Source organism: Kitasatospora sp. LaBMicrA B282, assembly GCF_050325825.1.
Taxonomy (GTDB): Bacteria; Actinomycetota; Actinomycetes; order Streptomycetales; family Streptomycetaceae; genus Kitasatospora.
In genome coordinates this window covers 1-57,671 of sequence record NZ_JBNQTI010000017.1, presented here as the reverse complement: position 1 = coordinate 57,671, position 57,671 = coordinate 1, and the positions used below count along the sequence as shown (strand labels likewise).

General features: G+C 72.8%; 40 protein-coding genes (1 of these 40 running past the window's edge). 18 read left to right on the top strand and 22 right to left on the bottom strand.

Going from position 1 to position 57,671, the window contains the following annotated elements:
• Positions 1–252 carry the 5' portion of a class I SAM-dependent methyltransferase gene (locus ACQRUO_RS08065; protein WP_428315052.1) on the bottom strand. 468 nt of this gene lie to the left of the window's left edge, so only the first 252 of its 720 coding nucleotides appear in the window; its start codon is at positions 250–252; the stop codon falls past the left edge of the window.
• 127 nt (positions 253–379) lie between these two features.
• On the bottom strand, positions 380–646 hold the full coding sequence (locus ACQRUO_RS08060) for a hypothetical protein (protein ID WP_428315051.1): 267 nt from the start codon (positions 644–646) through the stop codon (positions 380–382).
• Positions 647–955: 309 nt separating this feature from the next.
• Here ACQRUO_RS08060 and ACQRUO_RS08055 point away from each other — a divergent pair, with 309 nt between their 5' ends.
• Positions 956–1,117 (top strand): hypothetical protein, encoded by a 162-nt coding sequence (locus ACQRUO_RS08055; RefSeq protein WP_428315050.1) that lies wholly within the window; start codon positions 956–958, stop codon positions 1,115–1,117.
• Between the two features lie 136 nt (positions 1,118–1,253).
• Here ACQRUO_RS08055 and ACQRUO_RS08050 read toward each other — a convergent pair whose 3' ends face one another.
• The 5 genes from ACQRUO_RS08050 to ACQRUO_RS08030 all read right to left on the bottom strand — a co-directional run bounded on the left by ACQRUO_RS08050 (position 1,254) and on the right by ACQRUO_RS08030 (position 10,429).
• On the bottom strand, positions 1,254–7,997 hold the full coding sequence (locus tag ACQRUO_RS08050; RefSeq protein ID WP_428315049.1) for a LamG-like jellyroll fold domain-containing protein: 6,744 nt from the start codon (positions 7,995–7,997) through the stop codon (positions 1,254–1,256).
• A gap of 27 nt (positions 7,998–8,024) precedes the next feature.
• The gene (locus ACQRUO_RS08045) at positions 8,025–8,153 is read right to left on the bottom strand and encodes a hypothetical protein (RefSeq protein WP_428315048.1); all 129 of its coding nucleotides are present in this window, start codon (positions 8,151–8,153) and stop codon (positions 8,025–8,027) included.
• 334 nt (positions 8,154–8,487) lie between these two features.
• On the bottom strand, positions 8,488–9,198 hold the full coding sequence (locus ACQRUO_RS08040) for a hypothetical protein (protein ID WP_428315047.1): 711 nt from the start codon (positions 9,196–9,198) through the stop codon (positions 8,488–8,490).
• Between the two features lie 104 nt (positions 9,199–9,302).
• Positions 9,303–9,995: a restriction endonuclease gene (locus ACQRUO_RS08035; RefSeq protein ID WP_428315046.1), complete on the bottom strand. Its 693-nt coding sequence runs from the start codon at positions 9,993–9,995 to the stop codon at positions 9,303–9,305.
• 5 nt (positions 9,996–10,000) lie between these two features.
• Positions 10,001–10,429, bottom strand: coding sequence for a hypothetical protein (locus ACQRUO_RS08030; protein ID WP_428315045.1), 429 nt, complete (start codon positions 10,427–10,429; stop codon positions 10,001–10,003).
• Between ACQRUO_RS08030 and ACQRUO_RS08025 the strand changes: the two genes are divergently transcribed.
• The 4 genes from ACQRUO_RS08025 to ACQRUO_RS08010 all read left to right on the top strand — a co-directional run bounded on the left by ACQRUO_RS08025 (position 10,424) and on the right by ACQRUO_RS08010 (position 13,132).
• The gene (locus tag ACQRUO_RS08025) at positions 10,424–10,756 is read left to right on the top strand and encodes a hypothetical protein (protein ID WP_428315044.1); all 333 of its coding nucleotides are present in this window, start codon (positions 10,424–10,426) and stop codon (positions 10,754–10,756) included. The two genes, ACQRUO_RS08030 and ACQRUO_RS08025, sit on opposite strands and share 6 nt — an antisense overlap.
• Positions 10,757–10,860: 104 nt before the next feature.
• Positions 10,861–12,159 (top strand): hypothetical protein, encoded by a 1,299-nt coding sequence (locus ACQRUO_RS08020; RefSeq protein WP_428315043.1) that lies wholly within the window; start codon positions 10,861–10,863, stop codon positions 12,157–12,159.
• 5 nt (positions 12,160–12,164) lie between these two features.
• Positions 12,165–12,485, top strand: coding sequence for a hypothetical protein (locus tag ACQRUO_RS08015; RefSeq protein WP_428315042.1), 321 nt, complete (start codon positions 12,165–12,167; stop codon positions 12,483–12,485).
• Entirely contained in the window at positions 12,485–13,132 is a 648-nt protein-coding gene (locus ACQRUO_RS08010; protein WP_428315041.1) for a nucleotidyl transferase AbiEii/AbiGii toxin family protein, read from the top strand. Before ACQRUO_RS08015 ends, ACQRUO_RS08010 begins: the two co-directional genes overlap by 1 nt.
• Before the next feature lie 65 nt (positions 13,133–13,197).
• On the opposite strand, the gene ACQRUO_RS08005 is transcribed toward ACQRUO_RS08010, so the two are convergent.
• The 4 genes from ACQRUO_RS08005 to ACQRUO_RS07990 form a co-directional block, all read right to left on the bottom strand.
• The gene (locus ACQRUO_RS08005; RefSeq protein WP_428315040.1) at positions 13,198–14,229 is read right to left on the bottom strand and encodes a site-specific integrase; all 1,032 of its coding nucleotides are present in this window, start codon (positions 14,227–14,229) and stop codon (positions 13,198–13,200) included.
• A gap of 1,324 nt (positions 14,230–15,553) precedes the next feature.
• Positions 15,554–16,297 (bottom strand): hypothetical protein, encoded by a 744-nt coding sequence (locus tag ACQRUO_RS08000; protein WP_428315039.1) that lies wholly within the window; start codon positions 16,295–16,297, stop codon positions 15,554–15,556.
• Positions 16,294–16,956, bottom strand: coding sequence for an ATP-binding cassette domain-containing protein (locus ACQRUO_RS07995; protein WP_428315038.1), 663 nt, complete (start codon positions 16,954–16,956; stop codon positions 16,294–16,296). Before ACQRUO_RS07995 ends, ACQRUO_RS08000 begins: the two co-directional genes overlap by 4 nt.
• Complete coding sequence (locus tag ACQRUO_RS07990) at positions 16,953–18,326, bottom strand: cytochrome P450 (RefSeq protein ID WP_428315037.1); 1,374 nt, start codon at positions 18,324–18,326, stop codon at positions 16,953–16,955. Before ACQRUO_RS07990 ends, ACQRUO_RS07995 begins: the two co-directional genes overlap by 4 nt.
• Before the next feature lie 327 nt (positions 18,327–18,653).
• On the opposite strand from ACQRUO_RS07990, the gene ACQRUO_RS07985 reads away from it, so the two are divergent.
• On the top strand, positions 18,654–19,919 hold the full coding sequence (locus ACQRUO_RS07985; RefSeq protein ID WP_428315036.1) for a phthiocerol/phthiodiolone dimycocerosyl transferase family protein: 1,266 nt from the start codon (positions 18,654–18,656) through the stop codon (positions 19,917–19,919).
• A 70-nt stretch (positions 19,920–19,989) separates the two neighbouring features.
• On the opposite strand, the gene ACQRUO_RS07980 is transcribed toward ACQRUO_RS07985, so the two are convergent.
• Positions 19,990–21,369 carry a cytochrome P450 gene (locus ACQRUO_RS07980; protein ID WP_428315035.1) on the bottom strand — a complete coding sequence of 460 codons (1,380 nt, stop codon included), beginning with the start codon at positions 21,367–21,369 and terminating at the stop codon, positions 19,990–19,992.
• A gap of 257 nt (positions 21,370–21,626) precedes the next feature.
• On the opposite strand from ACQRUO_RS07980, the gene ACQRUO_RS07975 reads away from it, so the two are divergent.
• The 3 genes from ACQRUO_RS07975 to ACQRUO_RS07965 are packed head-to-tail and all read left to right on the top strand — an operon-like array spanning position 21,627 to position 24,167.
• Positions 21,627–21,896, top strand: coding sequence for an acyl carrier protein (locus ACQRUO_RS07975; RefSeq protein WP_428315034.1), 270 nt, complete (start codon positions 21,627–21,629; stop codon positions 21,894–21,896).
• Entirely contained in the window at positions 21,886–23,109 is a 1,224-nt protein-coding gene (locus ACQRUO_RS07970) for a beta-ketoacyl-[acyl-carrier-protein] synthase family protein (protein WP_428315033.1), read from the top strand. The genes ACQRUO_RS07975 and ACQRUO_RS07970 overlap by 11 nt, the downstream gene beginning before the upstream one ends.
• A gap of 47 nt (positions 23,110–23,156) precedes the next feature.
• Positions 23,157–24,167 (top strand): terpene synthase family protein, encoded by a 1,011-nt coding sequence (locus ACQRUO_RS07965; protein ID WP_428315032.1) that lies wholly within the window; start codon positions 23,157–23,159, stop codon positions 24,165–24,167.
• Positions 24,168–24,412: 245 nt separating this feature from the next.
• On the opposite strand, the gene ACQRUO_RS07960 is transcribed toward ACQRUO_RS07965, so the two are convergent.
• The 4 genes from ACQRUO_RS07960 to ACQRUO_RS07945 form a co-directional block, all read right to left on the bottom strand.
• Positions 24,413–24,646, bottom strand: a complete 234-nt coding sequence (locus ACQRUO_RS07960; protein WP_428315031.1) for a hypothetical protein — start codon at positions 24,644–24,646, stop codon at positions 24,413–24,415.
• Entirely contained in the window at positions 24,637–25,122 is a 486-nt protein-coding gene (locus tag ACQRUO_RS07955) for a hypothetical protein (RefSeq protein WP_428315030.1), read from the bottom strand. The genes ACQRUO_RS07960 and ACQRUO_RS07955 overlap by 10 nt, the downstream gene beginning before the upstream one ends.
• 621 nt (positions 25,123–25,743) lie before the next feature.
• Positions 25,744–27,555: an alkaline phosphatase family protein gene (locus ACQRUO_RS07950; RefSeq protein ID WP_428315029.1), complete on the bottom strand. Its 1,812-nt coding sequence runs from the start codon at positions 27,553–27,555 to the stop codon at positions 25,744–25,746.
• 136 nt (positions 27,556–27,691) lie between these two features.
• Entirely contained in the window at positions 27,692–28,450 is a 759-nt protein-coding gene (locus ACQRUO_RS07945; protein WP_428315028.1) for a G1 family glutamic endopeptidase, read from the bottom strand.
• 214 nt (positions 28,451–28,664) lie between these two features.
• Here ACQRUO_RS07945 and ACQRUO_RS07940 point away from each other — a divergent pair, with 214 nt between their 5' ends.
• The gene (locus tag ACQRUO_RS07940) at positions 28,665–30,167 is read left to right on the top strand and encodes an acyltransferase family protein (RefSeq protein ID WP_428315027.1); all 1,503 of its coding nucleotides are present in this window, start codon (positions 28,665–28,667) and stop codon (positions 30,165–30,167) included.
• On the opposite strand, the gene ACQRUO_RS07935 is transcribed toward ACQRUO_RS07940, so the two are convergent.
• Entirely contained in the window at positions 30,113–32,248 is a 2,136-nt protein-coding gene (locus ACQRUO_RS07935; protein WP_428315026.1) for a glycosyltransferase, read from the bottom strand. The genes ACQRUO_RS07940 and ACQRUO_RS07935 overlap by 55 nt on opposite strands.
• The gene (locus ACQRUO_RS07930) at positions 32,245–32,472 is read right to left on the bottom strand and encodes a hypothetical protein (protein WP_428315025.1); all 228 of its coding nucleotides are present in this window, start codon (positions 32,470–32,472) and stop codon (positions 32,245–32,247) included. Before ACQRUO_RS07930 ends, ACQRUO_RS07935 begins: the two co-directional genes overlap by 4 nt.
• Before the next feature lie 318 nt (positions 32,473–32,790).
• Between ACQRUO_RS07930 and ACQRUO_RS07925 the strand changes: the two genes are divergently transcribed.
• From ACQRUO_RS07925 to ACQRUO_RS07910, 4 genes are all read left to right on the top strand, one after another.
• The gene (locus tag ACQRUO_RS07925) at positions 32,791–33,483 is read left to right on the top strand and encodes a hypothetical protein (RefSeq protein WP_428315024.1); all 693 of its coding nucleotides are present in this window, start codon (positions 32,791–32,793) and stop codon (positions 33,481–33,483) included.
• Between the two features lie 201 nt (positions 33,484–33,684).
• Positions 33,685–34,791, top strand: a complete 1,107-nt coding sequence (locus tag ACQRUO_RS07920; RefSeq protein ID WP_428315023.1) for an alpha/beta hydrolase family protein — start codon at positions 33,685–33,687, stop codon at positions 34,789–34,791.
• A gap of 16 nt (positions 34,792–34,807) precedes the next feature.
• Positions 34,808–35,797, top strand: coding sequence for an SDR family oxidoreductase (locus ACQRUO_RS07915; protein ID WP_428315022.1), 990 nt, complete (start codon positions 34,808–34,810; stop codon positions 35,795–35,797).
• A gap of 18 nt (positions 35,798–35,815) precedes the next feature.
• Complete coding sequence (locus ACQRUO_RS07910; RefSeq protein WP_428315021.1) at positions 35,816–36,613, top strand: GntR family transcriptional regulator; 798 nt, start codon at positions 35,816–35,818, stop codon at positions 36,611–36,613.
• 64 nt (positions 36,614–36,677) lie between these two features.
• Here the strand turns inward: ACQRUO_RS07910 and ACQRUO_RS07905 are convergent, their stop codons facing one another.
• The 4 genes from ACQRUO_RS07905 to ACQRUO_RS07890 are packed head-to-tail and all read right to left on the bottom strand — an operon-like array spanning position 36,678 to position 49,901.
• Complete coding sequence (locus tag ACQRUO_RS07905) at positions 36,678–37,457, bottom strand: formyltransferase family protein (RefSeq protein ID WP_428315020.1); 780 nt, start codon at positions 37,455–37,457, stop codon at positions 36,678–36,680.
• Between the two features lie 32 nt (positions 37,458–37,489).
• Positions 37,490–42,022 carry a beta-ketoacyl synthase N-terminal-like domain-containing protein gene (locus ACQRUO_RS07900; RefSeq protein ID WP_428315019.1) on the bottom strand — a complete coding sequence of 1,511 codons (4,533 nt, stop codon included), beginning with the start codon at positions 42,020–42,022 and terminating at the stop codon, positions 37,490–37,492.
• Positions 42,019–48,645 (bottom strand): amino acid adenylation domain-containing protein, encoded by a 6,627-nt coding sequence (locus tag ACQRUO_RS07895; RefSeq protein WP_428315018.1) that lies wholly within the window; start codon positions 48,643–48,645, stop codon positions 42,019–42,021. The genes ACQRUO_RS07900 and ACQRUO_RS07895 overlap by 4 nt, the downstream gene beginning before the upstream one ends.
• On the bottom strand, positions 48,642–49,901 hold the full coding sequence (locus ACQRUO_RS07890) for an MFS transporter (RefSeq protein ID WP_428315017.1): 1,260 nt from the start codon (positions 49,899–49,901) through the stop codon (positions 48,642–48,644). Before ACQRUO_RS07890 ends, ACQRUO_RS07895 begins: the two co-directional genes overlap by 4 nt.
• A 272-nt stretch (positions 49,902–50,173) precedes the next feature.
• Between ACQRUO_RS07890 and ACQRUO_RS07885 the strand changes: the two genes are divergently transcribed.
• From ACQRUO_RS07885 to ACQRUO_RS07870, 4 genes are all read left to right on the top strand, one after another.
• The gene (locus ACQRUO_RS07885) at positions 50,174–51,982 is read left to right on the top strand and encodes a non-ribosomal peptide synthetase (RefSeq protein ID WP_428315016.1); all 1,809 of its coding nucleotides are present in this window, start codon (positions 50,174–50,176) and stop codon (positions 51,980–51,982) included.
• Positions 51,979–56,007, top strand: coding sequence for a non-ribosomal peptide synthetase (locus ACQRUO_RS07880; RefSeq protein WP_428315015.1), 4,029 nt, complete (start codon positions 51,979–51,981; stop codon positions 56,005–56,007). Before ACQRUO_RS07885 ends, ACQRUO_RS07880 begins: the two co-directional genes overlap by 4 nt.
• Positions 56,004–57,278: a diaminobutyrate--2-oxoglutarate transaminase gene (ectB, locus tag ACQRUO_RS07875; protein ID WP_428315014.1), complete on the top strand. Its 1,275-nt coding sequence runs from the start codon at positions 56,004–56,006 to the stop codon at positions 57,276–57,278. The genes ACQRUO_RS07880 and ectB overlap by 4 nt, the downstream gene beginning before the upstream one ends.
• Positions 57,275–57,671, top strand: a 397-nt coding sequence (locus ACQRUO_RS07870; RefSeq protein ID WP_428315013.1) for an AMP-binding protein, incomplete at its 3' end; no start/stop codon positions are given. The genes ectB and ACQRUO_RS07870, both read left to right, overlap by 4 nt.

The window sequence follows — 57,671 nt, the reverse complement described above, 5'->3', positions numbered from 1 at the left end:
GCCCTGGCCAAGGCGCTGTTCAGCCTCGCGGGCGAGGCGGATCATCTCCTCGGAGATGTCGACCCCGCGCACCGGGGCAGCACCGCGTTCGTACAGGAGCCGGGTGTTGTGGCCGTAGCCGCAGGCGAGGTCAAGGGCGGGGCCGGTCACCTGGCCGACCTCGTGAAGTAGGGAGTAGGTGTCGGCGGCCGAGAACGCCGCGGTGGTCTTCGACCTCTCGAACAGCTTCCCGATCGTGTCGTACTGCACCACGGCGTGCCCTCCTACCTCGCGGACTCTCGTCCCGCACGGTGGCCTCGCGGCCTGCGTGGCAAGAGGCGACACGCGGCAAGGCCGGCTCGGCTCACCCGAACGGCCGCGCCGAGCCGTGTACATCAACTCACCGGCGGCGCGGCGGTGGCCCGTACGGCGACACCCAAGCCGGCCTTGCCGCCGCCTGCCGGGCTTCCTCGTAGGCAGCCACGAAGTCGGCCATCGCCCTGGAGGCCTGCACCATCTGCGCCGCCATCGCCTCGATCATCGGCCGGACCTGGTCCAGGATCTCCGCCCACTGCCGCATCATCTCGGTGACCGCGGACTCCACGGCGGCGCGCTGCTCGTTGGTGAGCGCGGGCACCCGGAGCGGCGGAGTCTGATCAGTGCTCATGGTCCTATGGTCACACCAGTGGCCCGGTGCGGCCGGAGGCCGCGGCGGGGCTTCGGCTGCAGATCCCGCTACTGGCCGTTCTGATCCGGGCGCCCCTGCGCGGCCGCCTGCGCCCCCGGCCCGGTCCGGTCGGGGGCCGCGCACCGGGCGCGCTCCGACCGGTCCTCCTGGAGCCGTCTCCGGCCACCTCGGCCGTGATGGCGGCGGTGGCCCCCCTCAGCCGGGCGATGAGCGGGTCGACGGCGGGGGCCAGGCCGGCAGGAGAGTCGGTCGTGTACTCGTCAAGGCTCTCTCCTCCGGGTCGTCGAGTTGTTCGTGGAAGGCGTCAGGGTCGAGCAGCAGGCCGTCGGTGATGTGCATGGCGTGGCGCGCACGAGGCCGGTGACGGCGTCGCGCGGGCTGGTGCTGTCGTCGATGTCCCCGAAGGGCCTGCGGCTGCGCCTCGAACGCCGCTGCCCGGCCCAGGCGTGATCCAGCTGCCCGGCCCCGGCGTGACCATGCGGGGCACCGGCTCCGGGGGCGTTCACGGCCGGGCGGCGTCGATCGGCATCGTGGCTGCGCCGACGGGTCGCAGGACTCTCCCGCGACCCGTCGGTGCGGGGCCGCGCTAGGCGATGCCGTGGTAGGCCGCGAAGACGTCGGTGACGGCCTCGGCGTGCGTGGTCAGTTCGGGGAAGAGGCGGTCGACCGCGGTGCTGACCTGGTCCAGGAGCTCCTTGCGGTTGGTGACCGCGGGGTCGACGAAGGGTTCGAGGCGGCGGACCAGTTCGTAGTTGCTGCTGATGTCGACGGTCCGCATCGCCTTCTCCACCGGTGCGGCGTCCTGGGGGACGATGGGCGGCAGCTTGCGGCTGACGAAGGTGACGCGGTGCAGCACCCGCCAGCACGGCGGCTTGTGCTCGGCCTGGCGGGCCTGGCGCAGGGCGGCCGCATTGGGGTTGGCGCTCTCCAGCCACTCGTGGTCCACGACCTTGCCGTAGAAGTCCTCGAAGTTGGCCTTGTCGCTGTCCAGGTAGAAGGTCATGAAGCGGTAGGCGTCGACCCGTCCGGGGACTTCGACGGGTTCCTTGCCGTTGAAGAGGGGCTTGAAGTCGTCGTCGTACTTCTGCATGTCGCCGGGGGTGTCGACGCTGACGTTCAGGTTGAAGGAGCGGGTCGACTCCTTGCTCCTGGTCCGGGTGCGGCTGAACCCGCCGCCGAAGGCCGCGTCCATCTGGAAGCCGAGGCCCACGCCGAAGATCTCGAAGCCGGCGGACAGGCCGACCTGCGCCATGCCGTTGAAGCGGTAGGAGCCGGTGGTGGTCTCGGTGACGACATCGGTGGTGCCGGTGGTCTCGGCGAAGAAGCCGCCGTCCGCGGACCAGACGTAGGTGTTGGCGATGTCCCGGCGGGAGTAGCCGTCGGCCTCCTTGCGCTTGTCGCCCTTGCCGGCTGCGGTTCCCGGGCCGGGGATCGGTCCGGTGAAGCGGCTGAGCAGTTCGCGGGCGCGTTCCTGGGCCGGGTCCGGGTCGATGGGCCGGGTCGAGACGCTCGCGTAGTAGGCCTGGCGGCGCTGCTGGTCCTCGGTGATCCGGCGCTTGAGGGCGTAGGCCTCGCTGGGCTTGTAGTAGCTGTACTCGCCGTAGTCGGAGGCGTTCGGGTAGTGGGGGTCGAGCAGTTTGCTGGTGGTGGTGAAGCCCACGGTGCCGTCGAGGGTGCCCTGCTTGACGTAGCGCGGGTTGATGGCGAAGGGCAGCAGGTTCCAGTCGCGCGGGATGTCGGGGTTGGGCAGCATCCGGTAGGCCACGACGGCCCCGGGGTGCGCGACGCGCAGGGCGAACACGTCGGCCGTCTCGGACTGGACGAGGGCGTAGCCGGTGTTGGAGGGCAGGAAGCGGCGCCCGCCGTCCTTGTCGATCTGGTGCTGCGGGTCGTCGGACTCCCAGCCGCCGCTGAGGCCGACCATGGTGGAGCGCGCCGTCTCCAGGCTCTCGGAGACGTCGGTCTGGTCGCCCCAGCCGTTGGAGAACTCCAAGGTGGTGCCGAGGTAGGAGTCGAGGTCGATCTCGGCCACGGGGCTGGCTGTGCCGAAGCCGAGGGGCGCGATGACGGCGAGGGTGTCGGAGTCGCTGCTCTGGGAGAACTTGAGGGCGAGCGAGGAATCGGCGGTCTTCTCACCGCCCGAGGAGAGGGTCTGCACCACCTGGTCGGCCTGCTGGAACTCCACCGAGGTGGCGTTGATGTAGCTGAGCGAGGTGACGCGGCGGGTCGCGATCAGGTTCTCGGACGGGATCGGCGGTGCGCCTTCGACGTAGCCGATGAGTTGCGGGTCGAACTGCACCTGGCCGACCCACTCGGTCTTCAGGTCGCCGAGCTTGTAGCCGGTGACCAGGTGCCAGGACTTGTCCTGGACGTAGGCGTAGCAGCGCTTGAGGACGCCGCGGGTGGAGCGGTCCTGCTGGCGTTGCAGGTCGGCGTACTCGCTGACCGCGGGGGTGGCCGCGATGGCTTGGACGAAGCGGGGCTGGCCGGTGGCGAACACCGGCCGCACCTCCGGGGTCTCGCAGGAGATGGGCGCGGTCGACATCAGCGGCTGCGGGCGGGTGGCCTCGTCGTCGGCGAGCGGCAGGTGCAGTTCGCGGGGGCCGTGGTCGACCACCTGGGTCGCTTCGGCGTCCGTCGACTCGTCGTCGAAGGGGTAGTGGGCGAGCAGGTCGACGCTGTCGGCGATGAGCCGTCCGAAGAGGCTGTCGAGGATCTGCTCCTCGCCGCGCGCGGTGCGCCAGATCCGCACCTCCTCCAGCACGCCGAGCCAACGGTCGGTGGTCCCCTTGTCCTCGGTGCGGCCGCCGAGCGCGAACTGGACCGGGCCGTACGCGCCCTCGGCGGGTGCCTCGGCGGCGGGCAGAGGTGTGGCCAGGGTGGCCAGACCGTCCACGTACAGCCGGAAGCGACTGCCGTTGGGGTCGGGGTTCTTCGTCCACCTGGCGCCGTTCAGGCGGCCGGTGTGGCGGCCGCACTCGTCCTTGGCCCTGTTGCCCTCGTTCTCCTCGAACCGCCAGTGGGCGACCAGTCCCTGCGGGCGGCTGCGGGCGTCCACCTCTCCCGTCTCACCCGCGCCGCGGGCCCGGCCCTGGGCGGCGGCGAAGGGGATGTCCGCGCCGATGTCCTTCTTCTGCCGCGCGACGTTCCACACCCGGACTTCGCTGATCACGCCGTCGAAGGACTCCACCGAGGCGCCGCTCCGGGTGCGGCCGATCTCCAGGGGGCCGGGGTGGCCGAGATCGGGGGCGTCGTCATGGCGGTCGTTCCCCGCCTCCTGGCCGTCGATGTAGAAGGTGATGTCCGACCACCGGCGGACGGTCAGGGATTCGATGACGTCCACCGTGACCGGTAGCCCCGCGGCGTCGAGCAGTGACAGGTCACGCGTGCCCTTCTTCTCCTCGCGGGTGTCGCCGAGCTTGCGGACGACCGCGATGCGGTGGAAGGTGCCCTTCGTGACCTTGTCGGTGGAGGTCTTCTTGACGGGCTTGCCGTCGTGGTCCTCGAAGGTGAAGACCAGTTTGCCGTCCTTGGTGATGCCCAGCTGGTAGGGGACCCGGTGGCCGCGGCCGTCGTCGATCCGGCCCTTGGAGAGCACGCCCTGCGAAGGGTCCAGTTTGTCGGTTCGGAGGAAGACCTCCAGGGTGAGGTCGCCGCCGATGTTCAGGTCTTCGGCGTGCGGGACCTCGACGCGTGCCCCGTTCGCGAAGCGCAGCGCCCAGGACTGCTCGAAGGCGGCGGCGACGTGCGTCCAGCGGTCTGCCGGGACGGTGGCCAGCGAGGTGACGAAGCGGTTGCCGACGCCCGCGATCAGCTGTCGCTCACTGTCGGGCTTCTTGTCGGTCGTCGCGCCGAGGGCCAGGGTGAACTGCGAATCGGCGTCGGCGCTGCCGGTGTTGACGTGCACGATGCGCCGGGTGTCCTCGGCGCTGTCACCCTGCTCCGGCTTCAGCCAGGCCTCGATGGTGAGGTCGTCGGTGATCCGGGCTGCGGCGAGGCTCGCCGCGGGGAGCGCGGGCGGTGTGGTCGTGGCCGAGAACTTGAGCGCCCGGCCGGGCAGGTCGCCCCACCAGCGCGGCGGGCGCGGGCCGGTCTCGTCCGTCGCCGTGCCGTCGGCGACGCTTCCGGTGGTGGCGGCGGTGGTGCTGATGACGCTCGCCGTGACGTAGCGCGAGCCGAACTCCGCCCCCGCGCCGGGACGGGTGTGGGTGACCAGGCCGGGGTGGTAGGAGATGAGCCGCACGGCCGTTTCGGCGGGGATGGCGGGGTCGTCCGAGGCGTGCGTGGTCGACAGTTCGGTGGCCTTGGCGTCGACGGCCTCGGCGAGAGCGTAGGCCCTGCCGTCCAGTTCCAGCAGCGAGCCCGCCGCGAGCGCGCGGCTGGTGCCGGGGTCCTTGAGGGTGAGCACGCCGTCCTTCGCGGAGTCGGTGGTGGCGATGTGGACGGGTGCGCTGCGCTGCCCGTTCAGCGCGGCGGCGAGGCCCTCGGCGGCGCGCGGCAGCAGCGTCCAGGTCTCCTTGTCGCCGGCCTTGGTGGTGAGGGTGAGGGTGCAGCGGCCGGTGACGGAGGCGTGGGCGGTGACCTCGACGGTGACGTCGGCCAGGTCGATGCCCGCGTCGCGGGCGGTGAGCAGCACGGTGGTGCCGTCCGAGGCGGTGAGCTTCTTGGTGGAGCGGTCGACGTTGGTGTCGTAGCTCAGGCCGGTGAGGCGGTCCTGCTCGTCGCGGTAGTAGAGGCCGAGGTGTCCGGTGCCGCCGGCGGCGAGGAAGGGGGAGCCGTTGGTGGCGGCGAAGTCCAGGAGCGCGCCGGACCAGCCGAGCCCGAGGCGGTCGTGGCCGAGCTGGACCATGGGCAGCGTCCGGTCGCTGCGGCCCTTGGTACCCCCGCTGATCCGGCCGAGCTCCTCCTCCTTCGCCTGGAGGGAGGTGGTCAGGCCGGTGATCTCCTCGTTGCGTGCCGCGCGTGCGGCCTCCGGGGCCAGGACCGCCCGGTGGCGCTCGAAGGCGGCCTTGACCGCGGCGACGGCCTCGATCTGCGCGTCCCCGGAAGGTGAGGCGAGGACCAGGTAGACGGACACGTCGCTGCCCAGGTTCATGAACTCCTGGGAGACGGTGCCCTTCGGGGGAGCCGCCGGCTTCGGTGAGTGCAGGTACGTGCCGTCCCCCTCCTGCCGGACCTCGAAGCCGGAGTTGGGCTTGTGCGTGCTGCTGTCCCAGGCGTTCTTCAGCCCCTTGTCCTTGAAGCTCCACTTTGCCGAGTCGTCCCCGGGCTCCGGCAGGCCCTCGGCCTCGCGGAGGTTGGAGGGGGCCCCGTCGGGAAGCGGGACCTTGGGCCTGTACGTCAGGTGCCGCAGGCCGTCCTTCAGCTCGTACACGTAGACCGTGCAGTGGACCGGTGAGTCCGGCCCGCCCGCGCCGCTCGCCTCCACCGCGGCGGCCGCGGCCTTGGCCAGCGCGCTGCGCAGCGCGCTCTCCACCTGCGAGGCCGTCGTGATGTCCGCCTCGAGGTCGGCCAGCGCCTTCGTGGCCTTTTCCAGCTTCTTCTTGGCTTCCTCGACCTCGGCCTTGAGCTGGTTCTCCCGGGCGGGGTCGACCTCCTCGACAGCGGTGCCGACCACGGGCAGGTCCAGCGCGTCGGGCAGTTGGGCGAGCCGGCCGTCGCGGGCGACCGCGAGGTCGAGCGCGGCGATCCTGCCCGTCTGGTCCGCGGCGGTGCCGGCCGTCCAGGTCAGCAGCACACGGGTCTGCCGCTTGAGGGGCCGGATCGTCCCGTGGCCGGCCAGACCCTCCTCCTGCTGCTGGTAGAGGGCGACGGACAGCCCGCCGGACACGGTGCGGCCGGTGACACGGAAGGCGTCGCGCCGGATGCCGGGGTGGTCGGCGACGGGGGCACCGGAGGTGACCCAGGCCGTGGTGCCCTTCAGGGCGGCGTGCGCGGCGCGGCTGCCGCTGTCGTACGCACTCGTCCCGGTGCCCTCGTCCAAGCGGTAGTAGGCGGTGAGCTCGGGCTCGTCGCCGACCAGGCGTTCGCCCATGGTCTCGGCGACGCGCTGGATGCGGCGGGCGCGGGACCAGAGGCGGACCTCATCGAGCTCTCCACTGAACTGGCCGGCGCTCGCGCCGCTCGCGCCGAGCAGCAGCTTGCCGCCACCGCCGCCGGCCGCCGCCAGCTCGCCCGTGGCGGCAGTGGCGCCGTTGACGAGCAGGGTGGCCGTCTTGCCGTCGTACACCGCGGCGACGTGGATGTGGGCGCCCGTGGGGACGGCTTTGTCCTTCGTGTTCAGCTTGGCGGTGCCGTGGGTGAGGACCAGCGCCCCCTTGTCGGTGACGGACAGGGCGATGCCCTTCTCGCCGGTCGACAGGACTGTTCCGCCCGCCTTGTCGGGCCGCGCCCACGCCTCGACGGTGTAGGCGGCCGTGCCCAGCTTGTCGGGTGCCTCGGCCTCCCCGTACCCCTTGCCCTTCGAGCCGGTCAGCCGGAGGGCGGACTCGGCGAACCGGGTGTCGGGCTCCTGGGGCACCAGGGGCTGCTTGCTGAACGGGCAGGTGCCGGGCTTGCGTTCGAGGACCGAGCCCCGGTACTGCGGGTCGGGGCTGGTGTAGAGGCGGCTGCCGCGGGTGTGGAAGAGGCCGTCCTCGCCCTGCTCGACGTTGATCGCCTCGATGCACTCGGATGCCGCGTTGTGCACGAAGAACTGCCAGCGGCTGGTGCCCGCGACGGCGGTGGGTAGCAGCAGGACCGTGAACCGGCCGTCGGTCACCGGGCCGGCGAAGCCCAGGTGGAGCGTGGGCTCGTAGAACGGGTTGTCGTCCATGTCCGTGATGCCCAGGCTGTCCTTGACGGACTCGGGACGGGTACGGTGCCGGCTGCGCCGGTAGCGCACCTCCTGAACGGGCTTCAGTTCGCTCCCGGCCAGGACGAAGCGGTCGCACAACAGCGCGCTCGGCGCCACCGCCTTTCCTTTCGCCCCCTTGCCGCCGGTGAGCGCGCCCGTGCTGGTGTAGGCGAGGGAGTCCGCGTGGCCGGCGGCGACGGACTGGCGGAAGACGAACAGGTGCCGGCCGTCGGAGACCGCCTGGAACGGCTCGGCCGCGGTCAGCCGGGCGGTGCTGGACAGGAACGGGTCGACCTCGTCGTCCGGGAACACGTCGCCCGGGCCCCGCTCGGCCTTCCCGCCCACGCGGACGCGCGGCAGCCGGTCGGCGCCGAGCTCCGCGTACCCGACGCGGGCGATCTCACGCGGGAACGCCAGTTGCCGGGGGTCGTCGGGCCAGTGGTACACGTCGAGGTCGGCCCGGCTGTCCTCGGCGTCGCCCGTGGGCGCGGTCACGGCCGAGTCGAGGTCGAGGACGCAGTACTACAGGCGCCGCTTGTCGTCGAGCGCGAGCGCGACTGTGGTCCCCTGGTGGCGCACCAGGGTGGTGTGGAGGTAGGTGCGGTCGCTGTAGGTCTTGAGCCTGCTGCCGGCTGGTCGTTCTGTGGTCATGGGTGAACCGAATCCTTCCCGGAGGACCGCGGTGGCCCTCGCGACCGGACCCCTCCCCGGACGGTCGGCACTGGATACGTAAACGAACCAAGGTTGACCGGAACGGACGGCGCGCGCCGCATCGCCGCGCACCGGGGGCCGGGGCCCAGGGGTTGCCCGGTGGTTGCCCGCGGGAGGTGCGGGCGACCGCTCGGCCGTCCGGGGCGGAGTTCCGGTCGGCGAAGCGCGGCGGGCGGCGATCACTGGGCGTTCCGGCACCGGGCGAAGCGGCGGGCGAAGCCGTCACCGAGGAACGCGCGACCGTCCCGGACCTTGTACCCCGGCTGAACTCTTCTCAGCGGGACAGGAGAGCAGCGCGGCAGGGGTTGCAGGCGTGGACGGACCGGTCACCGTAGCGGTGGATGGGGGCTCCGCATCGGCTGCACGGGCCGATTTCCCAGGTCGGGCAGCGGAACTGGTCTGCTGCCGCTTGGCGTTGGGCCGCGGTGATGTTCAGCGTGGGCGATGTGCGGGGACGGGCGAACAGGGAAGCCGGCACCTGGCCGAAGGTGCACAATCCGGTGGCGTCCGGGCGGTCCCTGCGGGTGCGAGGATCGCTGCGGGTGCGGGTCTCCTCGCCGTAGCGGCAGGTGGGGTCGATGGCCTCGCCAGTGAAGGTGAGCTCGTCATCGGGTGATTCGGCGTCGTCGTCCTGGGCGCTCAGCCCGTGCTGCTCGGCGCAGCGGGCGATGCGTTCCTTCATCGCCCGGTGGCGGGCACTCTCCTCGGGCGTTGCCTTGTGGGTGACCGGCAGGTGGGAGGCGACGAGCACCAGGCGGCCGTGCTTGCGCCGGGCACTGACGAACATCCAGGGCGACTTGTCCGCATGCTCGGACCGGCACACTCTGCCGGCGTGGTGGTCGAGGCACTCCAGGAGGTCACGGTCGCGTTCATCGACCGGCTGCAGGATCTCGTCCAGCAGGCCGGGGTGGTCGGGGTGGCCGAGGTCGGGGAGGTTGAGGTTGATCGTGATGCCGTATCCGGTGTGGAACACGCCATTCGCCATGCTTCCAGCGTACGGAGAAACGGTGACAAGCGGCCCACCACGGAAAGATCAACTCCATTGATCCAATAGCCCGTTGTGGCCAGTTTGCCGTCACGGCCCACGCTTCACGTCGAGACGGGGTCATGCGATCGGTGCATGCGCGACCAGGCGTGCCACGCGCCTGTGCTCAGCGCGGTCCGCCCGCCTGCCAGCCCTGGGGGAGCTTCGGCAGGCTGATCAGGGCATCGACGCCGAGGTGTTCCAGGAGGAGGGACTTCAGTTCGCGGCCGTCGACCAGACGGAGGCGCTCCCCGTTGCCGGCCGCCGTGTCGTAGCTGGCCTTGCCGGACCAGGAGGTCGTCACCAGTACTCCCGCGGGCCGCGTTGGTGTGGGTGACGGTGCCGAGCAGGGCGCGCACGGTCTCCACCGGCACGGCGTTCTTGGTCCGCTTGGCCTGCACGGCGACCACGGTCACACCGTCGCCGTCGCGCTTGACCGCAACCGCGTCCAGTCCGTCGTCACGGGAGTTCTGGGTGCGCCAGGTCTCGTAGCCCATGGCTTCGAACAGCTCGCGCACGAGGCGCTCGAACTCGTACGCGCCCATCCTCAGCAGGTCTCGCCGACTGTCGAGGTCGGCCACCGCACCGACATCCTTGGCGAGCTTGAAGCGCTTCGCGTCGAACTCCACGATCGGCGGGACCGGCTCCAGATCGTGTGGGTGCTGGGAGACCACCGCCCCGAGCTGCTGGAGGCACAACTGCGGATCCAGCGCCGGCTCGTCCAGGACGAGTTCGGCGAACTCCTCGCGCTGTGCCACCACGCTCACCACGCACGGCCGCACCGCCCGGCCGGTGGCCGGGTCCGTGGTTGCGACACCGTGTGGGAGGACAACCCGATGTTGATGCTCAGCTGACCAGCTTCGGGGTAGTAGCCGATCTCGGCGCAGTCGCGGCACCCCTCGGGAACCGGGGAGCGGCGCAGCAGGTCCTCCACAACCTCGGCCACGCCCTTCGCGCCGTCGTGCGCCAGCGCGCGTTCCACCAGCGGATGCCAGTCCTCCAGCCCGACAGGCCGGTTGCGTAGCACTGCGGCCAGCTCCGCGCGCAACCATACGACCTGCTCGGTCCGCTCCTCGGCCTCGCTCTTCAGCTGCTGCTTGTGCGCCTCGCGGTCGAGTCGCTGCTGCTCCCGCTCGGCGCGCTCCCGGGCGCGTTCCTGAGCCTGCGCTTCCCGAACGCGGGTGGCTTGCACTCACGGTTCTGCCCGCACTCCCGCGAGCGCGGCGGCGTCGTCGCCGCCGACGACCTGCTGACCGTCGCCGACCTGCTCGACAGCGACGATCTCGACTGGCGCAGCAAGTGCTGGGGTTACGCGGTCCGCCGCCTGACGGGCACCCAGCTGTCGTACTACCGCGCCGCCCACCGTCTCCACGACATCCCCCAGCAGCTCGACTCCGACCGTGGCGGCCATGGCTGCCACGACCTGGAGACGATCGCCCAGCAATTCCGTGAGCTGAACGATTGGCATCCCGCTGGGGAAGACCACTGGTACACAAGTGGAGCGCGACGCTGGCGGTGAATCGTTCACGACCTCCAGGCGAAGCCGACACAGCCCGTCGCGACACCCTGTGACGGCGAACCGCCCCGCCGCCCCGCCAGCCGCAGCACTGAACAGGGAACCCGATGACCAACACATCAACCGACAACCTGTCGCCGCACGCCGCCGGTCCCCGACTGCTCGCCCGGCTCACCGCTCCGCTCCGGCAGGCCGGCTGGACGGAGAACGAGCTCTGGTACGAGGAGACGGACGACGATGACGAAGAGCCAGGCATCCTGCCCGCATACGTGGAGCTCTCCCGCTCGAACTTCCACATCAGCGCCAGCTGGGACCCGAGTAGCGCCCGGCTCACCGTCGACGACCCGACCGAGGGCTGGGACTGGGACGACGGCCTGCCCCCGCTGTGCCCACTGGACGAGCCCCTCACCATCGAGCTGAGCGCGCACCCCACCCAAGCCGCAAAGGCCGAGACCGCCCGCCGGGCCTTCGCCGAAGCCGGACTTCTGGATGCCACCCGCATCCACCTGCCCGAGAACGCAAAGGCCCTGCGCCACGACCTGGTCCTCCTCCTGTGGGCCGACACCATCCACAGCGCGATCAGCCGCCATCGGTCCGGCGCGGACGGAACCGAACCGATCAAGGCACTGGGCGAGGACTTCTCCTGGCGCATGGGCGCCGGCCTGCGCGCCTACCCGCTGATCGTCCCGGACCCGGTGCCCTCGGCAGCAGCCCGAGGCATCGCCGAATGGTGCTGGCGCCGCGAGAGCGACGTCGAAAACTGGCACTTCAAGATCGACGACATCTCCATGGCCCGCAGCAACATCGCCGCGACCCGCGCTGTCCTGCCCCACGTCCACCCAGACGGCGTCGACTGGCCGGCTGTGCGGCTCGCACTCACCGCACCCGGCCGCCGACTCGCCGACGGCCAGCTCCTCGCCGACGTCTTCGAGGAGGGCTGGACACCGATCCTCGCCTCCGTCCACCGCCAGATCGACCTGTGGCAGCAAGCCGACGAGACACTCGGCCCCGACGCCACGCTGCGCATGCTGAGCCTGCATGGCTCCCGCACCGAGTCCGTCGGCGAATGGTGGGGGTCCGGCTGGTACGAGAGCGCCGTCCGCCGAGCGGTCGCCCGCGCGACGAGCGACGGCAGCCTGCCCGCGGCGGTACCGGCAGTCTTCCCCGACGCCGAGCACCTCGCCGACGTGGCGGCCGGCTACCCCGACCTCCTCGACGACGACACCTTCAGCTGGATCACCAAGGCCGTCTTCAAGGAGCAGATGCTCCTGCAAGAGGCCCGGCTGCCGGTCCCTCCGGCGATGACCTTCCAGGACTGGGCAGCCCACGACCTCCTCGACATCCTCCAACCGGGCCCCGAGGAGGACGAGAATTCTGGAACGCCCGATCCCGGTGCGGCAGACTAGTGACCATGAGTAGGTATGCCGTGGCCAAGCCGTACGCGCTGCCGGTGTCGCTGGACCAGCTGACCGGTCCGACCACCGGCCCCATCACGTTGCCGCGGCACCTGGACTGGGGCCCCCCGTACGCCTACGACCTCGGCGATCAGGCCGACCTGGTCCTGATGTACGAGCGGGTCATCCGCGAAGCCCAGTCCGCTGCCGACCTCCACGACTACCTGGACCGGGCCACCCTGCTGCGCGTCTGGCCGGAGCTGTTCCTGCCCCGGGAACTGCGCTCAGCCTGGCAGGCACGGTTCCCCGAGCTCAGCCCGCGCGCGGCAGCGGCCTGATGGACGAGCAGCACCGGCGCCTGATCAAGATCGGGCTCGATGCCCTCGCCGAGGACTTCGGCTACGCCCTGGCCGGCGGCTACGCGGTCCAGGCCCACCACATCGTCGACCGGCTCAGCGACGACGTCGACCTCTTCGCCCCGATCGACCGCGCTGCGGGGGAGATGCCGGCCGCCGTGGCCGCAGCGGTCGCGGCCTACGAAGCCGCCGGCTACACCGTGGAGGTCGTGCAGCAGGTGCCGACGTACACGCGGATGAACGTCACCGACCCGTCCACCGGGACTCCGAACAAGGTGGAGCTGGTCGCGGAGTTCCTCCACCATCCTCCGGTGGACTCCGAGCTCGGCCCGGTCCTGCACCGCGACGACGTCGCGGCAGGCAAGACCGGCGCGCTCTTCAGCCGGGCCGAGGTCCGCGACGCCATCGACGTCCACGGCCTGCTGCAGAGCGGCTACTCACGCGAGCGGCTCCTCGAACTCGCCGCCCAGAACGACGCGGGCTTCGACCAATCGATGTTCGCTGATGCCCTGCGGCGCATCGGACGCTACAGCGACAAGCAGTTCGCCGCGTACGGGCTCGACCCCGTGGCTGCTGCCGCGATCCGTGCACAGTTTGCGGACTGGCGCGACCACCTCGACCAGGCGTAACCCGTCCTGGTTCCGACATTGGCGTCACCCGGTTGGACTGCATGGTCCGAGGCCGTCCGGACCGGCTACGCCGCCGAGCGGATGGTCGGGGCAGGCTTGTTCTCGCGGCTCGGCCGGCCAGCCGCGGCACGGTCGAGTGCGTGGGCGAGTGCCAGTACGGCTTGGTCGGCGGAGTCCTTGAGGAGGTGGCCGTAGAGGTTGATGGTGGTGGCGAGGGTGGCGTGGCGCAGGGTCTTGGAGACGACGGCGGCGGGGATGCCTTCGGCGATCATGATGCTGGCGGCGGTGTGGCGAAGGTCGTGCAGGCCGATGCGGGGGAGGTCGAGTTCGGCGGTGCGCTTGCGGAGTTGGTCGAGGACCCATTGCGGGCGTAGCGGTAGGCCGTCGGGGCGGGTGAAGACGAGGCCGTCGAGTCGGCCGTCGGGGTGGGCGGCCATCTGGAGGGCGGCCTGGTGGTGGAGGGCGGCCGTGACTCTGGGGGAGAGGCTGATCCAGGCGCGGCCGGCCTCGGTCTTGGGCTGGCGCAGGTGCACGGTGGTGTTGTCGATGGCGGCGAGGGTCCAGCGGACGTAGAGCTTGCGGTCCATGAGGTGGACGTCCTCCCAGTGCAGGGCGAGGGCTTCGCCGCGGCGCATGCCGGTGCCGAGCATGACCTCGAACAGGTCGGTGAGCCGGTCGGCGTAGTGCTCGGCGTTGTGGCGCAGGAAGGTGGCGGCCTGCTCGGGGCTCCAGCAGGTCCGTTCTGCGGCGCGGGGGCGGGGTGGGACGGAGCACCTGGCGGGGTTGTAGTGCAGGCCCCAGGAGCGCACCGCGGTGTTCAGGGCGTTGCGCAGGGTCGAGACGGCACGGTACATCGTGACGCTGCCGCGGCTGGCCGCCCGCTGGGCTGCGGTCCACTCGTCCACGTGCTTGGGGCGCAGGTCCGGGAGCCGGTGGTGGCCGAAGGGAGGGATGAGGTCCCGTTCCACGCAGGCCTCATAGCCGGCGTGGGTGTTCGGCGCGAGTACCTCCTTCTTCGCCGCCAGCCATGCCTGCAGGAACGCCGCCACCGTGATGCGGCGGTCCTCGTAGACCCCGCGCATCTCACCGGCGAGCACCCGCCGCATCTCACCGGCGGCCTCTGCTCGGCTGGCGAAGCCACCACGACGACGGGTCCACCGCCGGCCGTCCGCAGGAGCCAGATCGACGCAGTACGTCCACGATCCGTGAACCGCCTGCTCCAACAACCGAACACACCACGGACCCAACTGCCTCTCGCCCTCGTCCCGACACCCGCACCGCCGGCACACCCGACCACGCTGCGCACGCTGTCCCATGAAGTTCCTCCCTCGACGTGGGTGATCTCCCGTGGTCCAGGTTCGGCGGTCGGCCGGGCGTGGCGGCAGAGCGTGCGGTCAGGGGCGCGAGGCACGGCGGGAAGGAACGGGCAGGACACGCTCAAGACGACACACCGCGTGGAAGGTCACGATCCGTAGCCGGTGGGTAAGCGATCGGGATCCGCCCGCAGCTGCCGCCCTGGAGGGCCCACGCGTGGCGCTGCCTGCGCAGTTGCCGGGCGCTCGCGTCGGGTCCTTCTGAGGGGGCGACAGATTCCGGTCACCCGCGGTAACGGGGGAGGGTCGGCCGTCTCTGGGACCACTTTGGGACCAGGCACGGTGGGCGCTCATGGGCGCCCGTGGGGCATAACGGGCACTGGTGGCCAAAGTGAACATTGAGCAACGGTCAGATCGGCTTCGCGAGCTCTCTGCAAGGGATCGCCAACTCATGTGCACCTCCGTCGAGTTGAGCAACAAGAAAGCCGGAGCGACAAGGCTCTGGGGGTCAAGGGGTCGCAGGTTCAAATCCTGTCGTCCCGACTTGCATCGCTGCAGGTCGTAGGCTGTTTCCGCCGTTGGCGGAAACAGCCTTTCTGACTTTTGGTCAGCGGGTGGTCGCATGGTGGTCGCCGGGCCACATCGGCCACGAATCTGATGGTTCCTTTGTTCGGGGCTGTTGGTGTGCGGGCAGTGGTCGGTGCGGGCGGGGGTGCTGGCGCCAGGGTGCGGCTGCGCGCAGGGCGAGTTGGGTGAGCGCGGCGTAGAAGTTCGCGGTGGTGGACAGGGTGCGGTGGCGCAGGGTCTTGGAGACGGCCGGCAGGGCGACGCCACCTGCTCGCCGCGCTTGCTGTCGCGCCTGAGACCAGAACGTGCGCGCTGTGCAGTGCGAGGGCCGACGCGGTCTCCGCGCCGTAGAGCAACCGTGGTCGCTCGTAGGAGGAGGTACGACCGCGTCGGGTGCACCAAGGTCCCCGGCCTACCGCGGCCAGGTGCCGCACATCGAGGACCGGGCGACCACCTCTGGGAGGGTCTCCAGCAGCGCGGGGCAGGGGTCTTCGCGCTGCCGGAGCAGTAGCCGCCCGGTTGCGGCTGAGGGCGTGGTCGGCTATCGGCGGCGGGTGCGGGTCCAGAACGCGAGTAGGGCGACCAGGGTGAGAGTGCCGGCCCAGGCCGCGCTGGCGGCTACGGGGAAGAGCGGGTTGGTGTTGCTCAGGCCGGCCGCCAGGCAGGTCTGCATGGAGCCGTACGTCGGCAGCCAGGGTCCCAGGCCCCCGTGGGGGTCCGGGTTGACCAGGGGGCTCTGCGGCAGCAGGTCCAGGCCGCTGGCGACGATGATGACGACCATGCCTTCGACCTCACCGGGTAGGAAGAGGGCGAGGACGAGGCCGAGCGCTCCGTAGACCAGGGATGCGGTGAGCAGACCGAGCCAGAGGTGCCCCGGGTGGCGGGGTGACCAGGTCGCCAGCATCCACCCGGTGGTGTAGAGGGCGACGAGTGCGGCGGCCGAGAAGAGGGAGGTCGCCTTGGCCAGCAGGAGCGGCGTGCGTCGGTAGCCGGCGGCCGTGAGCCGGCGGTCGAAGGGGCCGGAGTGGTGGGCGGCGCTGAAGGTGAGGAAGGCCATGAGGAGCGTGACCACCCCGAGGCAGCCGTGGATCATGCCCACGTGGTCCGCGGGTGCACTGAGCACCTTGCCCGTCGCACGTAGGCGGAAGGTCAAAGCGGTGTGCGGGAACATGCGCGGGGCGGCGAGGATCCACACGGGGATGAGGACGGCGAGCAGGAGCGCGGCGATGGTGTTCTTGGCGAGTTCGGCCAGGTTGTAGCGGGCCGCGGTGCGGTAGGCCTTCACTGGCCCGCTCCCGGGGCGGTGGTGGCCACGCTGTTCCGGAGTTGGATGACGGTGTCCAGACGGTCGAGGTCGTAGGCGAGGTGGGAGATGACCACGGTGGTGAGACCGGCCACGCGGCGTGCCGCGGCGAGCTCCCAGAAGGCCAGGTAGGTCTGCCAGTCGAAGCCCTGGTAGGGCTCGTCGAGCAGGACCACGTCGGGATCGTGCATGAGGGCGAGGACGAGGCTGAGCTTCTGACGCGTGCCGCCGCTGAGGACCTTGACCGGGACGTGCAGGTGGTCGGCGAAGTCGAGGTGGCCGACCAACTCGTGAGCACGGTCCAAGTGACGGAGGCGGTAGGCCTCCTGGAACAGGCACAGGTGCTGGAACGGTGTGAGGGCGTGGTTGAGGACCGGGTGCTGGGGGCAGTGGCTCAGCGTGCCGTTGACCGCGACGGTGCCCTTGTCCGGGCGCAGGTCACCGCAGAGGACCCGCAGGAGGGTGGTCTTGCCGGCGCCGTTCTCCCCGACGATGCCGGTGGTCAGTCCGGGACGGATGGCGAGGTCGACGCCGGCCAGGACGACGTGCCTGCCGAACGCCTTGTGGACGTCCCGCGCACTGAGGGCGGCGTCCCGGTTGACCTCGCCGCCGACCGGGCCGGTCCGTGGTCGGCGGTTCAACCGCAGGCCGCCGGCCGTCGGGCAGCCCGCCGCCGTGGCGTCATCACCAGGGGCGGGGCCTCCAGCAGTGAGTGCACGCGGGGGGCCACCGTTGCCGAGGCCCCGGCCTCCCCGTGGAGCGTCCACTCCTGCAGGACGCGGGTGAGGACGACGACGATCTCGGTGACCGCGAAGGCCTCGCCGACGCATTTGCGGGATCCGCTGCCGAACGGGATGTACGCCTCGCGCGTGGCGGGGCCGCCGTTCGCCCAGCGGTCGGGATCGAAGCGCTCCGGATCGGGGAAGAGGTCCGGTCGGCGGTGCAACTGGTAGGGACTGACGATCAGGCTGGTACCGGGCGGCAGGAGCTGCCCTGCCAGTTCGACGGGCGTGGCGACGGTGCGGAGCATCAGCCAACCGTGCGGATACAGCCGCAGCGTCTCCAGGACGACGTGGCGGGTGAGTTCCAGGCGTGGTACCGCGGACTCGTCCGGCGGGTCACCGCCCAGGACCGAGTCGACCTCGTCCTGGACGCGCCGGGCGACGTCCGGATGGCGGGCGAGCAGGTGCAGGGCCCAGGCCATGGCGCTGGCGCGGCCTGCGGAGGTCGCCGAGACGAACATGGTGATGACGTTGTCCCGCACCTCGCGGTCGGTCATCGCCTCCCCGGCGTCGTCGCGGGCCGCCAGGAGCGTGGTCAGGAGGTCGGCGTGCTCCGCTCCGGAACGGTGGCGGGCGCGGATCACGTCATCGACGATCTGCTGGAGCCTGGCCAGGGCCCGGTGGAACCGGCGGGTGTGGTGCCGGACGAGCCACCGCGCTCCGAGTGCGGAGGCGAGCACCTCGTGGTGGATCCCCTCCGTGATCACCTCCAGGCAGGCCAGGGTCTCGTCGCGGTGGTGTTCCGAGGTCTCGTCGGCGAACATGGTGCGCAACCCGGTCGCCGCCGCCACCTCCGTCATCTCCCGCGTCACGTCGACCGGGACACCGGACCGCCAGGCGCCGGTCCTCGCGTCGGTCATGGCGACCATGGTGGTGACGTACTCGGCGACCCGGGCCGGCTGGAAGGACGGTTGGACCAGTCGGCGGGTCCGCCGGTGCGTCGTGTTCGGGCAGGTGACGAGCCCGTCGCCGAGCAGCGAGCGCATCTGGGCCCAGCCCAGGCCGCCCTTGGGGAACGTGTGGGAGTCCCGCAGGACGCGATCGGCCAACTCCGGGTGGCAGACCAGGTAGAGGCGCTGCCACCCGAGGCGGACGCTCACCAGGTCCCCCTGGGCCGGCAGGGAGCAGAGGAAGGCCAGCGGAGCCCGCCAGATGCGTAGTGCGTGCCCCAGTCCCGGTAACGCACCGGTGGCCCGGGCGAATCGGAAGTCGGATCGTGTCCTGCTCATCGGTGGATCGGCTCCTTCTGGGCATTCCGCGGGCGACCGTGACCGCCGTACGGGACGTGTCTAGCCGATCAGGAGCCGTACCGGCCCTGTTCGGTGGGAAACCCCACCCTCGGAGCGGTCCCTTTACATCGGTCGGGTGAACGCGAACCGCAGTGCGCTTGACGTGCTCTGACCCCGACGGAGTGAACGGAGGCGGTCTGCGTTGCGGCGACCTCCGGTGGCACACGACCATCATGGCGCGGACACTACTTTCCATTCAGCCGTCTGATGGACCGTCAACTCAGCGCGTTCCGCACAACGACCGTTCATTCCAGGAGGCAAGGAGCCATGGTGATCGAACCCGTCACAGCGCTGGAACGCCCGCTGGCGGCGAGCGAGTCGGCCTTCGCCTTGTTCGGCACGCCGATCCACTTCGGCCAGCGCCTCCACGGCCGGCTGGACTTCGACGCGCTGACGGCCGCGGTCGAGGACCAACTCGTCCTGCACCCCGTGTTGTCGGCGCGGATCGTGGCCGTGGCCCAAGGGCACGTGCTGCGGCTGGACCCTTCGGTGCCCGGCCCGCGGCTCGGCGCGGGCGACGACATCCACCACGTCGGGGCGCCCTTCGCGCTGGAGACGCCGCTACTGCGGGTCGCGGTGGCCGAGGAGGGGGAAGAACACCACCGGCTGGCCCTGTCCGTCCACCACGCCGTCAGTGACGGCGTCAGCGCACTGACCCTGCTGCACACCCTCTGGCGGAGCTACACCGCACGAGTGACCGGCCGCCCGCTTCTGCTGCCGCCCCCCACCACCGGCTTGCCCGGCTCCGTCGAGGACCAGTTCCGCGCCCGCTTCTCCACCGAGGAACTGGACGCCTTCCTTGCAGACCGCGCGGCGGGAATGCGGGGCCTCGCCCCCGCGTGCATCCCCGCCCTGGCGGTTCCCGACAGTGCGGGCCCGGGGGCCGGGGTCCACCAACGACGGGTACGGCTGTCCGCGGAGGGCTTCGCCCGACTGACCGGCCTCGCCAAGGCCGCACGCATCAGCCTGCACGCGCTGGCCTGCGGCATCGCCCTGCGCGCGGTCCACTCGCAGACACCGCACCCGGACGAAACCGCCGCCATGACCTGCCTCTCCTCCCTCGATCTGCGGCGTCGCCTGCGCCCGCCGATGCCCCCGCACGAGATGGCGCTGGCGGCCACCGCCTCGCACGCCGTGGTCGAGGTGGGACCCGGTTGCCATCCGGTCGACATCGCCCGCAAGGTGCTGGCCCAACTGCGCGAGGCGGTCCTGAACAACACGGTGCAGAAGGCCATCGCCGCAACCGCCGAGCTGATGGACGACGTGGCCCATGCCCCGATCAGCGTCCTGGTCAGCAACCTCATGACGAAGACCCCGCCGCTCTGCCTCCCTCCCGGCCTGACCTCCGACCCCATCCAGGGGTTCGCCCTTCCCCCCGGGCCGCTCCCCTCCGTCTTCCTCAGCGGCAGCCAGGACGGCACCGCCGGCCTCGACATCACCCTGGTCATGGCCTCGGACTGGTTCACCACGGGGCAGACCGACGAGCTGGCCGACGCGATCGAGCGGGAACTCCACCGCGCGCTGCCCGAGTAGCAGGGGTGGAGCCGTGCCGACGGGGGCGCGAGTACCGCGTTGCGGGGCCTGAGCGGGGCCGCCGCCCGTGCTACGGCGCCTGACGGGGCTGCAGGCGCAGGGAGAGGTTGCGGGGTTCGATGATGCTGTGCCCGACGAGGCGCACCGGGCGCGACGTGGCGGGGACGAGCTTCCACTGGGCCAGGATGGTCGCCAGGGCCAGCATGATGTTCATGACGGTGAAGTCGTGTCCGATGCACTTGCGGCCCCCGGTCCCGAACGGGACCATCGTCATCGCCCGCTCGGCCTTGGCCCAACTGCGCCCGTCTCCGCTCCAGCGCCCGGGGTCGAAGCGGTCCGGCTCCGGAAAGAGGTCGGGCCGGTGTTGGATGATGTAGGGGCTGATCAGAATGTCGGCGCCGGAGGGCACGTGGTGCTCGCCCAGGACGGTGTCGGCGACGGCGATCCTGCTGTACATCCAGGCCGACGGCGTGATCCGGAACGCCTCGGTCACCACGCTCATCAGGATCGGGAGCTGCGGGAGTTGCTCGTGCCGGGCGAGGCCGCCGCCACAGACCCGACCGGCCTCGGCCGCGACCGCCGCGTCGAGTTCGTCATCGAGCGAGAGGAAGTGCAGGGTCCAGGCCAGCATCGCGGCGGTCGTACTGATACCGGCGATGAACATGGTCATCACCTGCTCACGAACTTCCGTGTCCGACATCGCGTTTCCCTCGCCGTCCGCCGTCAGGAACATGGACAGCAGGTCGCCCCGATCGGTGCCGGCGCGGCGGTAGTCCGCGATGGTGGCGTCGATGTGCGTGTAGAGGGACTGCCGGGCCCGAGCGTAGCGGCGGTTGGTCGGCAGCGGGAGTCGGGCGATTCCGGGGGCGACCATCCGCAGGAAGGCACCGCCGGCCAGGGTGTCCACGTCGCTCAGCGTCTGCCGCACCGTGGCGGGGTCCGCGCCGGAATCGGCGAACCATGACGCGAACATCGTCGAGACGGTGATCCGCATCGCGAGTTCCTGCATCACCCGGCAGACCTCCAGGGCCTGTCCCTCGCGCCAGTCCCGCGTGACGACCGCGATTTCACGGCCCGCCAACTCCCCGTACTCCGGCAGCTTTCCGGGGTGGAAGGCCGGTTGGGTCAGCCGGCGCAGCCTGGTGTGCTTCGCGTTGGGACAGGTCGCCAGACCGTCCCCGAAGAACACGGCGATGTTCTCGAAGAAGGGACCGCCCTTGTCGAAGTCGTGATGGCGCCGCACCAGGACCTCGGAGACCAGCTCGGGGCTGCAGACCACGAAGGTGCGGCGGGGACCGAGCCGGATCTCCACCAGATCGCCGTGGGACGGCAGGCTGGTCAGGAACCGGGTGGGATCGAGGAGCAACTGCCGCAGGTGGCCCACGCCCGGCAGCGCACCGGGCGCGCGCGGGACGGGAACCGGGGAGGTGGGAAGAGCGGTTGTCACCATCGTTCGGCCCCCCTGAACACCGGTCCGGTGCGCGTCACGGTCGGTTGCTCCATCGACTGCTCCATTCATGAGCTTCAGCAGGATGGTGCGTTGCCGGGATCGCGCACGGCAATTCCGACCCGGAGAGTCCACTCCAATGGATGATCACAGCGGCGATCCATGACGATGTGACGTTCCGTCATGAGAGGCTGCTCGTGACCCAGGGGGAGCTCGGAAGTCGGCTGCGGTCCCCGAGTTGTGGAACAGGAGAGGGTGGCATGACGAAGGCGGCGGAACAGGATGCGCGCCCGGCGCTGCCCGAAGGGCTTGTCGCGTTGCTGACCGGTCATCTCGACGTCGACGCGGCAGTGGAGCGGCTGACCCCCGCAACGACCTTCGAAAGCCTCGGGATGGACTCGATGTCGTTGATGGAACTGGTCGTGGCGGCCGAGCAGGAGTTCGGGATCGTGTTGCCCGCAGGAGGGTTGGACCTCTTTCCGGACTCGACGCTCGGCGACGCGGCAAGGGCGTTCGAGGATGCGTCCTGAAGTCGCGGTCACGGGGCTGGGTCTGGTGACGCCGGCAGGACACACGGCCGAGGCGAACTGGGCAGCCCTGTGCCGGGGCCGCTCGTTGGCCGCCACCGATCCGGAACTCGCCGGGCTGCCCGTGGACTTCTCCTGCCAGGTGACCGACTTCGATGCCGCGGCCGAACTCGGCCGGTCGCTCGCCCGTCGCGCGGACGGGTTCATCCAGTTCGCCGTGGTCGCCGCGCGACGGGCGGTGGCCGATGCCGCCCTGGAGCCGGGCGCCTGGCCGCCGCAGCGGGTGGGAGTCGTGCTGGGCGTCGGGGCCAACAGCCTGAGCACGTACGTCACCGAGTTCGGCCACCTCGGCCTGGGCAGGCCCGATCGGGTGTCGCCGCTCGCGCTGCCGCGCAGCGTGCCGAGCATGGCCGCGGGCGAGGTCGCGATGGACCTGGGCGCCCAGGGACCCAACTTCATCACGTCCAGCGCCTGCGCCTCGGGCGCGACCGCGGTCGGCGTCGCGCGGGACCTGCTGCTCTCTGGGGCCTGTGACATCGTGCTGGCCGGTGGCAGCGAATCCGCGCGCTCCCGGATGACGGCCACCTGCTTCACCCGGATGCGAGCGCTGTCCCGCAGGCGGGATCATCCGCAGCTCGCCAGCCGGCCCTTCGACGCCGCCCGCGACGGCTTCGTCCTCGGCGAAGGCGCCGCCGTCCTGGTCCTCGAACGCCTCTCCCACGCCCGCGCCCGCGGAGCGCCCGTCCAGGCCGTACTGCGCGGCTACGGCGCCGGTGCGGACGCGCACCATCCGGTGGCCCCGCACCCGGACGGCAGGGGAGCGGTCCAGGCCCTGCGCGCTGCTCTGGAGGACGCGGCCTGCGAACCGGCGGACGTGGGGCTGGTGAACGCGCACGGCACCTCGACGCCCCTGAACGACGCGGCCGAGGCCGCGGCTCTCACCCGAGTGTTCGGGGACGACATACCACCCGTCACGGCCGCCAAAGGCGTGATCGGCCATGCCCTCGGGGCAGCGGGAGCGATCCAGGCGGTGTATACGGTCCTCGCCCTGCGCCATCGGACCGTGCCGCCGGTGGCGAACTTCGAGGGCCAGGACGGCGACCACAAGTTGGACGTCGTCGCCGGAAGTCCCCGCCCGCTGGGAAAGGGCGCGGGCATCAGCTGCTCGTTCGGATTCGGTGGCCAGAACGCCGTCCTGCTGTTCACTTCCCACTGAACCGGCTCGTCCTCCCCGTCAGGGGCACCCAGGAAAGAGAAACTCGGATGACCTTAGCCGGAATCGTCTTCACAACGCCGTGGCAGCTGCGCGTCAACCCACATCTGGACCAGGCCCGCGACGAGGCGATCGCATGGATGGCGGACTTCGGCCTCCTGCACGGGGAACAGGCAGTGACGGACTTCGTCGAGTGGCGCCTGGCAGAGGTCGCGGCGTACTTCTACCCGAACGCGGCAGCCGATCAATGTGCCGTGGCCGCGCAGATGATGGGCTGGTACTTCCTGCCGTTCGACGACCAGTTGGACGGCGAACTGGGTTACTCGCCGCGCCGCGTCGCCGACGTGTGCCGGCAGCTGATCGACATCGTGCACGGCGGCCGGGCGCCGCGGCAGGCGGCACCGACCGTCGTGGCGTTCGCCGATCTGTGGCCGCGGATGGTGCGGACGGCCTCCCCGACGCTCCGCGCCCGCCTGGCCGGGAACTGGTCCTCGTACTTCTCCTCCCAGGTGACCGAGGCGCTCGACCGCGTCAACGGCTACGCCTACACCGACTTGACCGAGTACTTCTGGCTGCGGGCGGCGTCCACCTGCGCGTTCGGGCAGAACGACCTGGCCGAGTGCTGGGGCGGCATCGAGGTGCCCGCCGAGCTGTGGCACCACCCGCTGCTGATGCGGATGCGGCAACTGGCCGCCGATGTGGTGGCGTTGTGCAACGACGCCACCTCGACCTCGCACGAGGACGTCACCGGCCTGCACAACGCGCTGCACATCATCGAGCGCACCCGGGGCTGCGACCGCCCCGAAGCACTGCGGCAGGCCGCCGCGCTCGCGCAGGGGAAGGTGGACGAACTCGCCGTGCTGGAGAGCGAGGACCTCGCGAGGATGCTGCACCGCCTCGGCCCGACCGACGCCGAGGCGCTCCTGGGATACCGGGACGTCCTGCACGACTGGATCTGCGGCGACTTCGAGTGGGAACGGACCTCCACCCGCAACCAGAGCCACCGCACCGTCCCGGACTGGGCCGCCTCGCTGCTGGTCCCGGCCGGAGGCTCGCGCTGACTACCGGTAGTCGAGGAGATGCCGGAGACGGCGACGCGGACCGTTCCCCGCCCCGGTGAGGTCCCGGGAACGAGTACGGGTGCTCCTTGCGCCCAGCGTCCGCATCCGGCGCCCGCCCCGGCGCGCCAGGCGGGCGCCGGGCGCAGGACCGCCGGCCATGGCTGTGGACAGGCGGCGAGCAGGCCCGTTCGCTGACTCTCCGCGGACAGCCGGGTGCGCCGGGGCCGGATCGCCGCGCGGAACCGTCAGCCGGTCGGTCGGGCGGCAGGCAGTCGGGCGGCCGAGGTGCCCAGGCCGGTCGGGCCGATCGGGGGCCGGGAAGAGGCCACCGCTGCTGCCCGGTGGGCCTGGAAGCGGGCCTCCACCGAGGGGCCGACCAGCTCCTCGCCGAAGAGCTCGCGCAACCGTGCCGCCACCGGGGCCCTGAGCGGGATGCGGTGGCCGAGGCGCCGCTCGTGGTAGCGCTCCATCATCTGCACGAAGAGCAGGCCGCTGCGGGCGTAGTGGACGAGTCCCTCGGGGCCCCGCTGCGCACCAGGTCGTCGATCAGGTCGAGGTAGACGCCGTGGTAGGCCTGCTGCCGGTCGGCGGCGGTCCGCGGTCCGGCGGTGGGTTGGTGGACGTCGAGCCGGTAGACGTCGAGTGCCGACTTGGCCAGGTCCATCGAGATGGCGTCGGCCATGGCGCTGTCCATCAGCCAGCCGGAGGTGGCCGGGCCGGTGCCGCAGGCGCGGGCCACCACGATGCCGCAGCCGTAGGTGTTGGCGGAGTGCAGGCGGTAGACGCAGGCGTCCCAGACCCCGGCGGCGTCGTTCAACCGGGCGGGCAGCCCGGTGCTCCCGGCCACGGTGTGGTCCAGCTTCTCCGCGTACTGGTGGACGGACTCGCGGACCAGCGAGAGCAGGGCGTGCACGGCGTCGTGCCGCCAGCCGAGCCGTTCCAGGGCGGCGACCACGCTGCCGGCCGAGTGGCCGTACAGCCGGAAGCGGCCGCGGACCAGGTCCAGCGGCGGGATGCACAGGTCGTCGACGATGCTGCTCAGCGCGATGTAGTGCGGGTAGGCCGGGGCGCGGGAGTAGTCCTCGCCGAACCAGAGGGCCGACCACTGGAGCGCGTCCCGGCAGACGTGGGCGGCGAGTTCCCCGGCGCTTGCGATCGTGCTTGCGGGCCCAGTCCGAGTAGTCGATGCGCGCTCCCTGCCCGGCGTCGGCCCGGGCCGTGGCCGCCAGCAGCAGCGGCCAGAGGTTGGTCTCGTGGGTCTGCGAGGTGCCGGCGGCGTAGCCCGCGCCGCCCATCAGCGCGAACAGGTCCGCGGTGGCCTTGTTGTACCGGGAGCGGGTGGTGCGTGGCAGGCCCTGGAGCGGTGCCGTGCGGGGGTGGTGCAGGAAGGTGCAGGCCGTGGTGGCGGGTGGGTTCGGCGCGCGCCGGGGGCGCGCCGGTCCGGTCCCCGCGGGCCGTGCACCGGGCGGGTCGGACGGCGCTTCGCCCGGCCCGGCCCCGCCGGCCGGATCCCGGCCAGCCGCGGGGCGGCTCGCCGGGCCGGGGTGCGTCGGCGGTGTCGGGGGCGTCGGGGGTGTCAGCCGACGGTCAGGCGGAACGGGCCGGCCAGGACCGAGTAGCCGTCGTTGGCCAGGTAGTAGACGTCGTACTGGCCCGCGCCGTTCAGCTTGCCGGTGGCGAAGGTGACCGCGCCGCTCTGGTTGGGCGTGTAGGCCCAGGTCAGCGAGGACTTGGAGCCCGGGGTCACGCCGGCCGGGTAGATGCCGACCCAGTTCTTCGCGCTGACCTGCGAGGTGTTGGGCAGCGCGTAGCGGAGGGTGACGTTGCCGCCGTTGGCCACGGCGTTCAGGTCGCCGGTCAGCGTCGGCCCGGCCGCCGTGGCGGGGGCGAAGGCGGCGTTGAGCGGGGTGGCGTAGGTGTCGTTGGCGGTCAGGCCGGGCAGGCCGAGGGCCGACTCGATGGTGCGGCCGATGCTGTAGTGGTCGTAGTGCGTCGGGCTGCTGGTGCCGGCGGGGACGGTGCCCTGCGAGCCGAGGACCACGGTGGCGACGTGGTCGTAGCCCTCGCTCTCGCTCTCGTCCCAGGTCAGCACGAGCAGGGAGCGCTGCTGGGTCCAGGCGGGCGAGGCCAGGATCGGGGCGATGGTCTGCTTCAGCCAACCGTCCTGGGTCTGCAGGCTGGTGGCGTTGCCGTTGCCGGAGGCCTCGCCGTCGTAGTAGTCGTCGGCGGCGATCCAGGAGAAGTTCGGGGTGGTGGCCGCGCTCTTCAGGTCGGTGGTCAGCTGCGAGGTGTCGAAGAGGTGCGCCGCGCAGCGGGCCGGGTTGCCGCTGATGTCGGTGTAGTTGATGAACGGGGCGTCGTCCGGCTCGTACTTGGCGTCGTACTGGGTGGTGGTGTTGCAGGGGGTGCCCATGCCCTGCTCGTAGGCCTTCCAGGTCTTGCCGGCCGCCTCGACGGTGTCACCGAGGTTGCGCTGCGGGGAGTTGATGTTGGGCCAGTAGGTGGCGCCCTTGGTGTAGGTGTCGCCGCCCGCGATGGCGAGGTAGTTCTCGTCGCTCGGGTGGTAGACGCCGTGGGCGTCGGTGAGGGTGGCGCCCTGGGACATCAGGCTGTGGATGTACGGGGTGTCCGTCGGGTCGTTCATGACCTCGGAGTAGTCCGTGTTCTCCATCATTACCGTGAACACGTGGTCGTAGCCCGGCACCGCGGAGGCGGGCGGGGCCGCCGGCGCCGGGGCGGCGACCGGGGTGTCGAGGGTGAGCGAGAGGTTGTCCAGGTAGCCGGTCTCGTTGGAGGTGGAGAGGAACTGCACCTCGACCTGGATCGACCGGGTGCCCGCGGGCACCGCGCCGGTGGCGCTGCGGGAGAGGAACTTGGTGAGCAGGCCGCGGTCGGTCGCGGAGACGGTGGGCAGCTTGGCGGTCGGGCCGACCGGCCGGCCGGTCGCGTCCTGGAAGTGCAGGCTGACGGCGACGTAGCCGCTGTAGACGGTCCAGCCGCCCAGCCAGCCGGAGAGGTCGTAGTGCACCCCGCCGCCGTCGATCGCGGTGGCCGCCGAGGAGACGTCGACGGTCTGCGTCATCGCGCCGTCGCCGAAGTTGCCGGGCCCGAAGAAGGCCTTGCCGAGCGAGCCGCCGCTCGGCACGCCGAAGGAGCCGACCGAGCTGCACATGACGTCGACGCCGCCGGCCTCCACCGTCCAGCCGGGGACGGTGGAGGCCGCGCTCCAGTCGTTGGTGCAGGAGCCGCCGGCCTCGGCGTCGCCGTTGACGATCAGGTTGCCGCTGGACGCCGCCGCCTGCGCGGGCGCGGGTGCGGCGACGGCCAGCGCGCCGACGAGCGGGAGGGTGGCGAACAGCCCGCCGAGGGAGCGCAGGTGCGGTCGCATACGGGTACCTCGTCCTGGTGTGGGGGGTGACCGCCGCGGCGGTGTGCCGGGGCGGTGTGCCGTGAACGGGACATGGATACGCGTCGTTGCTGTCCTGCGGAAGACTGTTGGGCGAACTTGATCAGACAACTTCGGATCAGGCGTGCAGCCAGCCGAGGCTGAAGTCCCCTCCGCTCAGGGGGGAGTTCTGGGTGAGCGGCGTGCTGCCGCGCTCGATGTCGGTGGGGTTGACGGTGCCGGCGTCGGCGAGCGGGCTGCCGTCGACGGTCACGCCGGTGAAGTCGATCGGGTCGAACCGGGCGACCGGCGGGATGCTGCTGCCGAGGTCCTCGACGATCGCCTCGGCGGAGGAGAGTTGGTCGCTGCCGGTCTTCCGGTAGGTCTTGGACCAGCCCTGGGTGGTGTCGGACTCGGTGAGGGTGAAGGTGGTTCCGCTGACCGTGACGGAGGCGGTGATCCGGTCCCCGGGCACGACGGTCTCGGTGAAGTAGATCGAGTTCGCCGGGTACATCTCGACCCACGGGTGGTAGCCGGGGACGCCCCTGGTGCAGTCCTGGTCGAAGCCGATCTGCTCGACGGTGTCCGAGCTCCAGCCGTCGATGCCGATCCACGGCGAGACCGCGCTGGTGCGGGCGGTCGAGCAGTCGAGCGCCGGGACGTTCCAACTCCCGCTGACCGACGTGTAGGTCCCGCCGGTGACGGCGTAGCCGCCCCAGATCTGGTTGCTGTGGGTGCGTGCGTGGTGGTCGAGGTGGTGGTCGAAGTGCGGGAACGCCTGGCCGGCGCCGGTCGCCGGGGTGGCGTTCGCCGGAGCGGCGGCGGCGAGCGCCAGCGCGAGCAGCGCCGGTGCCAGCGCGGCCAGGGCGGTCTTGGTGCGGCGTGCGTGGAGCGTCATGGGGGTTCTCCAGCTTGTCGCGGTGCGGGTGGGGGCGGTTCGGCGTGGGGGTCGTACGCGGTGCGGAGACGCGGCGGTGCGGCGTGCGGAAACGCGGCGGTGCGGAGGCGCGGCCATGCAACGTGCGGACGCGCGGAACTCCTGGTGCGCGGAACTGCGCCGTCGGGCGGCAGTTCGAAAGCGTATGGACGAATTCACTGAGCCACAAGGGTGAATGGCGAACCACGCCGGTCCGGCACGGCCGGGGCCGGCCCGCCCGTGGCGGTGCGCGGTGGCGGTGGCGGTGTCCAGGGTGATCGTCCGGTCGTTGGACGGGGCGACGACGTCCCCGGTACCCGCGCAGGGACGCTCCGGGTGCGCCCCGCGCGGAGCCCGGTCTGAGGGTGAGGTGTGCATGGGTCGGTTGACCGAGGGCGCTGGAGGCGCGTCCGCTGCACCGTCGGTGGCCGTCGCGGTCGCGGCGGGGCCGCCGGCCCCGCCCGATCGCCGACGCCTCACGGCGTTGGACGCGTTTCGCGGGTGCCTCGTCGCCCTGCGCATCCTCATCGGCAGCCAGGTGGCGGAGCTCGCGGCTCCCGCCCTGCTGCACGCGGACGGGTTCGGGCTGACGGTCGCCGACCTGGTCGCTCCCGGGTTCCTGTTCATCATGGGGATGGCGGTGCCGGTGTCCATGTCGGCCTTCCTGCGGCCGCCGGCCGAGGGGGCGGTGGGCGGACCGACCCGCAGGCCCCAGCTGCTGCGCATCGCGCGCCGGGCCGCCCTGCTGTACGCGATCGGCATGTTCCTCAACGCGTACCCGTTCCTGCCCGAGGTCCTGGCGCAGCTGCGGTTCGTCGGCGTGCTGCAGCGACTCGGCGTCGTGTACCTGGTGGTGTCGCTGCTGTACGTCACCTGCGCCTGGTCGATGCTGCCGGTCGGCGTGCGCCCCCGGGCTCTCCGGGTGTCGATCCGGACGTCGGTCCGGGCGTTCCTGCTGGGCGGCTTCCCGCTCGGGTGCGTCGTCCTGTGGATCGTGGCGACGTACTCCTTCCACAGTCCGTGGCCCGAGTGCGCCGGCGTCCACGGCCTGGTGCGGGACTGTTCGCTCGAGGCCTACGTCGACACGAGCCTGTGGGGCGTCCGGCACAACTTCAACGGCGCCGTGTTCGACCCGGAAGGCCTCCCGTCGACGCTGGTGGCCGTGGTCAACTGCTGGGCGGGTCTCGTCGTCGGCATGGACCTGGTCCGCAACCGGCGGCGCTACCGGACGACCGGTGGCGTCCGCCGGCGGGCGTCGCTGCTGATCGCCGCCGGCGTGGTGGGCATCGCGGCTGGTCTGACGCTAGGTCAGGTCATTCCGATCGGCAAGCAGTTGTGGACCCCTTCGTACGCCCTGGTGACCACCGGGATCATGGCCGCCGGCTTCGGCGCGGTGCTGCTGGCGTTCGACGGGGGGTGGTGGCGCCGGACCCCCTGCGGCGACACGCTGGTGGCCCTGGGCCGCAACCCGCTGTTCTTCTACGTGCTGTCCGAGCTCGTCACCGACACCCTCGACTACCTCCCGGTCCGCCACCACGGCGCAGCGGGGTCGGTGTGGAGCGTGGGCGCCGAGGTCGGCCTCGCCTCGTGGCTGCCCGCCCCGCTGGCGAGCGTGGTGTGGGCGCTGCTCTGGCTGTTGGTCTGCTACGTGCCGCTCGCCAGGCTGCTCGTGTCGCGCGGGTGGTACATCCGGGTGTGACGCTCCGCCTGGTCCGTCGTGCTCGTGCGGTTGCGCCACTGCGGGCCGGCCCCCAGCGCGGCGCTGGCCAGGGCGTGGATGGTGACCAGGCACAGGGCCGTGCGGTAGACGGTCTGCTGGAGGGGCACGAGCCACAGGTGGCGCAGGCTCTCCCGGTCCTGGCGCAGCGCGTAGGCGGCGAGGGCGAGTTGGGCGAGGCTGAACGCGGCCCAGGTGTAGCCGGGGGCGGGGCTGACGCCGAAGGCGAGCCCGTAGAGGGCGGCGGCGTCCAGCAGGGGCGCGGCGAGCGGGAGGGCGAGTTGGAAGAGCAGCAGGTAGGGGAGGGTGCGGCGGCCCAGCCGGCCGGCGGTGCCGCGCTCGGCGACGGCCTGCCGGTGCTTCCAGATCGACTGCAGGGTGCCGTAGGCCCAGCGGTAACGCTGGTGCCACAACTCCCGTACGGTAGTGGGGACATGGGTGGAGGCGTGGGCGTCGCCGCGGTAGACGACGCGCCAGCCGGCCCGGCACAGGGCCATGGCGATGTCGGTGTCCTCGGCGATGGTGTCGGCGCTGATGCCGCCGCAGGACTCGAGGGCCGACCGGCGGAACGCGCCGATCGCTCCCGGCACCGTGGGACTGGCGCCGAACAGGTCGAACAGGCGGCGTTCCAGGCCGAAGCTCATGACGTACTCGAGGTGCTGCCAGAGCGGCAGCAGTCCGGTCCGGTTGGCGACCTTGGTGTTGCCGGCGACCGCGCCGACCGAGGGGTCCGCGAAGGCGGCGGCCAGGCGGGCCACGGCGCCGGGGGCGAGCACGGTGTCGGCGTCGACCATCAGGATCACGTCGTGTGCGGCGTGGGCGATGCCGGCGTTCAGGGCGGCGGGTTTGCCCTGGTTGGGCTGGGTGAGGACACGGACCCGGGGGTCGTCCACGGCCGCGGCGGCCGCCGTGGTGCCGTCGACCGAGCCGTCGTCGACGACGACCACGTCGATGTCGGGGCAGCCGCCCGCCAGCAGGGCGCGCACGCAGGCGGCGATGGTCTCCTGCTCGTTGTACGCGGGGACCACGACCGAGACGGGCAGCTCCGTGGAGGCCGGTGCCCCGGCGCCGGTGCGCCGGCGGTGCGCGGCCGCGGCGGCGGCGAGCAGCAGCAGGCGGACGGCGGTGAGCCCCGCCACCGCGGCCAGCAGCCAGGCGGTCGCGGTGGGCACGGCGAAGGCGGCCTGGAGCACGGCGATCAGCGCGGTGCCGTACCAGCGGTCGAGCCGCGGGGCCGGGCTGCTCTGGGGTGGCAGGCCGACCGCCTGGCTGAGGGTGGTGAAGCGGTACCCGCGGGCCTTGAGCGTGTCGATGAACTGCCCCAGGGCGGCGACGGTGCGGGAGCGGTCGCCGCCGCCGTCGTGCATCAGGACGACGGCCCCCTGCCCCGGGGCCGGCACGGCCTGGCGCACGATGTCCTCGACCCTGCCGCCCTCCCAGTCGAGGCTGTCCTGGGTGGACAGCACGGTGAGGTAGCCGAGGGCTCCGGTGCGCCGGATCGCCTGCCAGTCCCGGTTGCTGACGGCATCGGGCGTGGAGGAGTAGGGCGGCCGCAGCAGCGTGGTGCTCCGGCCGGTGGCCCCGGCCAGCACGGCGCGACCGGCGGCGAGTTCCAGCTGCACCCGCCAGGTCGGTGCGGTGGCCAGGTCGGTGTGGGTGAAGGTGTGCAGGCCCACCTCGTGGCCCGCAGCCGTCTCCGCGCGGACCAGGTCGGGGTGTTCGGCCACGTGCTCGCCGATCACGAAGAACGTCCCCGGGACCTGCTCGGCGGCCAGCAGTCGCAGGATCTGCGGGGTCCAGGTGGGGTCCGGGCCGTCGTCGAAGGTCAACGCGACCGTTCCCGGGCGCACGCCGGAGCTGACGGGCGTGCCGCCCCGGGCGTCGACCACGGGGCCGCCGCCGGACACGGACCCCGGCACGAGGTCGTCCGGTCCCGGGCTCTCGGTGGTGCCGGCCGCGCCCACGCCGCGGATGACCGAGGTGGCCAGGAACAGGGCCAGCAGGAACACCGTCAGGACGCTCGCCAGGACCCACCAGTGCCCGCGGGGCGTGAGGACCCTCATCGCAGCCCGCTCGTGCTGCCGACCCCGACCGGCCCGGCTGCCGGTGCGTGCGGGTCGGTGTACAGGACGGCGCCGGCGACCGCGAGGAGGCCCAGGCAGCCCAGGTACACCAGCACGCCCGTGGCGGTCACGACCGCGCGGCGCAGGCCGCGTGGATCGTCGAACACGGACGACGCCGCACTGGTCGGGTCGACGGATGAGGGACCCACGAGGGTGTCGGTCATGCCACCGGATGCCGGGAAGGTCACGTGTGCTCCTGCCAGGGGCGCGGGCGTTCCCCCGGAGGAACGAGCCGGATCCCCGTGAGGCGACGGGGGATACGGCGAACGGGTCAACCTGACGGTGACAGGGTCGGCCGTTCGGGAGACCGATGTCGACTTCCGGGCCCCGCCGATCGTTAGCATCGCGCCGTCTGCCCGCCGCTGCCCGCCGCTGCCCACCGCTGGCCGCCGGGTCGCGCCGGCGACTCGCCCCACCGGCGGTTCAGCCCGCCGGCGACTCAGCCGGCCACCACCCCGGACCCGGACGAACTGGACCCGCCGATGCCCGCGTCGCAGGAGCCCATCCCGCAAGGACCACCCGCACCGCGGCCGCGGGCCGGGCGCGGCCGAGCAGCGGCCCGCCTGGCCTGCGGCCTGGCGCTGGCCTTCGCCCTGCTCGGCACGGGCCTGCAACTCCACCACCGGCTCACCACCATCGACCTCCCGGGCGTCAATCCGCCGACCCAGGACGGCTTCACCCTCACGGTGTACTACACGCCCGGCGAGTCGTTCTTCCACGGCCCCCGGCGCAGCATCCGCGACCAGGGCTGCGACGGCCGGAGCCTGTCGGACGACCATCCCGGCGACTACCTCGACCGCGTCGCCCTGGAGGGCTACGGCCGGACCGTCCACGGGGACTACCTGGGCTGGGACTTCACCCGGCACTGCTACTTCTCGACCAGCCGGCCACCCGTCGGCTCCCACGACAACCCGCTCGTGCCCTGGCAGTCCGTCGCCGCCAACCACCTGGCACCGGGCACGCGGATCCACGTCCTCGACTGCGGGCAGGGGCTCTCGCCCGACACCTGCGCGCGGGTCAAGTCCGCGAACTGGCAGGTGGACGACCTGTGCAGCATCGGCTGCGACGACGCCAAGCACCTCGACCTGTACATCGGCGAGCAGACCGAGCGCGGTCTCGAGGACCAGGAGTCCTACTTCGTCACCACGAGCGCGAGGGTCCAGGCCGGCAAATGATCTGTCGTCCCGGTGGCAAATGATCTAGGGTTACAGGAACTTGACGATGATCAGGCCGGATGATGGTGTCCCCTTTACCGTTTCACCGAGCACATCGGGTCCGGCCACGGAAGGAGCGCAGTGCCTCCCGTACGCCCGAATCGCCGTTCCCTCATAGCCGGTGGCCTCGCCGTGGCCGCCGCGGCTGCCGTTCCGCTGTCGGTGTCGACACCTGCGGTGGCGGCGGATCCCGTGCAACTCCGGCTGGACGGGCCGAGCGGGCCGCTGCCGGTGGGGGCGGTGGAGCTGCACCTGGTCGACCCGGCGCGGACCGATCCCTGGTCGGGACAGGCGCGCGAGGTGATGGTGACCGTGACGTATCCGGCCGCCGAGGTATGTGACCGCGCGCTGCTGCCCTGGCTGCCGGCCGGGGCCGAGCGGGCGCTGAAGGCGCGCTTCGGGGGAGCGGTGGATGGCTACGCGTTCCCGACCACCCACAGTGCGGACCGCGCGCCGGTCCGGCCGGGCCGCCGGCCGGTGCTGCTCCACTCGCCGGGCTTCACGTCGGACCGCACCTTCAACACGCTGGTCATCGAGGAACTGGCCTCCTGGGGCTACGTGGTGGCCGCGCTCGACCATCCCTACGACTCGGGCGAGGTGGAGTTCCCGGACGGCCGAGTGGTGGTCGCCCGCCCCGACGGGCCGAGCGACGCGGCCAAGGTCGCCGCGGTCGCGCTGCGGGCCGCCGATCTGCGGTTCGTCCTGGACCAGTTGACCGTGCTGGAGCGGGGCGGCAACCCCGACGCCGAGGGGCGTCCGCTGCCGCACGGGCTGCGCGGGGCGCTGGACCTCGAGCGGGTCGGCGCCTTCGGGCACTCCCGGGGCGGCGCCGCGGCGGCCTACGTGATGGACCTGGACGAGCGGGTGCGGGCCGGCGTCAACCTGGACGGCGCACTGTACGGTCCGGTGGTCGAGCGCGGTCTCGACCGGCCGTTCCTGCTGCTGGACACGGCGGTCCACGACGGGCTGAAGCAGGACCCGACCTGGGCGCCGTTCTGGGCGCAGCTGAGCGACTGGCACCGCTGCCTGCGGCTCGCGGACGCGGGCCACGAGTCCTTCATCGACATCGTGGCCATCGCACCGCAGCTCCCCGCGCCGGTGCGCCAGGCACTGCCGGTCGGCACGATCCCCGCCGACCGGGCGGTGGCCGCCGTGCGGGCGACCGTGCGGGCCTTCTTCGACCTCCAACTGCGCGGCCGCCATGACGCCGGGCAGCTGCTCTGGGGTGCCTCGCCGCGCTACCCCGAGATCGGGTACATCACCGGGTAGCGGGCACTCTGGTGGCATGGACCAGAACACGGACACGGGCAGGGACACGCAGGACACGGACACGCAGCACACGGACCAGGGTGGGTGCCCGCTCGGCGGGCGGGTCGCGCTCGTCGCCGGGGCGACCCGCGGGGCCGGGCGGGCGCTCGCCGTCGAGCTCGGGCGCGGCGGGGCCACCGTCTACGTCACCGGCCGCACCACCCGGGAGCGGGTCAGCGAGGTGGGCCGGCGCACGGAGACCATCGAGGAGACCGCGGAACTGGTGACGGCGGCCGGGGGCACCGGGATCGCGGTGCCCACCGACCACCTGGCGGAGGAGCAGGTGCGGGCCCTCGTCGAGCGGATCGATCGTGAGCAGGGGCGGCTCGACATCCTCGTCAACGACCTCTGGGGCGGCGAGCACCTGCTCATGGACTCCGTCTTCGGCAGGAAGAGCTGGCAGACGCCACTCGACGTCGGCCTGCGGATCCTGGACCTCGGGGTGCGGTCGCACCTGATCACCGCGGCGCTCGCGCTGCCGCTCCTGGTGCGGTCGGCGGCGCCGCTGCACGTGGAGGTCACCGACGGCACGGCGGTCTCCAACCGCCGGTACCGCGAGAACCTGTACTACGACCTGGCGAAGAACGCCCCGATCCGGATCGCCTTCGGGCTGGGCGAGGAGCTGGCGGAGTTCGGGGGCACGGCGGTCGCCGTGACGCCGGGATTCCTGCGCTCGGAGCAGATGCTCGCGCACTTCGGCGTCAGCGAGCGGAACTGGCGCGACGCCGTCGCCCAGGACCCGGACTTCGCCATCGCCGAGTCGCCGTACTACCTGGCCCGCGCCGTCGCGGCACTCGCCGCCGACCCCGACCGGGCGAACCGCTGGAACGGAAAGTCCACCTCCAGCGCGGAGCTCGCCCGGGCCTACGACGTGCGGGACGTGGACGGCAGCCGGCCGGACGCCTGGGCGTACTTCGAGGAGGTCAGGTTCGCCGGGAAGGAGGGCTCGGCGGAGGACTACCGCTGAGTCCGTAGGATCGGGGACGTGGCCTCCTACCGAAGCGGCACGCCGCGGTACCTCCGGATCGCCTGGCGGCTCCAAGAGCGCATCGACGCCGGTGAGTTCCCGCCCGGTGCCCGGCTGCCCAGCGAGCCGGAGCTGTGTGCCGAGTTCGAGGTCAACCGGCTCACGATCCGTCAGGCGGTCGCCGAGCTGGAGCGTGCGGCGGCGGTGGAGATCCGGCGCGGCGTCGGCACCTTCGTGCGCCGGCCGCCGATCCGGCTCTCGGTCGCCGTCGACCCGCGCCGCCAGCAGCTCGACCTCGGCAGCGTGCAGCACGCCCGGCCGGTCGGCAGTACCGACCATCCGGGCGAGCGCATCGTGGCCGTCCAGCCCGGCGACACCGGCCTGTGGGGCCGGGAGGCCGCGCAGCACCTCGGCCGGGAGGCCGCGGAGCTGACCCGGATCGAGACGCTGATCCCGGTGGGGGCCACGGACGCCGCCGTCAGCAGCTACTGGCTGCCGACGGGACTGCTGCCGAACGAGCTGCTGGCGGGCGAACTGCCGGCGGCCGGGACCGCCGCGACAGGTGAGGCCGGGAATCTGCTGGTCGCCTTCACCCGGGCCACCGGCATCCGGCTGGAGTACGACTGGCGGGCGTTCAGCGCGGTCGCGGCCGACCTCGTGGACGCCGAGCTGCTCGGCGTCCCGGTCGGGGCGCCGCTGCTGGTCCGCGAGGGGGTCAGCGGCCGGGCGGACGGGGAGCCGGTGCTCTACGTCCGCCGGCGGATCAAGGGCGATGCGATGCGCTTCGTGCTGCGCTACCGCGACCACAACGGCTGAGCCGGCCGCGCCAGGGGTGCGCGGCCGGCTCAGCGGTCCGGTGGGGTCGGGGCGGGCCAGTCGGTCAGGCGGCCCGGTTGAGCAGCAGCTCGCCGGCCAGGCGGCGGATCTCCGGGTGGGCCTCCCGGAAGGTCAGGCGCCGGTCGTCCGGCTGCGGGGTGGCCACCGCCCGCCCGGCCACGATCTCGTTCAGCGCCTCGACCAGGACCTCCCCGCACAGCTCGTTGAGCCGGTGGATCAGCTGCGGCAGGCCGGTGCCCGGCGCCGGCTCGAGCCGCCGGCTGACCAGGATCGGCCCGCGGTCCACCCCGGCGTCGATCAGGTGGGCGGTGGCCCCCTGCGGCAGGTTGTGGATGACCGACCAGATGTACGGGTGGTTGCCGCGCACCTCCGGCAGGAAGCCCGGGTGCACGTTGATGATCCCGTGCGGCGCGGACGCGATGACGTGGTCGCGCAGGATCCGGGTGTCGCCGAGCACGCCGACGTCCGCCCCGGCCTCCCGGAGCAGCTGCCCGACCTCGGGGGCGTTGTGGTCGGCCACCGTGACGTGGCGGATGCCGTACTCGGCGCAGAGCGCCGCGGTGCTCGGCGCCGGGCGGAAGCCGGCGACCTTGGTCAGCTCGGTCAGCTGGGCGGTGCGGCCCTGCTCGGCCAGCGTGGACTCCTCGTCGATCACCAGCGCCGGCCGGTAGCCGGCGGCCAGCAGCAGCTGGAGCATCAGCACGCCGCGCGGGTGGTCCTTGAGGTTGAGGTAGGCGAAGCGCAGCTCGGCCGGAGCCGTGCAGCCGGGGATCGCCATGCGGCGGGCGGCGTCGTCGGGCTGGGTGTGCGTCGGGGTGGGCATGGGGGTTCCTCCGGGAGGGGCGTGGGGGGGTGTTACCTGACGGACTGGAGCAGCTCGGAGAGCGTCCGGCTGCGCTGCTTGAGGGGGGTCGGGGCCGGGGCTGCGCTGGGCTCGGCGGTGTCGGGACCGGTGGCCGGCCGGCGCTCGCGCAGCCAGTCGGCCAGCTTGGCCACGGTGTCGAGCTCGAAGAGCTGGGGGTAGCGGAAGTCGACGCCGAACCGGTCGGTGATCCGGCTGGCCAGCCGCAGGCCCATCAGCGAGTGGCCGCCGAGCCGGAAGAAGCCGTCGTCGCGGCGGACCACGGGGGTGCCGAGCACCGTGCGCCACAGCTCCGCGATCTCCGCCTCCAGGTCGTCGCGGTAGGCGGGCGCCGGCGCGGCCGGTTCGTCCGCCGCGGGCTCCGCCGGGTCGGCCGCCACGGCGTCCGGGTCCGTGGCCGCAGCCCCGGCCGGTGCCCCGGTGGCCGGCCCCTGCACCCAGACCGCGTGGCGCTGGTGCACCTCGGCCCGGGAGACCACCGTCACCGGCAGTCCGGCCTGCCCGACCACGGCCGCCACCGCGGCCAGGGCCTGCTCGCCGGTCAGCGCGAACCGGTCCAGCGGGGTGCGGACCTGCCGCTCGGGTTCGCCGGCCAGCCGCCAGCCGTCCCAGGTGGCGGCGAGCCAGCGGTCGTCGCCGGCCGCCCAGCGCTGCTCGCAGAAGGCCTCGACGGCCGCGTTGGCCGCCGCGTAGGCGGCGAGCCCGGGGCCGCCGAACCAGGCGGCGTTCGAGGAGAAGGTCAGGCAGAAGTCGAACTCCCGCCCGCGCAGCGCCGCGTCGAGGGCCTGGGCGCCCAGCAGCTTGGGCCGCAGCTGCTCCGCGAAGTGCGCCGCCGTCAGCGCCGCGCCGAGCGAGCGGATGGAGGCACCGGTGGTGACCGCGGCGGCGTGGAAGACGCCGGCCGGCGCCTGCCCGGCGGCCGTCAACCGGTCGAACAGGGCGCCGAGCGCGGCGCTGTCGGTCGCGTCGCAGCGGACGACCTCGACCGCCTCCGGGTGCTCGGCGAGCAGGGCGTCCAGCGCGGCGGAGGTCAGCGGGTCCAGACCCGGGTACCCGTCCGGGCCGCGCTCGGGTCGCCCGCGCCGGGTGGCCAGCACCACCCGGGCGCCGTACTCGGCGCACAGCTGCCGGGCGACGTGCAGGCTGAACCGCCCGATGCCGCCGGTGAAGACGTACGTGCCGCCCGGGCGGAACCGGCGCAGCGGGGCGCGCTCGCCGCCGACCCCGGCGGGCACCAGGGTGCGCAGCCAGCGCCCGCGCCCGCGGACGGCGCGGACCGTCTGCTCGGCGGGCTCGGCGAGCTCGGCCAGCCAGCCCGCCGGCTCGGCGTCGGGCAGCACGTCGACCACCTGCCAGCGCAGCCCCGGGCTCTCCTGGCCGAGCACCCGCAGCGCGGCGACCGCAGCCGCCCGGTCGGGCGCCACCTGCTCGCCGTCCTCGACGGCGGCCGCACCGGTGGTGACCAGGGTGACCGTCAACCGCCGGACGCCGACCGCCTCGACCGCCGCCGAGACCGCGGTGGCCACCGCGGCGGGCAGCTCCCAGGGCTGCCCGGAGCCGCTGCCGAGGGCGGTCAGCACCAACTCCACCTCGCCCGAGCCTGCGGTCCCGGTCAGCTCGGCCAGCTCAGCCAGCTCAGCCAGCTCAGCCAGCTCGGCCAGGTCGGTGAGTGTCCGGGCGTCGCCCAGCGCGCCGTGCGGCCCGCCGAGCCGGTGCACCAGCCGCACCGCCCCGCTGCTCCGGGCGGCGCGCAGCGCGGGCAGCCGGGACCAGCTCGGCGCGGTGTACCACTGCGCGGGGTCGGCCAGCGCGGCCACCGCCGCCTCCGGGCCGGTGGCCGCACCGCCGCCCGCCGCCGGGCCGGCCCAGTGCCGGACCCGGGCGAACCGGTAGCCCGGCAGCGCCGCCTTGCGGAACGCCGTCCGGCCGTACAGCAGGTGCGGGTCCAGCGGCACACCGGCGCAGTACAGCTCCGCGAAGCAGCGGGCCAGCACGGCCGGGTCGTCGAGCTGCTCCTTGACGTGCCGCAGCGAGGCGAAGGTGCGCACCGGCCGCGGCCCCGCCGGATGGCCCTCCGCGACGGCGCGGACGAAGCCGCCCAGGGTGCGGCCGGCGCCCAGTTCCAGGAAGTTGACGGCCCCCAGGTCCAGCAGGCCGCGGACGCCCTCGTCGAACCGGACGGTCTCGCTGAGGTGGCGCACCCAGTAGTCGGGGTCGGCCACCTCCTCGGCGGTGACCAGGCGGCCGGTGAGGTTGGACATCCAGGGCAGCACCGGCGGGGCGAAGCGGATCCGCGCCACCTCCGCCCGGAACTCCGCCAGGACCGGCGCCAGCAGGTCGGAGTGGCCGGGCGTGTCGATGTGCACCGGGCGGCACTCGATGCCCTCGGCGGCCAGCTGCTCGGCCACCGCCGCCAGCGCGGTGCGGTCGCCGGAGAGGGTGCAGTTCTGCGGCCCGTTCACGGCCGCCAGCGAGACCTGGGCGAGGCAGCCGGAGGCGCGCAGCTGCTCGGCGGTGGCCTGCACGCTGAGCATGCCGCCCTTGATCCGGGCCAGCAGCCGGGCCCGGCGGACCACCAGCTGCAGCCCGTCCGCCAGGCTGAGGCTCCCGCCGATCACGGCCGCGGTGTACTCGCCGAGGCTGTGTCCGATCTGCCAGGACGGGCGGACGCCGCGCGCGACGAAGGTCCGGGCCAGCGCCACCTGGACCAGGAAGACCGTGCTGAGCCCGAGCACCGGATCGGCGAGCCGCTCGGCGGCCAGGTCGGGCGCCGCGTCCAGCACGTCCGCGACCAGGTCGACGCCGGCCGTCCGGGCCAGGGCGCCGCGGCACTCCTCGAGCTGGGCCCGGAACAGCGGGTCGGTGGCGAGCAGCCGGCGGGCCATCCCCGGGTACTGGCTGCCGCCGCCGGCGTACATGAAGACCACGCCCGCGTCCTGCTCGTCGCACTCCGCGGTCACGAACCGGTCGGCGGACCGCTCGCGCAGCGTCCGGGCCAGCTCCTCGCCGGTGCGGCCGAGGGCCACCGCGCGCCGCGGGCGCAGCGAGCGCCCGTCGATCAGCGTGGCGGAGAGGTCGGCGAGCGCGGCCGCCGGGGCGGGCTGCCGGTCGAGGTGGTCGGCCAGGTCCGCGACCATGGCGTCCAGCGAGGCCGGGGTGTCGGCGGAGAGCGGGGCCAGGACGTAGCCGGCCAGGTCGGCCGGGTCGGCCGTGGGCGCCACGGTCGGGTCGGGCGCCTGGGCCAGGATCGCGTGGGCGTTGGTGCCGCCCAGGCCGAAGGAGCTGACGGCGGCGACCCGCCGGGGCAGCGGCCAGGGCCGGGCCTCGCCGGTCAGGTAGAACGGCGACCGGCCGCCCTCGGTCAGCTCGGGGTTCGGCTCGCCCACGTACAACTGCGGGGGGATGACACCGTGTTCGACCGCGAGCGCGGCCTTGATCAGGCCGGTCACGCCGGCGGCCGCGTCCAGGTGGCCGAGGTTGCTCTTGACCGAGCCGAGCGCGCACCAGGGCTCGCCGTCGCCCTCGCTCTCGCCGTACACGGTGCGCAGCGCGGCGATCTCGATCCGGTCGCCGAGCGGGGTGCCGGTGCCGTGGCCCTCGAGGTAGCCGACCTCCGTCGGCGAGATGTCGGCGAGTTCCAGCGCCGTGGTGATGGCGGCCGCCTGGCCGTGCTCGCTGGGCGCGGTGAAGCCGATCTTGTCGCGGCCGTCGTTGTTGATCGAGGTCGCCTTGATCACGGCGTGGATCCGGTCGCCCGCGTCGAGCGCGTCCGCCAGCCGCTTCAGCACCACCACCGCCACGCCGTTGCCGCTGAACACGCCCTCGGCCTCGTCGGTGTACGCCCGGCAGGTGCCGTCGGGCGAGTAGACCCCGCCCGCCACGTGCTGCTGCCCGCCGACCTGCGGGAAGCGCACCGCCGCGCCGCCGGAGAGCGCGAGGTCGCACTCGCCGGCCAGCAGGCTCTGGCAGGCCAGGTGCACGGCGACCAGCGAGCTGGAGCAGGCGGTCTGGACCGTCATGCTGGGGCCGGTCAGGTCGAGCTTGTACGACACCCGGGTGCTCAGGAAGTCGCCCTGGTTACCGGTGGCCAGCAGCATCCCGTCCTTCCAGTCCCGGGTGCCCGCGGCGCCGCCCAGCACCTGGGAGAGGTAGGTGTTGGAACTGACGCTGGCGAAGACGCCGACCGGGACGGTGGTCCGGTCCGGCGCGTGGCCGGCCTGCTCCAGGGCGTGCCAGGCGACCTCCAGGAAGATCCGCTGCTGCGGGTCGATGGAGCGCGCCTCCACCGGCGAGTAGCCGAAGAAGGCCGCGTCGAAGCGGTCGGCCTCGGCCAGCACGCCCCGGGCCGCGGCGAAGCCGGGCCGGTCGATCTGCTCGGCCGGGTAGCCGGCGGCGAGCAGCTCGTCCCGCTCGAACCGGGTGGTGCAGTTCCGCCCGGCCAGCACGTTCGCCCAGAAGGCGTCGACGTCGGCTGCCCCGGGGAACCGGCCGGCCATGCCGACGATCGCGATGTCCAGCTCGCTCATGCGCCCTGCCTCCTTGCACGGATCCTGGCCAGTGCGCCGCTGCGGGCGGCGCGGTCGGTGGTGCGGGCCGGCCGGGTGGCCGGGCCCGTTGCCTGCGATGGGGTGTTCTCCTGCGGTGGGGCGTCGACGAACCTGGCCAGCGCGGCGATCGTCGGGTGGCGGAACAGGTCGAGCAGCCGCAGGCGGGGGCCGAACTGCTCGGTCAGCCGGGCGTGCAGCGCCACCAGCAGCAGCGAGTGCCCGCCGACGTCGAAGAAGTTCTCCAGGCGCCCGATCCGCTCCCGCCCCAGCACCTGCGCCCAGGCCTGGTGGATGCGCTGCTCGACCTCCCCGACCACGGGCGCCGGTGCCGCCGCCGGGTCGACCGGGGTGACCGGGGCGAAGTCGGTGGGCAGGGCCCGCCGGTCCACCTTGCCGTTGGTGGTCAGCGGCAGCCTGGCGAGGAGGCGGTAGCGGTCCGGCACCATGGGCGCCGGCAGCGCGGCCCGCAGCAGCTCGCGCAGCTCGCCGGCCTGCGGCTGGTGCCCCTCGTGCGGCACCAGGTAGGCCACCAGGCCGTCGAAGCCGTCCTGGCGCAGGCGCACCGCGCAGGCGTCCGCGACGCCGGGCAGCCGGCGCAGCGTGTCCTCGACCTCGCCGAGTTCCACCCGGTGGCCGCGGATCTTGACCTGGCCGTCGTTACGGCCGCGGTACTCCAGCACCCCGTCGCGGCGGCGGACCACCAGGTCGCCGGTGCGGTAGAGCCGGCCGCCGCCGGGCGTGAACGGGTCCGGCACGAACTTCGCGGCGGTGAGCGCGGGTTGGTTCAGGTAGCCGCGGGTGACGCCGGCGCCGCCGACGCAGAGCTCGCCGACCACGCCGTACGGGACCGGGCGGAGGTGCTCGTCCAGTACGTGGTTGGTGGTGTTCGCGATCGGCGCGCCGATCGGCACCTCGGTGCCCAGGGGTTCGGTGGTGCCGGCTGCCGCGCCGAGCTCGAAGACGGTGCAGCCGACCACGGTCTCGGTCGGACCGTACTCGTTGACCACCCGCGTCCAGGTCAGCCAGGGCGCGGCGGTCGCGTGGTCGAGGGCCTCGCCGCCGACCACCAGGCAGTCGGCGAGCGGGCGGCGGGCCAGTTCGTCGGCCAGCTCGGTGTTGAGCAGGCGCAGGTGTGCGGGGGTCAGCTTGACCAGCTGGTACGGCTCGGTGCTCTCCCGCAGCGCCGCGACCAGGCCTTCGACGCCGTCCGTGGCGACCAGCCTGACACAGGCCCCGGCGACCAGGGGAGCGAGCGCGGTGGTCACTGTCAGGTCGAAGGCGAGCGGCGAGTGCAGCAGGGCCGTCGTGCCCGGCGCCAGCCCGTAGGAACGGGCCGCCCACTGGACGTAGTTGACCACGCCGGCGTGGTGGACGGCGACGCCCTTGGGCAGGCCGGTGGAGCCGGAGGTGTAGATGACGTAGCAGAGGTCGTCGGGGGTGGTCTGCGGCGAGGAGGCGGGCGTTGCGGCAGCGGTTTCGGCGTTGGCGTCGGCAGCGGTGTCGGTGTCGGCGAGGTTGAGGAGGTGGATCGGCCGGTCGCCGATGGCCTGGTGGAGGTGGGGCGGTGGGGTGGGGGTGTCGGTGATGACGGTGGTGATGCCGGCGTCCTGGATCATGTGGCGCAGGCGGGTGGCGGGGAGTTCGGGGTCGAGTGGGACGTAGGCGCTGCCGGCGCGCAGGGTGGCGAGCAGGGCGACGATCATCTCGGGGCTGCGGGCCGTGCTGATCCCGATCCGCCCGCCGGCGGGCAGCCGGGCCGCCAGGGCCGCCGAGTGCTCCGCCAACTCGCGGTAGCTGACGGTGCGTTCGCCCTGGGTGAGAGCCGGTGCGTCGGGGGTCAGGGCGGCTTGGCGCAGGATCAGCTCGTGGACCGTCGCCCCTGCGGGCTCGGCCGGCGCGCCCTGCCAGGCCGTCGTCAGCTCGTCCAGCTCGGCCGGGGAGAGGAAGGACGCCCGGCTCACCGCCTGGTCGGGCTGCTCCACCAACGCGCGCACCAGTCGGGCGAACTGGCGGGCCATGGTGTGCGCGGTGGCCGGGTCGAAGAGGCTGGTGTCGTACTGCCAGGTGCCGGTGTAGCCGCCGTCCTCGGCGTCGGCGACGGACACCGCCAGGTCGTACTTGGACTGGCCGTGGTCGAGGTCGACCGAGGTGGCGGTCAGGCCGTCGACCTCCCACGCGGTCTCCCGGGTGTCGGCGATGGCCATGCTGAACATCACCTGGAAGAGGGGGTGGTGGCTGAGGTCGCGGGTGGGGTTGAGTTCTTCGACGATGCGTTCGAAGGGGGTGTTCTGGTGGGTGAGGGCGTTGAGGACGGTGGTGCGGGTGTGGGTGAGGAGGGTGGTGTAGTCGGGGTGGTGTTGGAGGTTGAGGCGGAGGGCGATGGTGTCGACGAAGAGGCCGAGGGTGTGGTGGAGGTCGGTGTGGTCGCGGTTGGCGACGGGGGTGCCGATGCAGAGGTCGTGTTGGCCGCTGTAGCGGTTCAACAGGACTGCGAAGGCGGTGAGTAGGGCCATGAAGGGGGTGGCGGCGTGTTGTTGGGCGTGGGTGCGGAGGAGTTGGGCGGTGGTGGGGTCGATGTGGAAGTCGACGGTGTGGCCGTGGTGTTGTTGGACTGCTGGGCGGGGGTGGTCGAGGGGGAGGTGGAGTTGTTCGACGCCGGTGAGGGTGGTGGTCCACCAGGTGAGGTCGTCGTTCTGGTCGGGGCGGGTGCGTTGCCATGCGGCGTAGTCGAGGTACTGGACGGTGAGGGGTTCGAGCTGGCGGCCGGTGAGCAGGTGGTGGAGCTCTTCGGCGAGGATGCCGAGGGACCAGCCGTCGAAGGCGATGTGGTGGACGCTCAGCAGCAGGAGGTGCTCGTCTGCGGTGAGGCGTAGGAGCTGGGCGCGGACGGGCGGTGCGGCTTGGAGGTCGAAGGGCAGGGTGAGGAAGCTGCGCGCGGTGCTCTCCATCGCGTGTTCGTCGGTCACGTCGATGACCGGCAGGGGCAGGGGGGTGCCGGGCTCGTCGATGATCTGGCGGCAGCCGTCGGGGGTGTCGGTGTAGCGGGTGCGCAGGATCTCGTGGCGGGTGACCAGGGCGTTCAGGGCTTCGCCGAGTCGGTTCACGTCGAGGTCGCCGGTGAGGCGTAGTGCCCACGGCACGTTGTAGGAGGAGCCACCGGTGCCCAGGCGGTCCAGGAACCAGAGCCGCTCCTGCGCGAAGGAGACTGGGTGCTCGACACCCGCCCCTCGCGCCACCACCGGCACGGCCGTGGCGGACTGCGGTGCGCCGGCGCGGTCGAGCAACTCGGCCAGGGCCCGGAGGGTCGGGCGGGCGAAGCAGTCGCGCAGCGAGAGGTCGTGGCCGAGGTCGCTCTTCACCCGTGCGACGAAGCGCATCAGCAGCAGCGAGTGGCCGCCGGCGTCGAACAGGTTCTGCGCCATGTCGGTGACCGGGCGCTGGAGCACCGCGGACCACAGGTCCAGCAGCCGGGACTCGGTCTCGGTGGTCGGCGCGGTCCCGGCCGGGTCGGTGGGGGCCATGCCGGTGCCGGTCGGCTCCGGCAGCCGGCTGAAGTCGATCTTGCCGTTGAGGGTGCGCGGCACCTCGGGCACGACGGTCACCGTGGCCGGCACCATGTGGTCCGGCAGCGCGGTGCGCAGCAGCGCGAGCAGGGCGCCCGGCTCGAAGTCCGGCTCGGCGACGACGTACGCGGCGAGCGCGGTGACGGCCTCGCCGCCGCTCCGGACCGGCCGCACCACGGCCTGGCGCACCCCCGGACCGTTCGCCACGGCGGCCTCGACCTCGCCCAGCTCGACCCGGTGGCCACGGATCTTGACCTGGTGGTCGTCGCGACCCAGGAAGTCGAGCCAGCCGCCGGGCAGGGTCCGCACCAGATCCCCGGTGCGGAAGTACCGGGTGGGGACGCCCGTGGGGTCGGGCCACTCGACGAAGCGCTCCGCGGTCAGCTCCGGCCGGTTGAGGTAGCCCCGGGCCACGCCCGGGCCGCCGATGTGCAGCACGCCCGGCACACCGAACGGCACCGGCTGCCCGGCGCCGTCCAGGACGGCGACCGTGGTCGAGCCGAGCGGGCGCCCGATGGGCACGGTGTGCAGGTGCGGGAACCGGTCGCGCGGCAGCGTGTGGACCGGCAGCACCAGCGAGCCCACGCAGGTCTCGGTCGGGCCGTAGTGGTTGATGACCCGGCACTCGGGGGCCTGCGCGGCGATGTCGTCCACCAAGCGCACCGGCAGTGCCTCGCCGCCGAAGACCAGGGCCCGCCGGGGGACGGCCTGCGCCGGGTCCGCGCAGCCGCGGTAGAGCACCTCGAAGTGCGAGGGCACGATCTTCAGCACGTCGATCGGGTGGTTGCGCAGGTAGGCGGCGAACCGGTGCGGGCTGGTGGCCGTGTCGTAGTCGAGGACGTGGACGCAGCCGCCGCTGATCAGCGCGGGGAAGATGCTGGTGTTGCCCAGGTCGGCGGCGAGGGTGGAGACCGTGGCGAAGTGCAGCGGGGCTTCGTGGTCGACTGCCTCGCCGGTCGCCTCGCCGGCCGTCTCGTGGCGTAGGACGGCCAGCATGGCGGTGGCGTAGTGGGCGAGGTTGCGGTGGTGGACGGCGACGCCCTTGGGCAGGCCGGTGGAGCCGGAGGTGTAGATGACGTAGCAGAGGTCGTCGGGGGTGGTCTGCGGCGAGGGGGCGGGCGCCGCGGCGTCGGTGTCTGTGTCGGCAGTGGTGTCGGTGTCGGCGAGGTCGAGGAGGTGGATCGGCAGGTCGCCGATGGCCTGGTGGAGGTTGGTCGGTGGGGTGCCGGCGTCGGTGAGGATGGTGGTGATGCCGGCGTCCTGGATCATGTGGCGCAGGCGGGTGGCGGGGAGTTCGGGGTCGAGGGGGACGTAGGCGCTGCCGGCGCGCAGGGTGGCGAGCAGGGCGGTGATCATCTCGGGGCCGCGGTCGGTGCAGAGGCCGATGAGCTGCCCGGCGGGCAGCCGGGCGGCGATGGCTGCCGATCGGTCGGCCAACTCCCGGTAACTGACGACTCGTTCCCCCTGGGCGAGGGCCGGCGCGTCAGGAGCGAGCATGGCCTGACGGAGAATCAGCTCGTGGACGGGAACGGCCTCGCTCTCACGCTCGTCCTCGGCAGGGCTGCCCTGCCAGGCGGCGGCGAGCTCGGCAAGCTCGGCCGGGGTGAGCAGCGGGAGCTCGGCGACCGGGGTGGTGGGCTGGTCGACGAGGGTGCGGACGAGCTGCGTGAAGTGGCGGGCCATGGCGTGCGCGGTGGCCGGGTCGAAGAGGCTGGTGTCGTACTGCCAGGTGCCGGTGTAGCCGCCGTCCTCGGTGTCGGCGACGGTCACGGCCAGGTCGTACTTGGACTGGCCGTGGTTCAGGTCGACCGTGGTGGCCGTCAGTCCGCCCGCCTCCCAGTCGGACCGTCCGGCGCTCGTCATGTTGAAGAGCACCTGGAAGAGGGGGTGGTGGCTGAGGTCGCGGGTGGGGTTGAGTTCTTCGACGATGCGTTCGAAGGGGGTGTTCTGGTGGGTGAGGGCGTTGAGGACGGTGGTGCGGGTGTGGGTGAGGAGGGTGGTGTAGTCGGGGTGGTGTTGGAGGTTGAGGCGGAGGGCGATGGTGTCGACGAAGAGGCCGAGGGTGTGGTGGAGGTCGGTGTGGTCGCGGTTGGCGACGGGGGTGCCGATGCAGAGGTCGTGTTGGCCGCTGTAGCGGTTCAACAGGACTGCGAAGGCGGTGAGTAGGGCCATGAAGGGGGTGGCGGCGTGTTGTTGGGCGTGGGTGCGCAGGAGTTGGGCGGTGGTGGGGTCGATGTGGAAGTCGACGGTGTGGCCGTGGTGTTGTTGGACTGCTGGGCGGGGGTGGTCGAGGGGGAGGTGGAGTTGTTCGACGCCGGTGAGGGTGGTGGTCCACCAGGTGAGGTCGTCGTTCTGGTCGGGGCGGGTGCGTTGCCAGGTGGCGTAGTCGAGGTACTGGACGGTGAGGGGTTCGAGCTGCCGGCCGGTGAGCAGGTGGCGGAGCTCGTCGGCGAGGATGCCGAGGGACCAGCCGTCGAAGGCGATGTGGTGGATGCTCAGCAGCAGGAGGTGCTCGGCTGCGGTGAGGCGTAGGAGCTGGGCGCGGACGGGGGGTGCGGCCTGGAGGTCGAAGGGCAGGGCGAGGAAGCTGCGCGCGGCGCTCTCCATCGTGTGCTCGTCGGTCACGTCGATGACCGGCAGGGGCAGGGGGGTGCCGGGCTCGTCGATGATCTGGCGGCAGCCGTCGGGGGTGTCGGTGTAGCGGGTGCGCAGGATCTCGTGGCGGGTGACCAGGGCGTTCAGGGCCTCGCCCAGTCGGTTCACGTCGAGTTCGCCGGTGAGGCGGAGCGCCCACGGCACGTTGTAGGAGGAGCCGCCGGTGCCCAGGCGGTCCAGGAACCAGAGCCGCTCCTGCGCGAAGGAGACCGGGTGCTCGACACCCGCCCCCCGCGCCACCACCGGGACGACGCTTGCGCTGTTCGCGGCCGCGAGCCGGGTCCGCTGCGCGGCCAGGCGGGCCATCCGCGCGGCCCGGGCGGCGTCGGTGCCGGTCTGCAGGGTGCCGGTCTGCGGTGTGCTGGTCTGCAGGGTGCCGGTCATGCCGGGGTCACCTCCATCGAGGGCTTGGCCGGCTCGGCGCGCGGGGCGGCGAGAACCGGGTGCTTGGCGTGGATCAGCGGGAGCAGCAGCGCGCCCACCACCGAGGCGGCGACGATGACGGCCAGCCAGCCGAGGTCCACGCCGCGGGTGTTGAAGACGGTCAGCGCGGCGGTGCAGGCCAGCGCCTGGAAGACGCCCAGCCAGCGGAGCACGATCACGTTGAAGCCGACCAGGTGCTCGGTCGGGATCCCGTTGCGGATCACCGCGTCCGAGGGGGCGTAGACGCCGGTGTTCAGGCCGCCGAGCAGCAGCACGCCGCCGACCGACCAGAGGCTCGGCGCCCACAGGAAGAGTGCCGTCGCGACCACGTAGACCACCGGCAGCGCCAGCACCCACAGCTGCGGCGGGATCCGCCGGCTGAGCCGGTTGTAGGCCAGGCCGAGCACCATGCCCGGGGCACGCAGCACGGCGAGCAGCGTGATGCTGGCGCCGGCCGCGAGCAGGCCGAGCCGGGGGTTGATCAGCGGCAGGTAGTTGACGAAGGACGCGTTGACCCCGTGGAACAGCGGGACGGCGATCAGCACCGCGAGCGGCCCGGACCGGGCGATCGCGGAGAGCGGCGCGGTCACGGTGGGCCGGCCGGTCACGGCGGGCCGGCCGGCCGTGGCGGCCGGCGCAGGCGTGGCGGGTGCCGGCTCGGGCGCCGGGTCCTGGCCCGCCAGCCAGAGGGTCAGGGCCAGTCCGACGAAGGTCAGCGCGTCGAAGAGCAGTACGTAGCGCCAGGTGTCGGCGTCCACGACCAGCGAGGCGAGCAGTGTGGCGGTCAGCGCCGCCAGCACGTCCAGCCCGGCCTTGCGCCCGGCCAGCTGCCCGTACTCCTCGGAGCGGACGAAGTAGCGGTACATCGCCACCTGGTAGAGCAGCCGCGGGATGCCCTCCTTCGCGAAGGCGTAGAGCGACACGAAGAGCACCGAGATCACCAGCGTGGCCAGTCGCCCGTGGAACCTCAGGGCGAGCAGCGAGATGCCGACCTCCATGACGGCGATCGCCAGCAGCAGCTTCGCGTAGTCCACCCGGGCGGTGGCCATCCGGTGGCTCACCCGCTTGCCGAGCAGGCTCGCGCCCAGCACCGCGAAGGCCGGCACCAGCCAGAACACCACGGTGTACGAGATCTTCCCGGTCTCCACGCCGACGCCGAACGGCACCGCGGTGACGGTGAGCACGTCGCCCATGGTCGAGAAGAATTGCGAGGTCAAGAAGGAGCTCGTTCGAGAGTTCAAGGTGCCGGCTCTCCCGCTTTGTGATGCCGCGTCGAATTTGTGATTCCGCGTCGAATGTCCGTGGACGATGGCTGGTCCATCCGGTCCGGGAGCCTACGAGGCACCGCGCCGACCAGCCGAAACCGTGCCCAGACCTTGTCACTTACGCCCCCGGACCGGGTGCCAGGTGACAGAGTTCGGGGTCGTCCTTGACGGTGCTCAGCGGCCGCTGACAGCCTGCGGATCGCCGTTGGGCCCGAATTCCAACAATGGAGAAACCGTTGAGGAATGCCGAATCCCGTCCCACCTCGACGGGAACATCCACTCTGACCGAACTGTTCCGGAACACGGTCGACCGCCATCCGGAGCGCACCGCCGTGAGCGACGGCGTGCGGAGCCTCAGCTACGCCGAGCTGGACCGGCTCTCGGACCGCCTGGCCGCCGCCCTGCGGGCGCGCGGCGTCCGGCCCGAGACCCGGGTGGGCATCCACCTGGACCGGTCCGTCGACCTGGTGCTGGCCGTGCTCGGCGTCGTCAAGGCCGGCGGCGCGACCCTGGTGATCGACACCCGCTACCCCGCCGAGCGGCGCGCCCTGATGCTGCGCGCCGGCGGGGCCGCACTGGCGATCACGGCGCGCGAGTATGCCGACGCGCTGGCCGGGAGCGTCCCGCAGCTGCTGCTGGCCGAGGAGTTCGCCGCGCTGCCGGCCGACCCCGCGCCGGTGGAGCACGTCGTGGCCCCCTTCGACGCGGCCTCCGTGCTCTTCACCTCGGGCTCGACCGGCCGGCCGAAGGCCATCGTGCTGGAACACCGCAACCTGGTCTCGTTCGCCACCAACCCGGCGGTGCCCGCCGTTCGGGCCGAGGACCGGGTCGGGCAGATCTCCAACGTCTCCTTCGACGCCTTCCACTTCGAGCTCTGGTGCACGTTGGCGGCCGGCGCCGAGCTGGTGGTGCTGCCGGAGGTGCCCGCGCTGCTGTCCGCCGGGTTCCGCGGGCAACTGGGCCGCCACGGCGTGTCGGTGATGATCGTGCCGACCATGGTGGTGAACCACGTGGTGCGCGAGGAGCGGGACGCTTTCGCCGGGCTGCGGGTGCTGGTGGCCGGCGGTGACGTGCTGCAGCCCGCCGCCTGCCGCGAGCTGCTCGCCGGCGACTTTGCGGGCGAGCTGCACAACATGTACGGCCCGGCCGAGATCACCACCGCGTGCACCGCCCACCTGGTCACCGTGGCGGACGCCGCGGCCGACTCGGTGCCGATCGGCCGGGCGCTGCACGGGGTCACCCTGCACGTGCTCGACGCCGAGCTGCGGCCGGTGCCGGACGGTGCGCCGGGAGAGCTGTTCGTGGCCGGCCCGGGCGTGGCCCGCGGCTACCTGGGCGCCCCGGAACTCACCGCCGAGCGCTTCCTGTCGAACCCGCTGGGCCCCGGCTCCGGCCGGCTCTACCGGACCGGCGACCTGGTGCGCCGCCGGCCGGACGGCGTCCTGGAGTTCGTCGGACGGAGCGACGACCAGGTCAAGGTGCGCGGCTACCGGGTCGAGCCCGGCGAGGTCGAGCAGGGCCTGCAGAAGCACCCGCTGGTGCACGAGGCCGTGGTGCTCCCCGACGGCGAGGGCGGCGACCGCCGGCTGATGGCCTTCGTGGTGCTGGACGACGCCCTGACCCTGCGCGAGCTGCGCGCCCACGCGCAGGCCGTGCTGCCCCCCTTCATGGTGCCGAGCGAGCTGGTGCTGGTGCCGCGGATCCCGGTCACCGCGCACGGCAAGCGCGACCTGGCCGAACTGCGGGTGCTGCTGGCCGACCACCGGGCCCGGACCGCGCAGTACACCGCACCCGCCACCGACATCGAGGTCTACCTGGCCGAGCTGTGGGAGGAGCTGCTCGGGGTCGAGCGGATCGGCCTGGAGGGGGACTTCTTCGCGCTGGGCGGCCACTCGCTGCAGACCTACCGGGTGAAGACCCGGATCAAGTCCGAGCTCGGCGTGGACCTGCCGCACCCGGTGCTGGTGAGCACCCCGGTGCTCGGCGAGCTGGCCGCCGTGGTGGACCGCCTGATCGAGGAGGCACTCGCGTGACGACCGACGTGCCGGCCCTGCTGGCCGGCCTCAGCGAGGAACAGCTCACCGCCTTGGTGGGTCAGTTGGAGCCGATCTCGGTCAACCAGCTGCGCCTGTGGATCAGCCAGGAGTTCGACCCCCGCTCGAACGCCTACAACGTCGCGCGCTGCCTGCGGTTGACCGGCCCGCTCGACGAGCCGGCCCTGGCGCGGGCCCTGCACGCCCTCGTCGAGCGCCACGAGGTGCTGCGCACCGTCTTCGTGGAGCACCGCGACCAGGTCCACCAGCTGGTCCTCGACCCGGACCCGGCGCCGGCCCCGGCCGAGCCGCTGGACCCGGTCGAACTGCCGGAGCTGGCCCGCCGGTTCACCATGCAGCCGTTCGACCTGCGGGCCGAACCGCCGTTCCGGGCCCGGCTGCTGCGCACCGGCGAGGACGAGCACGTGCTGCTGCTCGCCTTCCACCACATCGCGGTCGACGGCTGGTCGCTCGGCATCTTCGAGCGCGAACTGGCCGAGGCCTACTGCTCGTTCGCCGGAACCGGCGACTGGCGGCCGGCGGCCGAGCCGGCCCAGGCGGCCGACTTCGCGCGCTGGCAGCGCGAGACCCTGACCCCGGAGCTGGTCGAGCAGCAACTGGCCTACTGGCGCGGCGCGTTGCCCGCCGATCGGCCGCAGTCCTCGCTGCTGGCGGCCCGGCCACTGCGGTCCACCGGTCCGGGGGCGGCGCTCGCCCACGTCACGGAGGTCCCGGCGGACGTCGCCCGGACGGTCGAGGAGCTGGCCGGCGCGAGCGCGGCCACCACCTTCACCGTGCTGCAGACCGCCGTGCAGGTGCTGCTCCAGCGCTTCACCGGCCAGACCGGCATCGTGCTGGGCACCACCACGCTGAACCGCAAGCGCCCGGAGTTCGAGTCCGCGCTCGGCTTCTTCGTCAACACCGTCGCCCTGCACACCGACCTCGCCGACCAGCCCTCCTTCACCGAGGCGCTGCGGCGGGCGAAGGAGACCGTGCTGGGGGCGCTCTCGCACGACGACCTGCCGTTCGACCGGGTGGTCGAGGCCGTCTCCGCGCGGGTCGCGGGCGAGGGCGGCGCGCTGTTCCAGGTCGCGGTGGAGCTCCAGCCCGCCCCGGCCGGGCCGGCGGGCCGCTGGGGCGCGCTGGCGGTGGAGGTCTCCAGCCCGCTCGACAAGCGCGCCAAGTTCGACCTGGCGCTCTTCTTCTTCCGGGTCCCGCAGGGGCTGCAGCTGATGGTCGAGTACGACTCCGCGCTGTTCGACGAGGCGTACGTGGCGGGTCTGGTCCGCGCGCTCTTCACGCTGCTCCGTGCGGCCGGGCAGGCGCCCGAGCGGTCGATCGCCGAGCTGGCCCTGGTGGACGCGGCGGCCGAGGCCGAGCTGCGGGTGCTGCGCACGGCGCCCGCACCCGCGCCGGTGGCGCCGACCACCGAGCTGATCCGGGCGCTGGCGGCGCACGGCGCCCGCACCGGGGTCCGCAGCGCGGACGAGGAGCTGGACTTCGCCGAGCTGGTGCGGCGCGCGGAGGCCGTGGCCGAGGCGCTGACCGCGCGCGGGACCCGCCCGGGCAGCTTCGTCGGCGTGGTCGCCGACCGCTCGGTGCACTCGATCGTCGCGGTGCTCGGCTGCTGGCTGGCCCGCTGCGCGTACGTGCCGATCGACCCGGCGCTGCCCGAGGACCGCCGCCGGTACATGATCGAGGACTCCGGGCTGACCTCGATCCTCGGCCCGGCCGGCTTCGAGGCGTTCGGGGCGGAGCCGATCGACGTCCGGGCCTGGTCGCTCTCCGGCCGCGCCCTCGACCCGGCCACCGCCCCGGTCACCGAGCCCGGCGACCTCGCCTACGCGATCTACACCTCCGGCACCACCGGCACCCCGAAGGCCGTCCTGACCACCCACGCCAACCTGCACCACTTCATGGCCGGGCTGGGCGAGACCTACCGGGTGACCGACTGGCGGCAGGAGGTCTGCTCGCTCAACGCGCCGCTGATCTTCGACGTCACGGTGCAGCAGCTGCTCGCCCTGCTCGCCGGCGCGAGCCTGGCCATCGTGCCCGGTCCGGTGCGACTCGACCCGGAGGCGATGCTCGACTACGTCGAGCGGGCCGGGATCACCCTGCTGGAGTGCATCCCGCCGCACCTGCAGCTGCTGGTCGAGGCCGGCCTGCTGGAGCGCCCCGGGCTCGCGCTGCGGCGCCTGGTGACCGGCGGCGAGGCGCTGCCCGCGCCGCTCTGGCCGGTGCTGGCCGACTCGCGGCTGACCGTGTTCAACGTCTACGGGCCCACCGAGTGCACGGTCAACTCCACCTTCACCGTGGTCGATGCCGCCGCCGAGCGGCCCAGCATCGGCAAGGAGCTGCCGGGCGTCTCGCTCTTCGTCGCCGACCAGGAGGGCCGGCTGGTGCCGTACGGCGCCTGCGGCGAGCTCTTCGTCGGTGGCGGCGGGGTCGGGCCCGGCTACCTGGGCCGCCCGGAGCTGACCGCCGAACGCTTCGTCGAGCGCCCCTGGGGGCCGCAGGGCGAGCCGGTCCGGGTCTACCGCACCGGCGACCAGGTGCGCCTCGCCAAGGGCGGGGTAGTGGAGTACCTGGGCCGGCTGGACGACCAGGTCAAGATCCGCGGCAACCGGATCGAACTCGGCGAGGTCACCGCCCGGCTGCTCGCCCACTCGGCGGTGACCGCGGCGGTCACCGTGGTGGACGACAGCGACCCGCGCGGCGCCAACCTGCACGCCTTCGTGGTGTCCGGCGACGAGCGGTTGGGCGGGGCGGAACTCCGGCAGTACCTGCGCGGGTTCCTGCCCGAGTACATGGTGCCGCAACGGATCTCCCGGCTCGCCGCGCTGCCCGTCACCGTGATCGGCAAGGTCGACCAGCGGGCGCTGCGCGAGCTGTGCCGGCAGGCCGCCGCCGAGGCGCCGCCGGCCCCGCGCGAGCGACTGGCGCCGGCCGACGCGACCGAGCGGCTGCTGGTCGAGCTGTGGCGGGAACTGCTCCGGCAGCCGGACGCCGACGCGGCCGCCCACTTCTTCGCCAGTGGCGGGCACTCGCTGCTGGCGGCCCGGCTGATCTCCCGGATCCGCTCCGCGTTCGGCCCCGGGCTGACCATCGCGGACCTGGTGGAGCGGCCGACCCCGCGGCAGTTCGCCGACCTGGTCCGCAACCGGCCCAGCGGCCCGGCCCGCGGCCTGGTCACGCTGGCCGAGGGCGCGGGCGGCGCACCGGTCATCTGCCTGCACCCGCTCGGCGGCGACGTGCTGGTCTACCGGGAGCTGGTGGACGCCTTCCCGCTGGACCGGCCGGTGTACGGCGTCGCCGACCGCCGCACCGACCCGCGCACCCGCACCGGCTGGGACACCCCCGAGCAGATGCTGGACGCCTACGCCGCCGAGATCGCCGAGCTGGTCGGCGGCGGGCCCTGCCACCTGGTCGGCTGGTCGCTGGGCGGCCTGATCGCGCACGGCACCGCGCACCGGCTGGAGCGGCTGGGCGTCGAGGTCCGCTCGCTCACCCTCTGGGACACCGGGCTGGCCGCCGAGCGGGTCGAGCGGCCCGCCGAACCGGACTGGGCGGCGGGGATCCTGCCGGTGCTGCACGCCCTCGCCCCGCAGGGCGCGCCGCCGATCCCGGCGCGGGAGCACCGGCGGCTGGCCGCCGAGGCCGCCGAGCTGCCCGTCGCGGCGGCCGGCACCTGGGTGCTGGACACGGCCGAGCAGCTCTGGGGCGAACGCCCCGCCGCCGACCCGCAGACCGTGACGGACCGGATCGCCGTCGCCGCGCTGCACCGCTGGCTGTTCACCGGCTGGCAGGCGCCGGTCGTCCGGGCGCCGATGCAGATCGCCTGGGCGGGCGACTCGCTGGACCGCCGGCTGATCACCCGCACCCGCTGGGCCGACCACACCACCGCGCAGCTGCGCGAGAGCGAGGTGGCCGGCACCCACTACTCGATCACCACGGGCGTCACCGTGAAGGAACTGGCCGCCGAGCTCGCCGAGTTCGTCACCACGATGGAGGAATTGCCGCGATGAGCGTCTTCGAGAAGCTGGAGTCCGAGGTCCGCAGCTACTGCCGCGGCTGGCCCGCCGTCTTCGGGCGCGCCGTCGGCAGCCGGCTGTACGACGAGCGCGGCCGCGCCTACCTGGACTTCTTCGCCGGCGCCGGCTCGCTGAACTACGGGCACAACAACCCGGTCCTCAAGCAGGCGCTGCTGGAGTACCTGACCGCGGACGGGATCACCCAGGCGCTCGACATGAGCACCGAGGCCAAGGGCGAACTGCTGGAGACCTTCGCCGAGTTGGTGCTCAAGCCGCGGGTGCTCGACTACAAGGTGCAGTTCCCCGGCCCGACCGGCACCAACGCCGTCGAGTCGGCCCTGAAGCTGGCCCGCAAGGTCACCGGGCGCCGCACCGTGGTCTCCTTCACCAACGCCTTCCACGGCATGACGCTGGGCTCGCTCGCGGTGACCGGCAACGCGGCCAAGCGCCGCGGCGCCGGGGTCCCGCTGACCGACGCCCTGGCGATCCCCTACGACGGCTACCTCGGCGCCGGCGCACCGGACTTCGGCCTGCTGGAGCGGATGCTGACGGACCGGGGCAGCGGGCTGGAGCTGCCGGCCGCCGTGATCGTGGAGACCGTACAGGGCGAGGGCGGGGTGAACGTGGCGCGCCGGGAGTGGCTGCGCGCACTCGCCGAGCTGTGCCGGCAGCACGAGATCCTGCTGATCGTCGACGACGTCCAGATGGGCTGCGGCCGCACCGGCGCCTTCTTCAGCTTCGAGGAGGCCGGCCTCACCCCCGACATCGTGGTGCTCTCCAAGTCGATCGGCGGCTACGGCCTGCCGATGGCGCTCACCCTGCTCCGCCCCGACCTGGACGTCTGGGAGCCGGGCGAGCACAACGGCACCTTCCGGGGCAACAACCTCGCCTTCGTCACCGCGACCGCCGCGCTGCGCAGCTACTGGGCCGACGACGCCCTGGAGCGCGGCACGCTCGCCAAGGGCGAGCGGGTCCGCGGCGTGCTGGCCGAGCTGGCCGCCGGCATCCCCGGCGCGGAGGTGCGCGGGCGCGGCCTGGTGCAGGGCCTGGCGCTGCCGGTGCCGCAGTGGGCGGGGCTGGCCGCGCGTGCGGCCTACCGGCGCGGGGTGCTGGTGGAGACCTCCGGCGCCGAGGGGCAGGTGCTCAAGCTGATGCCGCCGCTGACCGTCACCGACGAGGAGCTGACCGAGGGGCTGGCCGTGCTGGCCGACTCGGTCCGCGAGGCCGTCGAGCGGGCGCCGGAGGAGCTGGGGGCGCTGGGGTGAGCGGGCAGGACGAGCTGATCCACGGTCTGTTCGCCCGGCGCGCCGCCGAGTTCCCCGACGCGCCCGCGGTGATCCAGGGCGCGCTGCGGGTCAGCTACCGCGAACTCGACGCCCTGGCCGAGGAACTGGCCGGCCGGCTGGCCGGGCAGGGCATCGGGCCCGGCAGCCTGGTGCCGGTGCTGCTTCCCCGGTCGATCCAGCTGGTGACGGCCTTCCTGGCGGTGCTCAAGTGCGGGGCGGCCTACGCCGCGCTGGACCCGCGCTGGCCGCAGGAGCGGCTGGACCGGCTGGTCGGACAGCTCGGCAGCCCGGTGGTGGTCACCGAGGGCGAGGCGCCCGCCGGCCGGCAGGCCGTCGCGCCCGCCCGGCCCGGGCAGCCGCTGCCCGCGGCCG

What these genes read in the sequence shown, in the direction of transcription:
- ACQRUO_RS07980 (WP_428315035.1), bottom strand. Translation starts at nt 21,369, where the DNA reads ATGGTGACAACCGCTCTTCCCACCTCCCCGGTTCCCGTCCCGCGCGCG.
- ACQRUO_RS07930 (WP_428315025.1), bottom strand. Translation starts at nt 32,472, where the DNA reads ATGACCGACACCCTCGTGGGTCCCTCATCCGTCGACCCGACCAGTGCG.
- ACQRUO_RS08045 (WP_428315048.1), bottom strand. Translation starts at nt 8,153, where the DNA reads ATGACCACAGAACGACCAGCCGGCAGCAGGCTCAAGACCTACAGCGAC.
- ACQRUO_RS07985 (WP_428315036.1), top strand. Translation starts at nt 18,654, where the DNA reads ATGGTGATCGAACCCGTCACAGCGCTGGAACGCCCGCTGGCGGCGAGC.
- ACQRUO_RS07940 (WP_428315027.1), top strand. Translation starts at nt 28,665, where the DNA reads ATGGCGAACCACGCCGGTCCGGCACGGCCGGGGCCGGCCCGCCCGTGG.
- ACQRUO_RS07970 (WP_428315033.1), top strand. Translation starts at nt 21,886, where the DNA reads ATGCGTCCTGAAGTCGCGGTCACGGGGCTGGGTCTGGTGACGCCGGCA.
- ACQRUO_RS07900 (WP_428315019.1), bottom strand. Translation starts at nt 42,022, where the DNA reads ATGAGCGAGCTGGACATCGCGATCGTCGGCATGGCCGGCCGGTTCCCC.
- ACQRUO_RS07990 (WP_428315037.1), bottom strand. Translation starts at nt 18,326, where the DNA reads ATGAGCAGGACACGATCCGACTTCCGATTCGCCCGGGCCACCGGTGCG.
- ACQRUO_RS08040 (WP_428315047.1), bottom strand. Translation starts at nt 9,198, where the DNA reads ATGGCGAATGGCGTGTTCCACACCGGATACGGCATCACGATCAACCTC.
- ACQRUO_RS07965 (WP_428315032.1), top strand. Translation starts at nt 23,157, where the DNA reads ATGACCTTAGCCGGAATCGTCTTCACAACGCCGTGGCAGCTGCGCGTC.
- ACQRUO_RS07885 (WP_428315016.1), top strand. Translation starts at nt 50,174, where the DNA reads ATGGAGAAACCGTTGAGGAATGCCGAATCCCGTCCCACCTCGACGGGA.
- ectB (WP_428315014.1), top strand. Translation starts at nt 56,004, where the DNA reads ATGAGCGTCTTCGAGAAGCTGGAGTCCGAGGTCCGCAGCTACTGCCGC.
- ACQRUO_RS07975 (WP_428315034.1), top strand. Translation starts at nt 21,627, where the DNA reads ATGACGAAGGCGGCGGAACAGGATGCGCGCCCGGCGCTGCCCGAAGGG.
- ACQRUO_RS07950 (WP_428315029.1), bottom strand. Translation starts at nt 27,555, where the DNA reads ATGCGACCGCACCTGCGCTCCCTCGGCGGGCTGTTCGCCACCCTCCCG.
- ACQRUO_RS08015 (WP_428315042.1), top strand. Translation starts at nt 12,165, where the DNA reads ATGAGTAGGTATGCCGTGGCCAAGCCGTACGCGCTGCCGGTGTCGCTG.
- ACQRUO_RS07945 (WP_428315028.1), bottom strand. Translation starts at nt 28,450, where the DNA reads ATGACGCTCCACGCACGCCGCACCAAGACCGCCCTGGCCGCGCTGGCA.
- ACQRUO_RS08020 (WP_428315043.1), top strand. Translation starts at nt 10,861, where the DNA reads ATGACCAACACATCAACCGACAACCTGTCGCCGCACGCCGCCGGTCCC.
- ACQRUO_RS07935 (WP_428315026.1), bottom strand. Translation starts at nt 32,248, where the DNA reads ATGAGGGTCCTCACGCCCCGCGGGCACTGGTGGGTCCTGGCGAGCGTC.
- ACQRUO_RS08060 (WP_428315051.1), bottom strand. Translation starts at nt 646, where the DNA reads ATGAGCACTGATCAGACTCCGCCGCTCCGGGTGCCCGCGCTCACCAAC.
- ACQRUO_RS07895 (WP_428315018.1), bottom strand. Translation starts at nt 48,645, where the DNA reads ATGACCGGCACCCTGCAGACCAGCACACCGCAGACCGGCACCCTGCAG.
- ACQRUO_RS07925 (WP_428315024.1), top strand. Translation starts at nt 32,791, where the DNA reads ATGCCCGCGTCGCAGGAGCCCATCCCGCAAGGACCACCCGCACCGCGG.
- ACQRUO_RS07915 (WP_428315022.1), top strand. Translation starts at nt 34,808, where the DNA reads ATGGACCAGAACACGGACACGGGCAGGGACACGCAGGACACGGACACG.
- ACQRUO_RS08010 (WP_428315041.1), top strand. Translation starts at nt 12,485, where the DNA reads ATGGACGAGCAGCACCGGCGCCTGATCAAGATCGGGCTCGATGCCCTC.
- ACQRUO_RS07905 (WP_428315020.1), bottom strand. Translation starts at nt 37,457, where the DNA reads ATGCCCACCCCGACGCACACCCAGCCCGACGACGCCGCCCGCCGCATG.